Here is a 57,671-nt window from a genome sequence, read left to right as displayed (position 1 = left end):
AGAAAGAGGGTGAGAAACTAACAAAGTAATAAAGATTCAATTCTTTTCAAGGAAGGCATCAAGTTCAACATGGACAATTTCCAATTCTGCGCAGCCTTGGCTGGAATGCGTTTCAAGCAATTGATCAATATCGATTGTGACGAGTTCCATGTTGCACCTCCCTGCAGGTTTTACCACATAATACGGGGCTTACTAAACCTTTTTGGGGGTGACTGAGTAAAATATTAAAAATTTTTCAAAAAAGTTACCCCGATAAAAAAAGAACCCGGCAAATATGCCAGGTTCCTCCTGTATTAATGCTGTTCAGCCAGTTTCCGCTGCTTGAATTTTCCGGCGAAGATAACCGCTACAATGGTAATGATGACAAAAGCCCATTTTATAATTGGGTTTCCGTGAAAAAAACCAGCAAGGAAATTTTCTTCTGTAATCATACGGGCCGCAGTAAACGCCAGCACGCCTGCCCCGAAAGTAATAATAATGGGGAACCGTTCCATCCATTTCAAAATAATTGTGCTGCCCCACACAACAATTGGGATGGAAATGAGCAATCCGAGGATGACCAGAAGCGGATGTCCGTTCGCCGCCCCGGCGACAGCCAGCACATTATCGAGGCCCATTAACGCATCTGCAACGATGATCGTTTTTATCGCTCCCCAGAAGCTCGCTCCCGCCTTGATGTCATGCCCGCTTTCCTCGGTCAGGAGCTTGTACGCAATCCAGACAAGCAATATGCCGCCAACCAATCGGAGGCCTGGTATCATAAGCAGCCAAACGACAAGGATTGTCGCCGTGGCACGGATGATAATCGCGCCGACTGTCCCCCAGATAATCGCCTTTTTCTGCTGGTTCTTTGGAAGCCTCCTCGCCGCGAGCCCGATGACTATCGCATTGTCGCCCGCGAGGACAAGGTCTATGATGACAAGGGATAATAGCGCTGACCAAAACTGGGCTGAAAATAACTCCATTTCCTAATCACTCCATGACAATAATATTTGCTTTGTTTTTTAAAACTATTCCAATTCAAGCCTGTGCTTTTCCCTTAATGAATCCGGTGCGAGCTTAATCATTTGCTGAAGAATCAGGATCAAAATGCCGAAGTCGTCAATCAACCCAAAAAATGAAAAGAAATCGGGAATGATGTCGAACGGGAATAATAAGTATCCTGCAATAAGGCCTACCGACAATAGCTTCCTTTTTAAAGGGACCTTATCCGATTTAAAAAAATCCAGCAAAAATGGCCCGAACTTTTTTATCGTGAAAACCATCTTCATTCGTTTCCAAAATCTCCTCATCGTTTCACCTCATTCGATGTTGTTAAAAATGGTGTACGTTTACCCATTCCCTTTTGAAGAAGTGGATAAAAGTACATATTTTCCCAGTTTAAAAGAAAACAAAAGACCTTTACCGGCTAGCGGTAAAGGTCTCGCTTACAACGAAAAGTTGCCAGCAAAGCCGGGGATTTTTCCCGTCATGACGACTTTGCTGTCTTTAGCTACTCCCCTTTATGGGCTACAGTATAATTTTAGAAAAACAATCGCTTGCAGTCAAGGATTTTTGCCGCTGCTAAACATGGACTTACTATGGCTGGCTCTGCTACTGGCAAATCACGCCCGCTTTTTTCGCGGCTTTTTTAACGCTTCATACACAATCGGCACGATTACAAGCGTCAGCAGTGTTGAACTTGTCAGGCCGCCAATTACCGTCACGCCAAGCCCTCTTGAGATGACGCCGCTTCCTTCAACGCCAAGCGCAAGCGGAATCAAGGCGCCGATTGTGGCAATTGCCGTCATAAGGATTGGCCTTAGGCGCGTAACGCCCGCTTCAAGAAGTGCTTCCCTGACCGAATAGCCTTCTTTTTCCTTATTGATGACACGGTCGATCAGGACGATGGCGTTTGTCACGACAATCCCAATCAGCATGAGCGCACCGATCATTGCGGATATCGAAATCGTTTCCTTGGCAATTAGGAGCGCCACTAGACCGCCAATAACACTGAATGGCAAGGAAAATAAAATCGCAAACGGCGCTAGTGCACCTCCAAATGTCAGGACAAGGATAAAATAAACGATTGCGACCGCAGCCAGCATCGCCATTCCAAGCTGGGTGAACGATTCCTTGATATCTTCCGTTACACCGCCTGTTTTAATATCGACTCCGGAAGGCAAGGATAGCTTATCAACTTCGTTTTGGATTTCGGCCGAAACTTTTGCGACATCCTTCGTGCGCAGCTCACCGCCAACGGAAACGTATAGCTTTCCGTTCCGGCGATGGACGGTATCAGATGTCTTCCCTTTTTCCACAGAAACCAAATCGGAAATTTTCACATTGACGCCCAGTGGGGAGGCGACGGTTTGGTTTGTTACATCAGTGATATCCTTAAATTCCTTTTTGTCCGCCTGAATATATACAGTTATATCCCGGCCGTCCTTTTGGATAACCGCGGCGACAGGCCTTTCCCTTTCCTGCATGAGTGCCATGCCAACCTGGCCCGCAGTTAGGCCGAGCTTGCTTGCCTTGTTATGGTCAACTTTCAGGGCATATTCCTCATAGGAAGCGGAAATGCTCGTTTCAACATTTCTGAGTGAAGGATTTTCTTTCATGATTGTTTCAATTTTGGCGACTACCGGCTCAAGTTGCTGAAGATTATCGCCATACACATAATAGGTGATGCCATTGCTTGCACCAGCGCCGGAAAAGTCCTGGGTTGCCCACTCGCCTTTTTCGGTGCGGTCCTGAAGGGCTTTAACGACCCTCTCTTTTTCGCTTTCAAAGTCTTCTGTTTTATTATCATACTTGACGAAAAACATCGCCTGGTTGGAAGCTCCCGGGTTCATCGGGTTCCTTCCCCCGGCGGAATATTGTACAGTTTGGACGTCTTTCCTCTCTAAAAGGAAATCATTGGCCTTGGCAGCCGTATCGGCAACCTGCTCGAGCGTTTGGCCGGGAGCTGGGTTGAATGTCAGGATGGCCATTTTCTCTTCCTCGGAAGGTATGAAGCTCACCCCGATTTTTGGTACGAGAAGAAAACTTCCTGCCAATAGAAGGACAGCCATGCCAAATGTCACGATTTTATGATTCAGCGACCATTCCAAGATTTTTTTGTACGTTCCGGCCAATATCCCCGGTTTCTCTTCGCTATGCTTCATTCCGACCCCTTTTTTGAAAAGAGAATGGGCAAGCATTGGCACCAATGTTACCGCGACGAGAAGGGAAGCCATCAGCGCAAACACGATTGTTAAGGCGAATGGCAGGAACAGCTCGCCGATTTGCCCCTCGACAAAGCCGAGCGGAAGAAACACTGCGACGGTTACAATTGTCGATGAAAAAATCGGGATGAACATTTCGAGCGTGGCCGACCGGATTAGTTCTTTTCCTTCAAGTAATTCGGTTTTTAACGACATTCTTCTATATATATTCTCTATGACCACTATGGAGTCATCGATTACCCGGCCGATTGCGACTGTCATCGCGCCGAGTGTCATAATATTTAGCGTGATATCCATTTGCTTCAGCGCCAGGATGGCGATTAACAAGGAAAGCGGAATTGAGATGACGCTGATAATGGTAGATTTGAAGCTCCTCAGGAACAACAGAATAATAGCTACCGCGAACAATGCCCCGAATAATGCCTTGCTGAGCATCGTTTTAACGGATTCCTCTATCGGTGTCCCCTGATCGAATGTTATTGTAAATTCGGCATTCTTCCATTCTTTTTTGAATTTCTCCAATTCGTCCTTTACTTCATTTGCGACTTCGACCGTGTTCGCTTCCGGAGCCTTGATTATTTGAAGGCCGATTGACTCCTTGCCGTTCGTCCTTGAAATCGACTCAGCCCTGCCAACGATTTTCACATCGGCTAGTTCTTGAAGTTCTACAGTTGGCAGACCAGCCGTGAACGGATTGTCTGCTCCCTGTCCACCAGGAGACTGAGGCTGGCCGCCGGTTGAAGGAGTTGCCGCCGGGAGGGTTTGTCCGTTGGCTGGACCCTGTTGGCCTGGCTGCTGGGCATTGGCAGTTCCTTTTGCCCCTGCCGGATTAAAAGGATTTTGGCCTTGTGAAGGAGCTCCTGGCATTCCCTGGCCCATCGCCGCCTGCCCGGCTTCTCCTGATACAGAAGGAACAATCGGGATCTTCACCTTTTTTAAATCTTCCAAAGTTGTAATTTGTCCATCGACTACAATTGATTTTTGTGTTTCGCCGAGAGTATACAACCCAAGAGGCATGGAAACCGCTGACCCTTTAAGGAGTGAGCGGATCGTTTCTTCGGATAAGCCATATTGGGCCAATTTTTCTTTTTTGAAAACAAGCTGGCCTTCCTCAATGTTCTGGCCGGAAATCTGGACGGAGGCTACTCCCTCCAGACCCTCTAGCGCGGGTACAAGCTCGCCTTCCACTTCTTTTGTCAGTCCTGCAAGCGACTCGCTCTCATTAGAGATGCTCATTACGATAATTGGAAAGGCATTGAACGAAATCCGTGAAACTTCCGGTTCCCCCGCCCCTTCCGGAAGCTGGAATCCGCTTAAAGCCTCATCTGCCTCGCGCTTTGCTTCCTCCATATCCTTTTTGTAGCTGTATTCAATTTGAAGTGAACTTGCATTTTGATACGAGCTGGAGCTTACATTTTTCACGCCGTCAAGATTTTGGAGGCGTTTTTCCAGCGGCTCGGAAAGTTTGGCCGCGACTTCTTCCGGTGACGCTCCAGGGAGGATGGTGGTTACCGTAATGACAGGTATCGTAATATCAGGCAAGGTTTCAAGTTTCATCCTAATCCCGGAATAGAGTCCCGCGACCGTGACCATAATCGTAAGCAGCCAGATGGCAAACTTATTTTTCAACGAAAAATCAATGACGTGTCTCAAAAATATGTACTTCCTTTCGAATGCTTTGAATTTTCTTCCAAGCTTCACTATATCGGCTTCTGCTCTTTCGGTCAATGCATAAAGTGTGAAAGAAATGCTCGAAAAAACTGCTTTCTGATTGGGCCGGTTCACTCAACAGGGCAGATCAATCACAGCTTTTCGCTTACAGAGCCGCACCAAAAGGAATAAGGGATGGCAAGCCGCCATCCCCTTTCTAATTCCACCCTTTTAAGGATGAAACAATTTTATTCTTTACGTATGTTCCAAGTGCTTCCCCGCCCTTTTCCGGATTTTGCTTCTTCCATTCGTTGTAGCTGGCGATCCCAATCAGAAGGGTGCCGGCTGCAAGGAGATAGCCCCACCACGGAAGATTACCCCAAAATGGCCTTGTCTGCAGGAACAAATTAAGGAGCAGCACGCCTGCACCGGTAATGAAGTATGATTTTATCCGGTAGTACATACCGGCAAGCAATGAAACAAGTGACAATGTCCCGAGGATGAGGGCGTCGTACACCGTGTTGCTTGCTAGTCCGTCCTGGATGAGGACGATTGATGTGGAAATGAGGACCGCCCACTGAAGTTTACTGGTAAGCTGGCTGTACCGGCCCTTCATTGTTTTCCTTAAAAAGATGATTAGCGCGATAAAGGGAATGACATAGGCTTCCCGTTCAAATAGCCCGGGAATCGACAGTTTATTGATTACCCCGTAATAAGGCTCAAGCAAATAGGCTCCCGCGAAGAACGGGACGAAAAACCCGATTGTTTTCCCGGTCCTCTTTCGTTGCAGCAACAATGTAAACGAAATAAGCAGTCCGGGAAGAGCAGCCATCCAGATGCCTTCCCCACCAAGCGAATAGAGCGAAGCATAATAAAGAAAAGCTCCCATTGTATACCAGTCGAATTTTGAATGTTCGATTTCGCTGCCGATCTTCAGCAAACGTGGATAGACAAAATACCCAATACCGGCATGGGCAAGCCCTATCGCAGCGGTAACGGTAAAAAACCATTCCTCTTTAAGCCTGGCACCTGACAAATACTCCATTGTAGCGAAAAATAAAAACAATACCGGTAAAATTCCGGCCAGCTCCCATTTTACCTTATGCAGGAAGGCCAGCGTCGCCGCAACATAAACAACAGTAACCGCGTACGGAAGGATTGTGAATGGATATGTGAATATGACCGCGGCGATTCCGGTTATGGAAAGGACCGCGAGAAAATACTCGGTCTTCCGTTTCAATTCTGTTTTTAAAAGCAGCCATGCAAAGAAGATGAGGAAGCTCGCAACCGGAAATTCATAACTGCCTGAATAATCGGTAATCGCCAAATCGAATGCTTTGCTGACTGTCAGGAACAGAGTTGTGTATGCGCTGTATAAAAACATCGTCTTCTTCCAACTGGCTTCAGCCAAAAAGCAGGAAAGCCCGTAAATGGCGATGGATGCAAAAAGGCTGTAAAGGGACCATTCAGGAAAAGCAAACCACGTAAGGATTAACGAGAGCGGCAAGACAATATGTCCTGACCATGCATATCCCGTATGCAAAAGGACATCTTTTTTCCTCAGTAGCCATGAAAGAACCAAGAGTATGATTGCCCCGAGCGGCCCGATCAGCGATTTTGCAAACCCGCTAAATTGCAGTTGTGAATAGGCTGAAGCAACCACTGAAAAATAGAAACCGAGTGTAACGGTACTGATGAGCAGGGCCACAAGCCGAACACGATGCAGCCTATAAAGCAGGAAGTACATTCCCAAGCCGCCGAGGACAAGTGCCGGACGGACGAAAAGTGGATCAACCTCCCAGAATGCGGATGCTATAAGGCCCGGGGTATACAGGATTTGTGCTGTGTAGAAGAATGAGCTAGCCAGTTCCCGGTCCCCTTTTTTCTTCCATATAAACGATGCTCCAAGCAAGAGAACAGCGCCAGCCGCGTAGGAGGTTGGATAGCCGTAATCTGTTCTGAAGGTTTCCGATTCAATCATAACCTTTTGGCAGAAAGCAAGGACCGATAATCCCGCGGAAACTGGGACTGCCCAAATGGACACACTCCTGAGCACAGATCTCATTTCTAAATGCCTTACAAGGAATGCACATCCAGATAAGAATAAGAGCATGGTCCCGAGTTCGAACCATTCCCGCAATCCCAAGGCAAGCAGGATTGATAACAGCATAGCGGCCAAACCAAGGTCCCTTGCCGGCAAATTTAATGGCGCCAATTCCTTCTTCGTGGCCAGTAAGCCAATGGCCAAAAACAATAAAGCTCCGGAAAAATAGATTCCGGTTTGCTGGCTGATTCCGAAAACATATTTTCCAAACAAGGAAGCAACTTCGTAAAATGCCGTCCCAAGAAACGCTGCGCTTAAATAAGGGAATGCCGGCTGTTTCTCCGCATGGGAGAGATAAAGGAAATTGCCCGCAATGATAACATAAGCAAGTAAAAGTACAAATGAAGGTTCTCCCGCCTTAAGGAACATTCCTTCGAGCGAGATGTAAAAGAAAGCTAGGATGGAAACGATGGCGCTCGTATACCGGAAAACCGTATCCAGCATCATATTTCCTTTCAAACCCTTAGGAATGAATACAAAGCCAAATGCGATGGCTGCGTAAAAAATGGCACCCGCTTCATCAAGGAAGGAATGTTCAATCAACTGGTATGCCCCATACACGGCCATTGCACTGAAAACAAAATGATACTCTTTTTTCCCGCTAACAAACATCATGGACAGGTAGATGGCCGCGGTCAGAAGGAGATTAAAACTGTAAATGAGTTTGCTGTCAAAGAAAAACAGCATTAGCAAAGTTGACACGACAAGATTGGCCTGGATAAAGACCGGAAACTCCTTAAGAAACAATGCTATCGATGCCCTGCCACGCAATTTATAGAATAAGATGATGATTGCCGCATTATAGCTCATGATGCCAAGATAGAAATAATCGATTGCCAGGTGGAAGGATGCCAGCAAAAATCCAGCTGCAACAGAAAACGCGATAAATGAAAACCAAACGAAAAGCCGCGATTCAATCCTTTTTGCAAAAAACACATACGCTGCCGCGGGGAGGATACTGCCTATAAATCCGAGCAGGAACTTCCCTTCACCGGTTACGGACAAATATGGACCTAGCAGGCCAAACCAGCCTAACGAAAGGACGAATATGGGCAAAAAAAGGCTTCCAAGAACGATGAAGGCAAACGCCGTCTTTTCAATCTTTAGTATTCTGGAAGACAAATAGGCGAATCCGTAAAAAAGGAGTGATACGAGTCCAATCGCGCTGCTTTTCATCACAGGGGTCATTGTTTCCCAATTGCTTGTTGCAACGAACAGGCCGCCGACAAGGAGGAAAATGACCCCGATATTTAGCAGCCAGGATATATTACGTTCCCTGATTTGTTCGTTCGTCAGGACTCTTTTAGGTTTTTTCGGAATATCAGGCTCCTTTGGTATGTGCTGGTGCGGAGAAGTGCTTACAGGGCTTGGCGCAGACGGCTGCTTAACAGCCTGGGCCTGGCGGGCTTGTATGCTGGCTTCTTCCCTTTTCCTGTCTTCCTCCAAGAGGTCCTGGTGGTAGTGGAAGTGGGCATTGGCTACTTCCTCAACAATTTCGGGGCTTAAATAGCCTTTTTCTTTCATATTAAAAAGTTCCCGCCTGAATATCCTTCTTGCCTCGCTTCTAAAATGAGGTTCCATCGAGCATCCCCCTGGTAATCGGATTTTTTATGTAATCGAGGAAAAACAATCCAGCACTTTCCCCTATAGTGTAATTTTACACATTTAGCAAAAAAACTCAATCCTTTTTTCAAATCCGAATTGTTGAAAATTGTTTAAATGGGCTTCAAACTGGAATTCTAGGTTAAATTAAAGGATTTACGACTTCAGGAAAAGAAGTACTACAGGGAGAACTTTTAGGAGGAATTAGAACATGGATCAAAAGCTTCGTGATTATTTTGTTGATAATAGGGAAAGGCAGTTAAACGAATTGAAAGAATATCTTGCGATTCCAAGCGTTTCTGCTCTTCCCGCCCATAAGGAGGATATGGTAAAGGCAGCGGAATGGACAGCAGATATGATGAGAAAAATCGGACTAGAAAAAGCGGAAATCCATACTGGGAAGGGCCACCCTATCGTATATGGCGAATGGATGAAGGCTCCGGGAATGCCTACCGTCCTCGTATACGGCCATTATGACGTCCAGCCTGTGGATCCGGTGGAATTGTGGGAAACGCCTCCATTCGAAGCTTCGGTCAGGGATGGAAAACTGTATGCACGCGGTTCAAGTGATGACAAAGGCCAAGTATTCATGCATTTAAAAGCCGTGGAGGCGATTTTGCATACACATGGACAGCTCCCGGTAAATATAAAGTTTCTGATTGAAGGCGAGGAAGAAATCGGGAGCCCGACCCTCCCTGCTTTCGTTGAAGAGAATAAGGAACTCCTCGCGGCGGATGTCCTTGTCATTTCCGATACGACACTGCTTGAACGGGGCAAACCGGCAATTGTCTACGGCCTCCGTGGTATGACTGGAATCCAAATTGATGTAAAAGGCGCTTCGGGAGATTTGCATTCCGGGCTATACGGCGGCGCAGTCCAGAATCCAATCCATGCCATCGTTGAAATCCTTTCTTCCATGCGCGCGAAAAATGGCTATATCACGGTAGACGGTTTCTACGATAAAGTCAGGGAACTTACCGCGGAGGAGCGCTCTGAATTCGCGAGCCTTGGCCAAAGTGAAGACACAATGGCCAGCCAGCTTGGCGTGCCCGAGCTTTTTGGCGAGGAAGGCTTTACTGCACTTGAGCGAATTTGGACGAGGCCGACGCTTGAAGTGAATGGTATTTATGGAGGTTTCCAGGGTGAGGGCCTGAAAACGGTCATTCCTTCCGAAGCTCATGCAAAGATAACCTGCAGGCTTGTTCCTGATCAGGACCCTCAGGAAATCGCGGACCTGCTCGAAAGCCATGTTAAAAAAGCTGCGCCAAAAGGGGTCACAGTTTCCGTCACCCAGTTTGACAAAGGCGCGCCATTCCTCACTCCTTTCGACCATCCTACCATCCAGCTGGCTGGAAGGGCGTATGAAGAGGTGTACGGAGTCCCGACTTCCTATATACGCGGCGGCGGATCGATACCGGTTGTCGCATCTTTTGCCGAAATCCTAAACGTTCCAATTGTGATGATGGGATTCGGCTTGTCGGATGAGAATTTCCATGCACCAAATGAACATTTCAATCTCGAAAACTTTGATAAAGGCCTTGAAGTAATCGCCCGGTACCTCTTTAAACTGGACGGGAACATATAGGAAACTTACTATCAGCGCGGATTATGGGTGATAGTTTGCATCAGTATAGAAAGGGCAGCCCTACTCGAAAAGGGCTGCCCTTTCTGTTCATTTGTCGTCAACAAACTTCCCGTGGTCCGGAATTGCGATGTCATCAAATTTTTCAACGAGAAGCGCGAGGTTTTCCCGTAAAGTATCCCCTGTCATCGGGCGTCCATGCCCAGTGATGGCGACGTTCGGTTTCAGGGCAGCAAGTTTTTCGACAGAAATTCTTGCTGCCTCCCAATCAGGTGTTAGATAACGCGGAGGCCCGCTGATTTCCTGCTCTTGGGTGAACACTTTATACAACGATTCCTGTTTAACAGTCACAAAGGCATCCCCGGCAATGAGGGCCCCATCTTTTTCACGGAATAAAGAAATATGTCCCGGTGTATGGCCTGGTGTATGGACCCATCGCCATCCTTCCATAAACGGGACAGTCCCATCCTCCGGAAGCACCTCTACATGGCCGTCAATTGTGATGGCTTCATTCGGGTAATAAGGAGAAATCTTTGCAAGCAAGCCTCCCTCCACCGTCGGATCCGGTTGAGGATAGTCCTCCACTCCCGTTAAAAATGGCAGTTCAAGCTCGTGCGCATAAACTGGCATTCCCCATTTTTCGATAAGTTCGGTTATACCCCCAATGTGGTCAAAATGGCCATGGGTTAGTATAAGCGCCTTTGGCGGGTTGTTTTTGCCGAATCTCTCTTCCGCTTCAGCAATAATATTGTCACCGGACCTTGGCATTCCGGCATCAATAAGTACCCAGTCATTGCCCTCACCAGGATAGCCGTAAAAAACGACATTCACAATTTGGAAAGGGAAATAGTACAAGTCACTTGTTACTTGCTCGCCGATACCGCTGTCTATGCTGGTCATCGGAATAAATCTTTTTTCCGCTTTGTTCTCCATTGTAAAACCTCCAGTTCCTTTTGTGCTCTGTTTCCTTATACCCGCTCTCTGTTCATTTATTCACAAAAAACGAACGGAGCAGCTTTCTGACGCTAGGCATTCCTAATACGAAAAAACTGTTATTTGAGGCTGTTTCCGGAGTTTGGTATACTTTATAGAAAATAATCCAATATGGAGGCAATATGCTGACTTTTCAAGAAAAACTCGCAATTATCGAAGCGTTCCCTGAACTGGAACGCAAGAACGTGTCATTGGGCCGTGTGAACTTCCAATTTGAAGGAAGCCGGACCGATAAGAAAAATGTTGTTTACCATCTTCATCCGAATGGAAACGGTTTTGTTTATGCAGGCGGCCTGGATGGCTATCAGACTGATGAAAAAGGGCTTGTTAATATTAGGGATTTTTCCGCTGAGGAACTCAAATCCGTGGTTGCAAAATCAATTTCACTTTTGTCCGGCAGCGATGAAGTACCGTCAACTGTTTCTCGCACAGAGCCTGAAAGATGGGCCAATAAGCGGAATGATGTCCTCGTTGTCGCGCACGAAGACGAATTATGGAATGTGTATTTTGGCGCAAATCTGGAGGAAAGCTTTGGAACGTACCGGGAAGTGGAAGACTATATGGCGGAAGAAGGATTTTCAAAAAAAGGATAATATCCATTCAGCCTTTTAACAAGAAAGGATTCTGTCCATAATAATTAAACGCAAGAGGCCGGTCCGCTACTTAGCGGGCCGGCCTCTTAATTTTATTTGTTGCTTTGACTAATGAATAACGGTAAATGGCTTCCATTCATCCGGAAAAAGGTGCAAATACTTAGGCTGGAGGAAACGGTCATCAATCAAAAGTATGGTCCCGCTGTCCGTCTCGGAACGGATCAACCTTCCACCTGCTTGAAGCACCTTAACCATCCCCGGAAAGGTGTACGCGTAATCATACCCATTCCGCTCTGTAGATGAGTAGTGCTTTTTTAACAAATCGCGCTCAAACGAAAGCTGTGGAACACCTGGCCCTACTATAATCACCCCATTAAGGCGATCGCCAGGAAGATCGATTCCCTCTGAAAAAATACCACCAAGAACGGCAAGGCCAATTATGCCGGTATTCCCGCATGCTTTAAAATGCGATAGGAACTCTTCCCTTTCTTCTTCAGCCATATTGGATTTCTGAATGATACAGTCAACTTCATGCCCCGTCCCAAGGCACTCCGCTACCTTCTCCATAAATTGATAGGAAGGGAAAAAGCAAAAATAATTACCCGGCCTTTCATCCAAAAGCATCCGGATCGTTTCGGCAATGCGATTATAGGAACGATCCCTGTCCCTGTAACGGGTGGACAAAGGCTGAATAAACACATCCGTCTGGCAGGGATCGAATGGAGAGGGAACGGACAGAAACGGATCGCCCACTTCCCCGCCAAGCACTTCCTTGAAATAGTCGGACGGAACGAGCGTGGCAGAGAAGAAAACTTTTGCCCTGAAGCCCTTTCCGGTTTTCCTAAGCAATTCCGAAGGATCAAGGCAAAAGAGTTTCAGAGAAAATTCCCCTTGCTTCATTTGGGTATAAATGGCGAACCGTTCATCGGCCACCCCTTCGGTTCTTAAAAAGTTTTGGGCGTTAAAATATGCCTCAAGCAGGATTTCGTCGGGAGCGGACTCGGCAGCAAGCTGAATTTCGGCTTCGCTGATAAACTTTCTTACGGTGTCCCCAAGCCCTTCAGGCAATTCCTCCAGGAGACTTTCCCTTTCACCGGCCGTCCTCTTTTTCGCTTCGATAAAATATTGGTTGAGCTCTGAAGCAGCCTTTGCCAAACTATTGTTTATTGGCTTGTATCCCCTTTTCACCGAAAGAAACAGAGACTTGTCAAGTGAGGCGGAGAACATCTCCCTGGCTCGGTCGGGAAGATTGTGGGCTTCATCGACAAGGAGTGCCGCCCGTTTCTTCTTTTCATCGAAAAGGCGCTTAAGCGAAACACGCGGATCGTAAATATAGTTGTAATCGCAAATGACCACATCGGCCAGATAGGCTAGATCAAGCGAAAATTCAAAAGGGCAAATACAATGTTTCCGGGCAAATGCCTCAATTTGTTCCTTGCCTAAAAACGTCCCATTTTCCAAAATATCGAGGACAGCCCCGTTAATCCGATCGTAATAGCCCTCGGCAAACACACAATTCCCTGGTTGGCAGCCCTGTTCTTCATTGAAACACGTTTTCTCCTTTGCAGTCAGGGAAACGGAGGTCAATTGCAACCCGCTGGCTGCCATAACGCTCAGTGCCTGTTCGGCGGCTTTTCTGGTCGTCGTCCTTGCGGTAATATAAAAAAGATTCCCGATTTTCCCCTCCCCAAGCGCCTTTATCGCTGGGAAAAGTGTTGAAATCGTCTTTCCGATGCCGGTTGGTGCGTTTACAAATAAGTTCCCACCTTCATTTATTGTCCGGTATACAGAAGCGGCAAGCTTCTTTTGCCCCGGCCTATAAGCAGGGAATGGAAAGGCAAGCAGCTGAGCGGTTTCTTTCCGCCTTTCCTGTAGGGAAATCGTTAGTTTGGCGTATGGGGTGAAATCTATAAGCAGCTGCTGAATAAACTCATGAAGTTCATTTATTGAAAAAACGTGATTAAAATGTTTTTGCTCATATGTCGCCCTTTGAACATATGTCAATCTTACTCCGATTTGGCCAATACCCTGTTCGGCAGCCACACAATACGCATAGCAAATCGCCTGTGCCCAGTGGACAGGATAGGAGTCTTGTTCAATCGCATCGAGATTTAGTGTTGTCGACTTGATTTCATCGATTACCAATTGTCCGTCTTCAACAAGCAGGCCGTCACAACGTCCATCAATGATAAAATCAATGTCTTCGTGCCGGATCAGCAGCCGCAGCGGCACCTCTTTTTGGTCACCCTCTTTATACCCTTTTTGCACAAACTGATGAGCTTTCGTACCCTCGGCCATTGCAGCTGCCGCCCCAATTCCGGTTTGAATACTGCCGCTCCGGTATACGTATTCCGCAAGCGCCCTTGCCGATATTTGGAACTCTGCCATTTTGTTTCCCCTTTGGCGAATATATGTTCTTTTAATCGTACCATATAAAAGGGTAAAGCGAAAAGGAAAAGGCGAAGGATTTGCTCCTTCGCCTTTTTGCTATTCAGTGGTTTCTTCTACGGGAATATCTTCCTTAATGTATTCATAGTCATTCGGATTGATTGGTGTGAAGCCGTCAGGCGTGTAAAACCTCAACAGATCCTTAAGGACGATTTCATCTGACAGTTGAAGTTCGGTTTTGACCCTTTCCGCATTTTCTGCGCACATTGCTCCATCTTCAAGCAGTTCGCCAGTGGCAGTGTCATAGCACTTCTCATTCACCTGGGTTACTTTAGGTGAAACGAAATCGCCATTCCTGAAACCGACTACCTGGTGATGCTGAGAAGAAAGAAGGTCTGAACCAAATTCCAGGAAGTCTTTCGTGTCAATTCCAAGAAGGTGAAGCACAGTCGGCCGCACATCGATTTGGCCGCCAAAGCTGTCAATTTGCTCCGCTTTCATGCCTGGTACATGGATAAACAGTGGAACCCTTTGCAGCTGTGCGTTTTTGAATGAAGTAATTTCTTCACCAACGACCTGGCTCATTGCTTCATTGTGATTTTCCGAAATGCCGTAGTGGTCGCCGTACATGACGATCATCGTATTGTCGTACAGGCCGGAAGCTTTCAGGTCATTGAAGAATTGTTCAATTGCCTGGTCCATGTAGTTCGCGGCCTGGAAGTAATGGTCCACAACGTTATTTCCTGTTGTGCCAGCCGGGAAGTCTGTATCCCCTTCGTCCATTTCAAATGGGAAGTGGTTGGACAAGGTAATGAATTTCGTATAGAAAGGTTGTTTCAACGATTTCAGTAACGGAATCGATTCCTTGAAGAAAGGCTTATCTTTCATTCCGTAGTTTTTCGTTTCTTCATCCTTCATTGTGTAATATTCGGCATCAAAGAAACGGTCGTAGCCAAGTGCTTTATACATGACATTCCGGTTCCAGAATGTTTTGTAATTCCCGTGGAAAACTGCGGAATTATATCCATATCCCTTCAGTATTGCAGGGTTTGCATGGAAGGTGTTCTGGGCCTTGTTAATAAAAACGGAACCCTGTGACATCGGGTAAAGCGAGTTTTCCATCAAAAATTCCGCATCAGATGTTTTTCCCTGGCTTGTTTGGTGGAATACGTTTTTAAAATAGAACGTATTAGGATCCCGAGTCAGCGAGTTGAGGAAAGGAGTCACTTCCTGCCCATCGAGTTTATAGTCGATGATGAAGCTTTGCAGTGATTCGAGGGAAATGTAAATCACATTCATCCCTTTCGCTTTCCCGAAATATTTCGGGTTCGGTTCGGTATAATTCGCATTCCTGTAGTTCTCTATTTCCGTAATATCGCTGCTGTCAGCCAATGCCCGCTGGCTGGATGATTTAATGTTTTGAACCGCATCATAGATGGTAAAATTGTAAGCCCCAAGGTATTTTACAAGGTACGCCCTGTCAAACGACCGGGTAAGCAGTTGTGGACGGTCCTTTTCGGCAAGCCCGAGGTTGAACAGGAAGGTTGTTACCGCGAATAGCATCGCAAGCCTGAATGAGCGCTTTCCTGGTTCCTTGAATTTCCCGAATGCCTTAACAGCCAAAAAGGCTAATAAAATCGTGTCGGTAAAATAAAATACATCTGTCAATGACATAAGCGATAGCGCGCTGTCGCCAAGTTGCCCCGCATTCGTCTTCGTCTGCATCAGAACCGGTACGGTAATGAAGTCATTAAAGAACCTGTAATACACTATGTTGGCGTATAAAAGGAAGGAAAGGACAAAGTTTAAAATCAGGATGAGCGTAAACTGGATCTTTTTCCTGAATAAAAGCGCGAATCCAAAGAAAAAGAGCGCAGAACTAATCGGGTTGATCAATAGCAGGAATCTCTGCATGCCATTGTCAATTCCTAGTTTGAATTCAATGTTGTAGGCAATGTAAGTTTTTATCCAGAACAGGATAACTGCCAGAATAAAAAATGAATATTTTCTATTTTTCCAATCTACTGTTTGTTTAAATTGCATCGTGTTGATTCTCCTTTCACTTACCGTAAACCACGGGTAAACGAACCTAAATCACTATAACACATTATAGGGGAAAGATAAAATAATAATACTGCCAATTCTTGCCGTCCGGCTGTTATATTTATTGGCTTTTTTCATTATTCCCCGACAGGATTCGTATTAGTTCGCTGTTCCTTAAAGCCCTTTCCTCCCCGGAGGCAAGGTCATATTTTTTAAGCAGGTGAAAAAGTTCATTCAAGGTCGTTTGTTCCGGGGCGCCCTGGAGCTTGGCTTCAAAAGCATCATATATAGTAGACGGAAGAAACCCCTTTTGGGTTTCATATTTTTTTCGGACATCTTCTAAACTGTGGTCAAGATTGCATTTTCCCATGGTGATCATCTCCTTTCCAATTCACTGCCAGCTGTAACTCCCATTTTTTTAATCAGGATTTTGTTATTCCTATTTTTCATAAATACGTAAAACATAAAGAAGAGGATCGCACTTGAGGCGCGAACTCCGGTAGAAATGGACATAGATATCCCTATGTTGGTTGCTTCTAGTAAAAATACCCCAAACTGGGGAGCGATAAAACCAATTATCGCTAACAAAACATTATAATTGGCAATATACGAGCTCCGGTTATCTTCCTTCGTCACTTCCAGGAGCTGATTGAACAAAATGAGGATCGTTCCGGAAACAAAAAATCCGGACAGGCCATTGGCAAGGGTAATATAGACGAGATTGGTGGAAAGGATCATCGTTACCGGCGCGAGTGCCATTCCGAGTGCGAGCGGAATCATCATCTTTGAATTCCCATGCTTGTCAGCCATCTTTCCCCACCATGTAAAGCTCGCAATTTGCGCAAGCTGGTTTGCGACGGTTAGGATACTGATCCAAAAACCATTCGCATGTGCATAGCTGATTTGATAAATGCTGAACAGCGGCCAGGCCATTTGCCAGCCAAAATTGAAGTACAAACCGCAAATCAGGAAATAAAAATACGGCTTATCGGTGAAAATCCTTAGTCTTAGGCTAAATCCGGATTGTTTCGGCTTTTGTTCAGCCTTTGCTTCCCGATGTTTCATTATGTAGTAGACTTCCGCGGCTCCGAAAAAAACAGCCAGGAGAAAAAGAGCCTGGTACGGCAATGGATTGCTTTTGTCGAATTGCTGCAGGGAAAGGCCTATTAAGAACGTAGCAGCCATGCCGACAATCGTCAATATTTTGTTCCTTTCGCTAAAAAAACCATTTCGTCGGTGGTCGGGAATGACATCTCCTATAAACGATTGCCAGCTAAGCATCGCAAATGAACCAGGAAAGTTCATCAACCCCACCAAAAGCACAAAGACCCAGCTTCGGTACGTTTCAGGAACATAGATGACAAAAACCATGCAAAAAAGGAATAGCCTGGTTGCGAGTACCGAATAGGCGGTAAAGGTTTTTTTCTGGTTAATCCTTCCCATCATAACGGAACAAGTGAGCATGGCGAACATTCCAATAAACTGCGGGAGGGAACTGATAAGCCCCACTTGATAGTTCGAAGCCCCGAGGACGCCGATTGCGAATAAGGTAAAATAGTTATTCGTTAAATTTTGTACAATTGTTGAGGCAATTCCATTTTTAATGCTGAAATTCTCGTTTGTTTTCACCGTTTCCGGGAGTTGGTTAAGGTTCACAGCTTCATCGTCCTTCGAATAATAAAAGCCTCATTTTGACTAACTTCATTTGTAATCATAAACCCCCGCCAGTGAACCTGCAAGACGTAATTTTACGAAATAGGAAAATAAAATGGCTTGTTGTTGAAGCTCCATTTTACATTCACTTTTTCAAAGGTAAACTCTTGCTCAAAAAGCCTACTTTGGAAGCGAATGTAAAGGAATGTATATATAATAGAAGCTACTTAGGTTGAATCAAAAATTTTCATTTCTCCAAGTACCTATATAGGTTGAACTAAAGATTGGTTTCCAAATGTGGACGAGGTGGTTAATTTCCGCTCCGGGCATTTCGCTTTCCCCGGGGCGCCAACGCAACTACCTAAATATCTAATGAATAAACAGGAAATGCAATGTGCATTTCCTGCCTTATTCAAGATTAGAGCCAAAATCCGCCCTTGCAATGGCGACGGCCGTATGAAGTTCCTGCGACATTCCCGCCATATTCATTTCCGTATGAAGTTCCTGCGACATTCCCATCATATTCATTGCCGTAGGATACGCCTGCGACATTCCCATCATATTCGCTATAGTCGCCGTAATTGTAGTCCCCTGCTCCGCCTACGTCCATGGAAGAATACCCGTGGCCCTTACCTTTCCGCGCGCCTTCAATCCGAACCCTATTCGTGCGGATGATGACCTGGTCGGCGTCAATTTCTACTGTTCTCACACGGTTACGGGATTGCCGCTGGCTTTGGCCTTGAACCATGCCTTGTCCCATTGTGTAGTTTTCGTTGTAAGACATCTTTAACCCTCCCTTCCTGATTCCTACTGTAACTTATGTAAGAAAACTGAAAGTGAGTGGACAAGTATAATGATTTCAAAAAAACTTTTTGGTTTTTTCAATTTTTGGTGTTGCACGGATAATATTTGTACACCTGCCCACTCTATTATAAGAGGAACTTGATTGGAGGGGTCCATGTGGATTCAAATAGGCTTAGGCAAATCCTTTCATCATCAGCGGACATTGATGTAACCTATAACGGTGTTTCCGTCTGGATTGATGAACTGCATGACGACGGAAAAATGGCGACGGTGCATTTGAGAGGGCCATTGGAGGAGCGGTCAATTGTTGATATAAGGGAACTTAAAGAGGAATAAGTGAAGCCCCGCAAAACGCGGGGCTCTCTTCATGCGTCAGTGTCCGTGCCTTCCCTTATCAATGATGGCTTCGGCTGAGTAGTACGGTTAAAGGATTTAAGTGTATCCCTTTTAAAAACCCCAAGGTCCTTCCCGGCTCCCGGCGCGGTCTTACCCATTGGAAGCTGTTCTAATTCTTTGCCCCTTGGCATCCTGGTCCCCCCTTTTCGCCTTATTGTTTGCTTGAAAGGAGGTTGCCTATTCTTTCAATTGTACGAACTATTGGCCCTGGGAAGGAACCCTTCCGGCATTCGGCTTTCGCCAGTTCCGGTAAGCTGTCTTCCTTGCCCCGGGATCATATTTGCCCATTGGTTTTTTCTGAAAAACGTCACGTAAATAAGGGTATCCATCATGATTGGGTTGTTTCAGCAAGGACATTAACTGAAGGATATCGTCCAAAGCCCTGTGCTGCTGTACTCCGGAAATTCCATGGGCTTTCAACAAGGATAGGAGGCTGCCGCTTGGGAAGCCGTATTGTTTCCAGGGAATATTCCTCATTGTGCAGTACCATTTCAAATTATTTACTTCCGGGTACATATAATAAAGAAAGCTTCTGTCAAAAGAGGCGTTATGGGCCAGTACAGAATTCGGGTAAGAGAAAAACTTTTTAATTTTTTCATCATCAAATGCTTTTCCTTCCACATGGCTGAATGGGATGCCATGGACCTTGAATGCGCCAGGATAATTACGAATCGATGATGATGACAATGGTTCACGGAGGAACGATGCCTCCTCGAGAGTATCGATGATTTCCCCTGTTTCTTCATTATATGTAAATAATATAAGCCCAAGTTCGATAATTTCGTCCTCTCCCGGCTTAAGGCCGGTCGTTTCCGTATCAGCCAGTAGGCCCGTTTTAAGTTTACCTGACATAGCAGATTCCTCCTTGTTTTTTCGCGGCCTTCCTATAGGACCAATTAATGGTTATTCTACACGTTTGCATTGTATTTGTCTTTTGTTAAGGAATGAAGTTTCGTTTTTCCTCCTCTTGATGGGCCTGAAAACGTGGACAAAATTTATTTTAGATGAAGCGCCTGCCCAATAATTCGATTATACTTGGGTATGAGGATAAATTCCGTTAGGAGGAAAAGCTATGAATAACCATGAGATTGATTACAAGCTATATGGAGATGATATGCAATTCGTGGAAGTTGAACTAGACCCGAATGAAACGGTCATTGCCGAAGCCGGAAGTCTAATGATGATGGAAGACGGCATTTCAATGGAAACAATATTTGGGGATGGTTCCGGTGGGACCGGGGGCTTTATGGGGAAGCTTTTCTCCGCCGGGAAGAGGATGTTGACGGGTGAAAGCCTGTTTATGACAACGTTCACGAATGTCGGAAGCGGCAAACGCCATGTTTCCTTCGCATCCCCTTATCCAGGAAAAATCATTCCGATGGATTTAAGTGAGCTCGGCGGCAAGATTATTTGCCAAAAGGATGCCTTCCTGGCAGCTGCAAAGGGTGTTTCGGTCGGGATCGAGTTCCAAAGGAAAATTGGCACCGGTTTCTTTGGGGGCGAGGGATTTATCATGCAGAAACTTGAAGGCGATGGATTGGCCTTCATCCATGCTGGTGGAACCATCCATAAAAAAGAGCTGCAGCCTGGCGAGGTTTTGCGTGTCGATACAGGCTGCCTTGTTGCCATGACTTCGGGGGTCGACTATAATATCGAATTTGTTAAAGGAGTGAAAACAGCGCTGTTTGGCGGTGAAGGACTATTTTTCGYGACGCTTAGGGGGCCTGGATCTGTATGGGTCCAATCGCTTCCATTCAGCCGCCTTGCAAGCCGTGTGTTTGCTGCGATGCCTCAAATGGGCGGGTCTCGTGATGAAGGAAGCCTCGCAAAAGGACTGTTCAACATTTTAGATGGGGATTAATCTTTTTAAAAAAGGCTTGTGTACGCTTCATCACCATGGTACAATAGCAAAGCGATGAGCTGAATTGTGTAAGCCGGGAAACATTCCGTTTCGGAACATGCGAATGTGGCGCGTGGTTTCCCGCCTCAATACGCAGAAAGGCGCCTGTCCTTGTGACAGGCGCCTTTCCTTTTATATTTTTGCAAGCAGTTCGCTCAGCAATTCGCCAGGCGTAATTGTTGCGTCTCCGCCTCCCTGGGCAAACAATTCGTTTCCGCCGCCCCTTCCATTAATCAATGGAAGGGCACTGGATACAGCTTCTTTCATATTCCCGCTTGCATCGTTGCTTTTAGCACAAACGAGCTGAAGCTTGTCCCCGTTTTTTGCAACAAGTACTGCCCTCGTTCCATCCTCTTCCATAACGATCGCCCTAGCCAGTTTCTGAAGTTCCTGGACCGGCCTGTTTTCAAACAAGCCAGTGACAGGAAGGTTTGTATGTTCCCTATTTTGCCGCATTTGTCCCGCTTCGAACGCAATCAGCCTTTCGTCTGCTTCCTCCAGCTTTTTTTCGAGCGCGTTTTTCGTCTCCAAAAGCGTATTTATGGCAGATTCCATTTCTTCCTGGGGAGCATTTAATAGCGGGGTAAGCCTTGCGAGAATCTCGGTTTTCTTGGAAAACTGCCGAAAAGACCTGTTTCCGGCTACAAATGTGACGCGGTATTTTTTCTTTTCCTTTTCGATTGCGAGAATCTTGATCATTCCCGCCTCACCTGTCGAGCAAGGATGTGTGCCGCCGCAGCCGTTGTAATCAAAATCTGGGATAATGACGAGCCGAATGTTTTCTTCAACCGCTAAAGCCTTCCGCAATGGCAGTTTTTCCGCATCTTCCTTGTTCACCCACCTTGTTTCAATCGGCCGATTCTCAAGGACGATGTGGTTCGCCAGCATTTCGGCTTCCTTAACTTGGCTATCATTCAGGGTACTCATATCGAGATCGATCGTGGATTCTTCCTTGCCAAGATGGAAGCCGACCGTCCTGAAGCCAAAAAGATTGTCAAAAGCGGCTGAAAGGATATGCTGGGCTGTATGCTGCTGCATGTGGTCGAATCTCCGTTCCCAATCAATCGTACCTTCAACAGGGCCATTCTCGGCATCAAGGCTTGAGGCAAGGTAATGGCGGATTTCGCCATCCACCTCTTCTACCTTCTTTACTTCCACTCCATTCACAAATCCGGTGTCGAATGGCTGTCCGCCGCCTTCCGGATAAAATCCCGTCGCCTCCAAAACGGCATACCACTCCCCGTTTTCATCCTGTTCCTGTTTAATTAGGCTTGTTTGAAAAGAAGTCAAGTAGGGATTTTCATAATATAGTTTTCTTGTCATTACGCGCCACCTCTATATGTTGTAAACCAAAAACAAATCATGCCTGTTTGTACAGGGCCAGTAATCTAGTTATAGCGCCTGGCTTCTTAAAAAGTCGATCGCCTGGCTCATGTTCGTGAACGTCCTCGTGCCCTTTATATCAATACCGGCGTTGACTGCATGCACGGCGATTTCTGGCCTAATCCCAGCAATCACAATCGAGATTCCCAGCAACTTGAAGCCCTTTATTAAACTATTGAAGACTGTAATATTCGATTCCATCCGAATAATCGATAAAGAGGAAGCATCCAGAATAAGATGGAGCATGTCCATTTTCGATGCCTTACGCATCGCTTCTGCCCCTAATGAGGTAAATTTGGATTGATCCATTTCATATGGCAAGGTCTGCATTGAAAGCATCCCGATGCCTTTTCCGATAGGGATGATATTGATTGAATTCGCTTCCATAAATGACCTGAATTGTTGTTCGCGTTCGTGTCTTTCGGTAATATCCTCAAACTCAATCATGGCGCCAATGATTGAACCGTCATCTGCACGCAGCAAGGTTGAACGCTGGCTGAGGGTTTTCCTGTATTTCCCCCAAGTGTATGGAAAAACATCGTACCTGAAATCCCGTTCCTGTTCGAGCGAGTGCTGGACCGTCCTTGTAAATTCCGGAGGATTGTCAAAAAATTCATCAATATTCCGGCCAATTGCCTCTGCAGGCTCAATATCGAGTATAGTTTTGCACATTTTATTGGCAACCGTTATGTTAAAATCCTTGTCGATTGCCATGACAGCAAATGTTAAATGATCAAGTACGATTGTATCCATCCACGCATCCCCCTTATTAAAAACAATACTACCATATCCGTATCGGCAATTGTGCCTTTTAAGATGCCTTCAGGAATAAAATTTTGGTAGAACAAAATGCGCAAGCGCCTTTTGTCAGGGTTAAGATTTGTGATTCCTTTTTTTCTTATAAATATAGTCAACGAAAAAGCCAACCCCCAAAAGCAGAGCCGGCAAAATGAGGATGTACCAGATTAGCAATAGAATCGCCCTCTTTTTTCGTTGCACCATTTTAAGAGGATTACGAGCAATATGTGTGAAAATAGGTCACGCAATTTTCATTATTTGTGCATTAGTGAGCAAGCTTTTGTTTGTATAATGAGATTGAGAAACTTTAAGGAGAATGGATGATAAAAATGGCCAAATTGCTCTATATTTCAGCAAACCCAAAAGGTCCGGAGAAATCGAAAGGCATGCAGATTGGCGAGGCCTTTTTGCAATCTTTCATCGAGGAACAGCCCGATATTAATATTACGAAGATTGACCTATTTCAGTTTGATATGGCGCGGATGGATGCGGACCTTATTTCGGCCCGGGGAAAACTGGCCGGTTACGGACTGTCGTTTGATGATCTGACAGAGCAGGAGAAAACCAAAATCAGCAAGATGCATCGCCTCGCTGACGAGTTTATCCAATATGATTACTTTGTGTTTGTCTCGCCTTTATGGAATCTTAGCTCCCCTGCCGTGTTGAAAACATTCCTGGACAATCTTTTTGTTACAGGGAAGACATTCGTCCACACAGCGAATGGCCCAAAAGGATTACTATCCGGTAAAACCGCCATCCACATCCAAACAAGGGGCGGCTTGTATACCGGGCTGCCAATGGCGGAGTTGGAATCAGGAGACCGCTATTTGAAAATCGCGCTTCGCTTCCTTGGAATCGATGTGCTCGACTCGGTAATCGCTGAAGGCCTCGATGCTTTCCCGAAAAAAGCCCCTGGAATTGTCGGAGAGGCGAAGGTCCGTGCCGTCGCCGCCGCAAAAGTGATGGCGCGTCAACCGGCGTACTTGTAAGAAACAAATGAAAAGCTGGCACTTAATTGTCGTCAGCTTCTTTATTCCCCTTTCGTCTCTGCCAACTTTCCAAAAATCATTCTATTAAGCTTTGGCGCCGCCAGGAACAGGGCTGTTCCGATGAGTGCGATGACAAGGATATAGATGCCTGCGAAGATTTTCAGCTGCCCGGCGGCAAGGCCGGCCATAATGACCGAAAACTCCCGCTATCCCCAAGGGGTGCCGTTTTGGTCGAAGGGAAATTTTAAAGAAGAATGAAAAAAAGGCCCTTCGGAGGACCTGGTTAATGTATATCTCTCTTTTTGAAACGGCCTCCCCTAACCTCCGAAATATCCGCAAGCGCAAGGAAAGCAGAGCTGTCATAGCCTTGGACAATATCTTTTAATTTTGCTTCCTCCAACCGCGTGATGACACAAAAAATTACCTTCTTATTATCGCCGGAAAAAGCGCCTTCACCTTCCAGATAGGTGACACCTCTACCTAGGCGGTTAAGTATCGCATCGCCGATTTCCTGGTAATGGTCGCTAATAATCCAGGCAGATTTGGATTCCTCAAGGCCCTGGACAACAACATCAATCGATTTAAATGCTATGACATAGGCAAGGATAGAATACATCGCGCGGTCCCAGCTGAAGACGAATCCAGCAGCTCCTAGAATGAAAACATTGAAGAACATGATAATTTCCCCAACCGAGAAAGGCGTTTTCTTTGTAATCAGAATCCCCAAAATTTCCGTTCCATCGAGGGCGCCCCCGTAACGGATGACCAGCCCGACACCTACTCCGACAGCCATTCCTCCGAAAACGGTCGCCAACAGAATATCAGCCGTAAACGGTGGAACCGGATGAAAAAGGGCGGTGAAAATGGACAAGGATGTAATGCCGAATAACGTGGAAAAGGCAAAGGTTTTGCCAATTTGTTTGTACCCTAAATAAAAGAATGGTATGTTGAGGATGAAAATGAACAAACCGAGGCTGATGCCTGTAACGTGGGAAAGCATAATGGAGACGCCAACAATCCCTCCGTCGATGACTTTGTTCGGGACAAGGAATATTTCAAGCCCTACCGCAGTCAGGACGGACCCTAGGAAGATCCCGATGGTCCTGGCAAGGATCTGGACTCTCGTAAGCCGTTTGTGTGTAGCCTTTACTTGTGTTAATTCTGTCATTCATGGACCTCCTTCTTTCTACATAGTTTAATTATACAGCAACAAAGACTGCCAAATCCGATTAAATGCCTTTTTTTCGGGAATTTTTTAGTGGATGTTGCAAAGGCGCGGAGATTTTTTTTGGAAAGAGGGGTTTAGTGGAAGCATAATTAGGTCAAAACAATAGTGAGTACTTTTTAAAAGGAGGCAGGATCATGGAGAACCTAAAGGAAATCAGGTACTGCGAAAACTGCAAGCAGGAAACGGAGCATCTTGCCCTAGAGGACTCACTGGAGATTGAATACCACTGCGCCGTCTGCGGCCAGAACACGGAAGTATACAAAAACTATTTTTAATGAAATGCGGGAGGCCTTCCAAAGTGGAATGACGGCCTTCCTTTTTTAATTGTCTTTACCTCTTTCCTGCTTTAATGAGCAAGTTGGGGAACTTGTTTTTTAATTTGTTTACAATCGGTCAATACTGGCGTTCCCGAAATTGATTTAAAAAGTTTTTTTTAAAAGTTTAAAAATCCATTTGACCTTTTCAACTTTTGGCGCTATAATAATTTTTGTGCCATAACGTTACGAACGATTTTGGTGCGCACGGTTATCCCGGTTTGAAGCTATTTATTATATCATGTCCCAGTAGCTCAGTAGGATAGAGCAACAGTTTCCTAAACTGTAGGTCGGAGGTTCGAATCCTTTCTGGGACGCTACAAAACCCTTGAGTTTTCAAGGGTTTTTTTATATTTTCCTTGTACAGGCACCTTCAGAAGTACTTATTTTTCCCCGTATAATAAGTCCAGGACTATATCCTCGGGACATCTGGGTGTGATTGTTTCGAGATAGTTGTTTACCTTTTCTTTGTACTTCTCCACTGAACGGCTGTTTTTAAAAAAGCCGGCAATGTGCCTTTCGATTTCCTGCCCGCCATCCGTGTCGGCATCCAGGCGCATGATAACGCCAAGCTTTTCGAGTGTCTGCAAATTAAATTCCTCCTGGCCAGGCAATGCGTGGAAAATGAAAATCGGCAGTCTTTTAAAAAGACATTCGCTCAGCGTTACCCCTCCCGGTTTTGTCACGATCGCATCTACAGAATCGTATAATTTGTTCATTTCTTTCCTGCACCTAATGTATTCCAGCGGTTTGACATTTCTTTTTCCCAACGCTTTAAGCCGTTCATACAAGCCTTTATTCGTACCGCACAATATCGAATACTGAATCCCTCCCCTTTCCCCCACCCTGGAAACCGTTTGTTCGATAGAGCCGATTCCAAGGCTTCCTCCGGTGACCAATACGGACAACCTTGAAGAATTTTTCTTTTTATCAGCAAGGGATTTTTTCCGTATGGATGGATGAATCGGGATGCCAGTCACATAAATCCTATTTTCACTTATCCCCGCAGACGCCAAAAAATCGCCGGCCTCTTTTGTCGGCGCAAAGTGAAAATCAATCGACTTTTTCCCCCACACTTGATGGATGAAATAATCGGTATACACATTGACCACAGGTACATGAACCTCTCCCCTGCCCTTCAAGATGTTCAGCAAATAGGATGGCAAACCATGTGTGCAAACGATAAGGTCGGGCGTTTTTTCATCGAGCAGGTTTCTCATTGCCTTTAAAAATAGCCATTCATAAAGCTTGAATTGTTTTTCAACCTTAGTGCCGGTATTCACATTTAGGCGGTATACCAAACTGTATAACCTTGGGAATGTATGGATCCACCTTAAATAAATTTGTGAGACAGCCTTCTCCATTTTTCCAAATGTATAGGAAAGAATGTCGACAACTTCGCATTCAACTTTTGGCTGCTTTTCTGCGATTCCGTCCATGATGGCCTTTGCCGCCTGGTAATGCCCTGAAGGGATTTGCAAAAACGGCAGAAATAAGATTTTTTTACTGGCTGTGTGTTCCATTCCAATCCCTCAATCTGTTAGTCCAGGTTGTACGACGGCAGGAATTCCTTCAATTCCCTCGGTTTAAAGGTCTTTTAGCCTGTATAATTGAATATGGAGGTGATTTTCCATGAAATTACTCATTTTCGCCATTGCCTTCATTTTTCTTATTTGGGCAATTCGGCGTGCATATATAAATACGAAGGACGTTGTTTTTACGAAAATTAAAGTCGGACAGGGCTCAGGCACTGTACCGGTCCTGAACATCCTGCAGCTTTCGGATTTGCATCTTGAGAATATCTCCATTTCTCCCGAGAACTTAGTTGAAAAAGTAAAAACTGAAAGAATCGACCTGATTGCCATTACAGGTGATTTTCTGGACAGGAAGCGTTCCATTCCAAGGCTTGTTCCGTATCTAAGAGCATTGCATAATTTGAAACCGAAATACGGAATGTACGCCGTGTTGGGAAATCACGACTATGTCTTGAAGGGAGAAAACCTTCAGTTTTTAAAAGACACTCTTAAACAGGAAGGCTGCACTGTGCTCTATAATGAAAACATGCACATCCTTGTAAATGGACAGCCGGTCAATATAATTGGCATTGACGATTTCAGTACAGGCCGAAGCAGGCTGGACGCTTCATATAAGGGTTTGAAGGACGGAATGAATGTGGTTCTGACACACGACCCGAATGTTGTTCTCCATATGAAGGAATACCATTATGATTACTTGCTTGCGGGCCACTTCCACGGCGGGCAAATTTGTTATCCGAAAGCCTATCATCTTGTGAAGATGGGCAGGCTTGTGAGGATGAATATGATTAAAGGCTTGCATTGGTACGATGGGAAGCCGTTCTATATTAACGAAGGCCTTGGGCAAACAGGGGTTAATATCCGTGTTGGAAGCCGCCCTGAAATTACGTTGCATCAATTGTTTTTCACCCCGGCAAAAGGAGTTTCACAGCCGGCTGTCTAAAAAGCTGCCAATCCTTCGTTGGCAGCTTATTTTTCGTGGGTTAGGCTGTACAGCTTCCTTAGTTTTGCCGTAGACATGACCAAATATCCGGGCGGTGATTTCTTCCCAAGCCTTTGCAGGGAAACATCTTTAACTGAAAGAAAGAGAATTGGCAGGAAAGTAACCCACTTTAGCCAGTGGTACACAGGATTTGAGATTGAGAAAACCTCAAACCCTAACCGTTCTGCCCCCTTGCATAAAGTTGTGATCCCAATGATCCCTTTAATCTCATCCGAACGTTTATGGCCTTTGATAAAATTCTCGATTGCCGGCAATGACCTCAGGACATGCTGATAAATAATCCTTGCCCTCCGTACATCATTTTTTATCGGATAGATATCCCGAAGGATCCGGACGTTATGAAGATGGATTTTTACAAGAACGTCGTTTTTTGAAATTTGTGTGCCATCGGAAAGCAAAAGATCCCGTCCTTTATATTTTGTAAGCCTCACCCGAAAAATATTGTTTGCATCTTCCAGGTAAGTGAGCCTTGTACAACGGAAGTAAAGCGGGTCCAATACCATCCATGCACTTAATAAATGTTGTTTCATCCCTATTCTTCCTTTTTCCGATAAATAAAATTCTCACATCCAGGCTGTCAGCTATCCAGAAACCCGATCGTGGCCATTAGGGGAAGATGATCGGAAGCATTGCTTTCCGAATTGTACACTTCCGTCTTGATGGCCTGAAGGTTTTTTGTTGCGAAAATATAATCGAGCCGCCGAAACGGCTTCCTTGAAGGAAATGTATAGCCGCCATGCTCTTTGTTTGTTTCCAGCCACACATCATTGAATGTGTCGGCCATTTTCCTCCATCCCCTGGAAGATGGGACCATGTTCATATCCCCCATTACGAGAAGTGGCTGTGATCTGTTTTTGGCCTTCTCCAAAATAAACGCGATTTGCTTTCTATGCTGGAAAAGGCCAAGGCTTAAGTGTGTAACCCAAATACCAAGTTGCTTTTCTCCTATATTTACATTGGCCTCTAATATGGCGCGGGCTTCTGCCCTTTTTGGGAGGAAGTCAAAAGGATGATTTTCTACTTTCATTAGTGGAAAACGGCTCAACAACGCATTGCCAAATTGTTTGTCATTGCCACCTTCCTTGTTTTCCACTGTCACGGCAGGTCCATAAACATGGTCCATTTCCAGTTTTTCCGCCAGCCACCGGGCCTGGTCGAGAAAGCCGCTCCTGTTGGAATAAAAACGGTCGACCTCATTCAAGCCAATGATATCGGCTCCGGATCCCTTTATAATCCTCGCAATCCGCTCCAAATTCAGCTTCTTATCGGTCCCTCTCCCATGCCGGATATTAAATGTCATTACCTTGAAATCCACTGCCGCACCTTCCCGCCAAAGAATTCACTACTATCTTTTCTCAAGGCTAAATCTTTATTAAAAAAACTTTATCCATTTAGTTGCCGAAAAATGGCGGGGAACATGTTTTTTTCTAAATTCGTACATATTAACGATAAGCGCCACTATTACTGACAAGGGATGGACTGCCGCCATGAATGTTAACCCACCCAAAGGAAAACCGGTCATCATGATCATAGTCGATACGTTAATGGACGCCCCACTTAACGAAGCAATCCGGGCAGGCATGGCGCCGGCGTTTGATTTTTTCATAAAAAATGGCACTTATTCACCCGACCTCGTTGCTCCCTTTCCAACCATGTCGGTAAATGTGGATACGACGTTGCTTACCGGAACGTATTGCAATCAACATAAAATACCCGGCCTTGTCTGGTATAACATGAAGGAAAACAGGCTAATCAACTACGGAAGCCATTACCGGGAGCTATTCAAACTGGGTGTTGTAAAAGCGGTTGAGGACTTGCTCTTCAACTTGAACCAGTCCCACATTAGCAGGGAAGTAAGTACCCTACATGAGGATTTGTACAGACAGGGACTTGATTCTGCATCGATAAATGCACTCGTCTTCCGTGGCAACACGCCACATTTTCTTCATTTACCCAAAATTCTCGGGCGGTTTACCCCGTTAAGCAGGACGCGCCCAGTTTACGCACCGGTGATTTTTTCTTATGGAAGATTTTCGAAACTGGGGAAGTCTTGGAGGAACGAACATTTCTGGCAAAAGGCTGGCGTCAATGATCGGTCTTCCGTCCAGCAATTTAGCCCTCTTGTTTTGGAAAAAAAACTGCCCCCTTTTACGATTGTTTATCTTCCGGATCTCGATCAGCGGATCCATAAATACGGGCGAATGGACAGGGTGGGCATTGAAAAAGCGGACAAGCAGCTGCAACAAATCCTGGGCCTTTTCGGCGATTGGCAAAAAGCACTTGAAAATATCAGCTGGATTATTATGGGCGATAATGGCCAGGCATGGGTGCATTCGGATCGTAAGCACGCGGTAATTGATTTAAGGAAGCTAGTAAGCCCCTATAAAATCATGAGGCTTGGAAAAGGTCCGGCAACCGGGGATCAAGTCGCCCTCGCGGTAAATGACAGGATGACGTATGTTTATTCATTGAATGAGGACGAAGCGCTGATTGAAGACATTGCCATGCTCCTTTCCGGGGACAACAGGATTGATGTGATTGCTTGGAAAAATGGTAGGCAGATAAAGGTCCGTTCAGGTGGGATTGTCGGGGAATTACGCTTTCAGCCTGATGGCGTTTTACATGATCAATATGGCCAAACATGGGATTTGGAAGGAAACCTGGACATTCTCGATATTTCTGTCACGGATAATCGGGTTAAGTATGGTTTGTATCCCGATGCGCTCGCAAGGCTATATAGCTCCCTTCATTCACATGAAGGTGAATTCCTTGCGGTAAGTGCACGTCCAGGCCATGAGTTTGTAGGAGAAGGCAGCCCAGTTCACTTGGGCGGGGCTGGTCACGGGGGATTCCATGAACAGGATTCGCTTGTCCCCCTCATTGTAGCGGGCGCCGATTCGCTACCGGAACATATGAGGATAGTTGATTTAAAAAAGTGGATCCTTTCCCTGATAGTAAAAAGTACTTAAAAGGAACGGTTTAATTTTCGAAGGAGGAATGCAGTATGGAAACAATTGACCCAAAGGAAATAAAAGCGGGAGACGAAGTGTACGTCATCTACAATAATCCGCACACACCGACAGTTGCAAATATCCGCCCTGCAGAAGTTGTCCAGCACCCAAAGGATCCTAACGCGCTTGCCTTGTTCATTCATGAAACCTTTCATGTTATTGAGGATGATGACGCGCTTTTTTCCTCGGAAGAAGCAGCCGAAAGGGCATTTAAGGACCATTATTTTTAAAATCGTCCCCTCCTGTTCCCGGAAATTGCTGAATAGATTGGATGTAGTTGCACACCCTAGTAGTGGAGGTGAATTGAATGGATAACCAAACCAATCGCCAGGGAAACAATAATCGCGATAACAACGGCGGATTTATGAATAAGATCKGCCAGACGATTGAGAACGTTGTCGACGCTGTCACAGGTGATAACAAGAACAATGGCCAAAAGAATCGCAGGCAAAACAATAACAATCGATAATTTGTTTGAAACGCCAATCACTTTGGCGTTTTTTCCTTTTTGACGAGTTAGTGGATTTTTCAAAACGTCGGCCGGTAAAATGTTTCGGAAAGCTCGTATTTTTTGCTGGGTCTTTGAGAAACCAATTGAGCACTGGCCAGCCCGCTCTTTGGGCGCTAAAGCAATTTCGTTATGTTTCGGGTGATTTAATTGAATGTGGGCTTTCACAACGTGATTACCTTTCATCAAGAAACTTCAAAGACTATCAGGATTAGCTTAGCCGGATGGTTAGTTTCACGCGAAAAAGAAAAGCTGCCCATAAATGGCAGCTCCCCTTTCCACTATTTAAAATGAACATTTATGATCACGACTTCGGAACGGGTGCCAATGCGCAGCGCTGGGCCCCAGGTGCCGAAGCCGGATGATACGATTGAATGAAGTGTCCCTTTTTTCAGATAACCCCAGTCATTTTCATATATCCGGCTCGTAATGAATTGCGCGGGAGCAACCTGGCCGCGGTGTGTGTGCCCCGATAAGAGAAGGTCAATTCCGGCGCGCATCGCTTCCTCAAGGGCAATCGGCTGGTGGTCCATCAGGATAACGGGCTTTGTAACATCCTCGCTTCCCATGAATGAATCGAGCTCGGCCCTGCTGCGGTCGGTCGGATCCTTACGTCCGGCGAGAATAATTTCATTATTGACCACTACAGTTTCATCCTCGAGGACCGTAATCCCCGCCTTCTCCATTTCTGCCACGATTTTCTCCTTATCCCCGCCGTAATAATCGTGATTCCCAAGAACCGCATAAACTCCTAGGGGAGCGTGAATCTTTTTTAGGCTCTCATCCATATTGCTTTTCAAAAACGGAGCAATATAATCATCTATCAAATCACCCGGAATTAGGATCATATCCGGTTTTTCAACAAGGGCTATTTCTACAAAGCGGTCAAGATGGTTTTTCCCGACAATCTGGCCAAGGTGAAAATCGGACGCCATGAGGATTTTCATGTTCTCCCGATTGGCCGGCTTTTGGATTGTTACATCATATGTACGTACGACAGGGCTCCACGCGTTAAACGAGCCGTATACAAAGATAATTGTATAGAATGCGAGAACTCCGATGCCAATCCAGTAAACGCCCCTTTTTTTAAAAAGAAGCACAAATATGTTGATAATCGGCAAAATCAGTAGACTGTAGCCGACGATGACCATCCAATACCCGCCAATCAGGCTAAGAAGAGGGATGGGAATAAATCTCCCAGCGAACAATGAAACGGATAGGAAGATTATAAGAGCGATATAGGCGTATTTGCATTTTCGCAGCGGCTTGTTCAGCCTAAGCCAAACCCAGCCATTGAATCCTATATAGAAACAAATAAGTCCGTAAACAAGCAAGGCAGCCGCAATGGCTGCAACAACAGTCCAAGTCATATGCAGAATGTTCCTTTATCTTTATTGTATCGTTATACTGAACAGGGTCACGGCACTTCAAAAGAGCGTGCCGTTTGCATGGGCGCGCTCTTGTTTGGCAAGGCCAGGTTACAGATCCTTAAGGATTGTAGACTGGATTTTTCGGATGGCATCACCCCTGCTGATGACGCCGACAACCCGATTTTCTTCATCAATGACAGGCAATTTTTTAAAATGATGGGTAGAAAGGTGTTTAATAGCAATATTCACGTCGTCTTCGGGAGTAACGGTAACAAGATTTTTCGTTTTAGCGATTGATAGGATTGGTGTGCCGGCGGTTTCCTTCAGCCTCGTTTTTACATCCATTTCTTCCATGCATTCCATGTACAGGAGGAAATCGAAAATTTTCCGGTCAATTGGCTGGATTGCGCGGAGGATATCCCCATCCGTTATCATACCCAGCAATTCGCCATCCGCTCCGCAAACAGGTGCTCCCCCTATTTCTTTTTCGACGAACAGTGCCATAAGCTCGGCAAGCGTCATTACCGGCGCAGCGCTAATGACATCCGCAATCATAAAATCCTTCACTTTCATAAGTCCCACCAGCCCTTTTTACATAGGTTGTACATCCATTTTCAGTATTTCAATTTGGGTGGAAAAAGTCAAACTTGTTGGAAAATGTAAATCAGGGTCTATTTAAAATTGTAAACTACTCCCGTCAACTCCTCTGATAGGCTCCACAGCCGCGCCGCCGTTTCCGCATCATAAATTCGCTCAATGACCGGGTCCTTTCTCGGGTAGCCCTTCCGTTTCTTTTTCCCTTCCGGCCCAATGTATTCCCCGCCCTGCAATGAAGGCTCGGTTGCCGCATAAAGTGTCGGCAGGGCGCCCATCGCGGTTGGCTGGGTGATGGCCCGAGAAATCATCCTGAACAAACTGTTCATTTCCCGTCCGGAATTTCTCGATGCAAGATTCGTATGAGTCACGCCAGGATGGCAAACGATGCTTTTTACATCAAGGCCGCTCCGTTCAAGCCGGATCTGAAGCTCTTTCCCGAACATCATGTTGGCGAGCTTGCTCTGCCCGTAAAATTTGTACCGTTTATAGCCGCGCGACCCATCAAGGTTGTCGAAGTCAATCCGCGCCTTGTGTGCGGCGAGGCTGCTTATCGTGACAACACGGGAACCGGGAGTGTTTTTCAACAAATCCAATAACAGCCCTGTAAGTGCGAAATGACCAAGATGGTTGCTGCCAAATTGTGCTTCGAACCCGTCTCGAGTTTTGCTTAATGGCGGCATCATGATTCCTGCATTATTGATCAGGATATCGAGTGAAGAGAACCGTCCGGAAAATTCGCCTGCAAATTTCCTGATGGATGCCTGGTCGCTCAAATCAAGCTGCATCAAGTTGACGGATGCATCCGGGCATTCCGACATTATTTTGGCGGCAGCCGCTTCCCCCCTTGCGATATTCCTTACTGCAAAAATTACCTCTGCACCTTTTGCGGCGAGCGCACGTGCGGCCTCAAAGCCGATTCCGCTATTTCCGCCAGTTATAACCACCCTTTTTCCCGCTACATCGCTTATGTCCTCTGTAATCCATCCATTTGTCATCTGCATCCTTCTCCCAAATCTTCTGATGCCCTAATTATAGTCGAATGGTGGCGTTTTAAAAAAATAAAAGCCCTCCAGTTCAGGAGGGCTTATGCTGATTCTTGCACGATTGTTTTTTTCTTTTTTCCCGGATGGAGAACGGATGAAAAGCTATGCAGACCCATCCCGACAATAACAAGGACGATTCCCGCCCACGAAATTGGTGATGGAAACGGCGCTGCCAGAAAGAGCACTTCACCAGCCAGGGCAAATAAAATTTCGACAGATTGGGTCGCTTCCACCGCGGCCATTTTCGTCATGTCTCCCCTGACTAAATCAGTCGCCATGAAAAACAGCACGGTTGCGATTACGCCTGAAGTGACTGCGACCCCTGCAGACTGGACGATTTGGCTTTTTGAGGGCAAATCGGTGACAAGGACCCCATAGACCGAAAGTATCAGCCAAAACGGAAGGCTGGCAACCGTCATTCCCAACACGCGCTGGAACGTATCCAGCCTTCCGCCCGCTACCTCCATCATTTTTCGGTTGCCGAGCGGATATGCGAAAGTAGCAATCAGCACCGGAACAACCCCGAAAAGGAATTCCTTAGTTCCTAGCGATTTGGCGTGCTCGAGCTGCATCACCGCAACTCCAGCGAGGATGATGACGGACATGAGCATCCCTTTTACCGGAATCCTTCCCCTCACCCGGACCCCATCCTTCGTTTCGAAAAAAAGCGGTGAAAGCAAAGCACCCGATACGATTGTAACAAGCCACGTACCGGCAATCAGCCAGCCTGGAGAAAAGGCGGCGGCAAAGCAAATCGGCGCGTAAAATAACCCAAACCCAATTGTGCTCCACAAAAGCCAGGCTCCAGGTTTCTGTTTCATTTCGTCCCAAAGCGGCTTAAGATTTTTCCTGCCGGCGACAAGCAGCAACAACAACGGAACCATGAAAAAATAGCGGAGCGACGCACTCCAAATCCAATGGCCTCCGGAAAGTTCCATTGACCGGTTCAGGACAAAGGTAAATGCGAAGAAAAACGCTGAGGAAATTCCGAGAACAATCGGTTTCATGATTTTGGCCCCCTATTTCAAAGGCCGTTCAAGCGAATACAATTCCTCTTCCAGCTGGGCCATTTTTTCCTCGGCCACTTTCCTGGATTGCTTGATGCCCTCGTTGAAAAAGTAAGGCCCGAGTTCATTTTTGAAAAACTCAAGCACGTTCTCGGCCTCCAAATTCCCGAGCTCTTCTCCCCGCTCTTTTAAAAAGAATTCTTGAATATCGCCAATGAGTTGATCCTTTTGCTGTTTGCTGAATGAAAAAAACATAGTAACCTCTCTTTCTCTAATCGGCAATTTTACAGGGCTTGCCCAGTCCCCTTTTTTCACAATAATCTGTATTAATCAAGAATAGTTAATAACAAACATTTTGTAAAGCGCAAAAAAGCCGGTTTCTTTTGTGGAAACCGGCCGTCATTCAAGCGCTCTGTTTATGGAAAAGCCCCATGACTTCGATTGTTTTCGTAATATTGACGAAAGCATCTGGGTCAACTTCAGCGATCAACGATTTTACCTCGGCCAGCTCGTAACGCGTGATGACCGTCATAAGGATATTTCGTCCTTCCTTTGAAAACCCGCCAATCCCATCGAGAACAGTCAGTCCCCGGTAGACATTTTCCACAAGCTGCTCCCGCATCTCTTCCCCTTTTGACGTAATGATGGTCAAGGTTAGTTTGACATGGTGGGTATAGAGGGTGTCAATAACCTTACCGGTAACGAAAATGGAGACCATCGTATTCAACGCTGTATCCCAATCAAGCAGTAAACCGCTTATCCCGATAATGACGGCATTCATTGCCGAAAGCAGCGTTCCAATCGGAAAGTCCTTTTTTCGGGCTACAATCATCGCGATAATATCCAGGCCCCCAGTAGATGCAGATTGGCGCAATACGAGCCCCATGCCAAAACCAGCAATCGCACCGCCAAAAACCGATGAAAGGATGATGTTGCTTGCAACTTCATACACAGGAATCACCGACAACCCAACCGAGATCACGATAACGGAAACAATCGTGTGCAATATAAATTTCCTGCCCAGTTTCATATAACCAAGTACAAGCAGCGGCAAATTCAGCAGAAAATTCACGGCTCCCGTATCAAAAGGCGTCAACAACCCAATCATCATCGAAAGTCCGCTAATACCGGTTGAAAGTACTTCATGCGGAATCAGGAAAAAATTAAAGGCAGCCGCGGTGATGAGCGAACCAATCGTGATAACTAGTAGCTGCATTCTCGTATCCTCCTATAAAAATCACTTATTCCAAAATAACATCAACTCCATCCCCAGTAAATTTAATAGTTTATTTTCACTATTAAAAGAAGTCATAAAAAAGAGCCGCGAAAATTTTTCGCGGTCCCATTTCCAGGTTCATCAGCCCAGCTTTTCAACCATTGTTAGCATAATAATCAAACCGACAATAAAGGAATAAGTCGGAAAGCGGACACTTTCCCCCTCCTGGCTTTCAGGAATGAGTTCCTTATAAATGATAAAAAGCATCGCCCCGGCCGCAATGCTTAACCCGAAAGGAACGAGTCCATTAATTTTTGAAGCAAGGCCGTATCCTGCCATCGAGGATAAAAATTCCACAAGGCCTGTCCCGGTTGCTATCGCCAAAGCAATCCACTTCGAAATCTTTTCCTTCAATAAATAAAGGGCGACAAGAAATCCTTCGGGAGCGTTTTGAAGGCCGATCGCAAACGCAATCAGCCCGCCAAGATTTTTATTGTCGGAACCGTAGCTGACCCCGACGGACAGGCCTTCGGGAATATTATGGACTACCATAGCGCATAGGATAACGAGCGTGCTTTTTGATAAACGGTCTGCAAACCGGTAACCGTCAAGGTCAAGGTTGCAGAGCTTCTGGTCAAGCAAATTCAGCAGGAACGTGCCTGCGAGCAACCCAAGCGCAAGGATAAAAAGTCCCGAGGAATTCAATGCCTCGGGTATTAGGCTAAAGGCAGAGGCTGCAAGCATGATTCCAGAAGCCAAGGCCAAAAGGTTGTACCTGAACTTATTCGAAATTTCCTTCACAAACAGGATTGGCAATGCGCCCGCTCCGGTGGCCAACGCCGAAATCAGGCTTCCAAAAATCGCATTCTCCATCGTATCCCCCATTTTTCTTATTTGGTTTTTTTCTAACTACCCCCTTTATGGATAGATTAATCTCACGGAAAAGTTATCAAATACGAAAAGGAAGAATGAAACCATTCCTCCCCAATTTTTATTACCTTGTGGCAAGAAACTCCAGCGTTTCACCCGCCAATCCTTTATAAAAAACGGTTCTCCAGCCATTTTCCAATGTATAAGGCCCTTCCGCTTTTTCCAGGCCCGCATGTTCGATTTTTTTTATCATGCTATCAAGTGCGCCAGCCTCAAAGCACAAGTGAATGATGCTATCGCCTCTTGGCGGCCCATCCGATTGAACCAATTCCAGCCGGAAACCTCCAAGCGTCAAAAAGATCAGCTTGTTACCTTGAAAATCAATCGTATCCTCAACCCGGAATCCAAGGATATTTTTATAAAAACCTTCCACCTCTTCAAGGCGGTTCGTTTCAATAGCACAATGATGAAATAATAACATCGTTTTTCCCTCTCATAAAATCAAATTCATATCGCCAAATTCATGCCAAAGATACTTTGCTTCGACCGCGTCCATATACGCAACGTACAGCTTATCCTGCGAAATGAATGCCGACAGCATGGCAAGATGGCTTGCTTCCGGTTCATGGAGGCCGGTCAGGATGCCATTGACCGCTTTCAGCTCATAGCCCGGATGAATGAACAAATTGGTCCAGCCATGTGCCTGGCCCGTTGCCATTGCTGTTTCGAGCGCCCGGACAACGGTTGTGCCAGCGGCAATGACCCGCTTTCCCGATAGTCTGGCTTCCGTGATGGCTAATAACGTTTCTTCGGGAATAGCGTATTCTTCTTTAATTTTCGAAGGATGATGGTCGAAATTGTCGTCAAGAAAATAACTTAAGCCTGTATGCAGCTGGATGAACGCGATTTTAACCCCTTTTCGGCGCAGCTTGAACAGCAGTTCCCAACTGAACGCCCTCCCCGCGGAAGGCATTTCAACCGATCCGGGATGGGAGGCGAACACAGTCTGATAATAATCGAGGCTCCACGGGGTTTCGATATATTCGTAGCGGATTGGCTCGCCAAGGGAGTAAATTTCATCGAATAGTGAGGTACCTGATTTTGAAAAACAGATAACCGACAAAGGGGTATCGCCAGCGGCCTTTTCAACGACCGCTTCAAGCCGGCCGGAGAACCAAATCGTTTCACCGGTGTCTAGGGAAGGCGAGACAATCAGCGCATACCAGCGACTACCATCAATTTTTCCCGCGAGCCTAATTTCAACCTCTTCCTCTCTCTCGAGGAGGCGGCCGCGCAAAATCGCGGGAATAGTACGTGAGCTGTTCAGCACGAGAACGTCTCCTTCATTCAAATACTGGTCAAGATTGTAAAAAGAATCATGGCACCCATATCCAGTTTCTTTTGATAAAACCATCATCCTTACATGATCCCGCCTTACCCCCCGCCTTTCCGGAGGGGCGGCGGCATTCAGGGATGGCGGCAGATTGAACGTCATACTTCCGGCAATCATGCACTCCACTTCCCTTCATTAAATTGCTGCGCTGAAATCCGCTGTCCGGTGACGCTGGAGGCTTGATCGGATGCTAGATAAAGGAAAACAGGAACAACATCATTTGGGTTTGCGAGTTCATAATCACAATCCGGGACGGCAAGCTGATGCATGTCTGTATCCATTTCTCCGGGATCGACCATGTTCACCCGTACGCCGGTTTCGCCCAGTTCGTCCGCCCAGGTTTCGGTTAAACCTTCGACCGCGAATTTGGAGATTCCGTAAGCCCCCCAGCCTGCATAGCCAGTATTGCCCGCTTCCGACGTCACATTAATAATCGAGCCGCTATCGCGCTGGAGCATGACCGGAAGCACGCGCCGTGTGACGAGGAAGGTGCTCATTGTATTGACCCGGATCACTTCCGCGAAATCCTCTTCAGGATAATCAAGCAGCATCGGCATCGGACTCGGTCCAAGAATTGAAGCGTTATTAATGAGTACATCGATATGGCCGAACCTTTCTTCTGTCAACGCCACAAAGCGTTCTACATCGCGTGCGATCGATATATCCGCGCGGATGGCTAGGACCTCCGTGGCCCCGGCCGCCTCGGCTTCTTTTTTTACCACGAGTAATGCTTCCTCATTCCGGGCGCAAATCGCTAATCTCGCTCCCTGCTTCGCAAAAGCGAGCGCCAATGCTTTGCCGAGCCCACGTGAAGCGCCTGTAATCATAATGTGCTTTCCTTTGAACATTTTGATTTCCCCTTTCATCTTGTAACTGGTTTCTATGCTTCCATATTATCCGGTTTCTGAAAGCGCAACCTCGGAAGGAAGCTTGAACTTCCCTACAACTTTAGTCTGAGAAAAGGAAAATGAATGGCAAGGCTCCGGTGCCAATCTCCGCAAATTTTTTTACGAAAAAGGGAGGAAAACAGTGTTTTTTGGCGAAACTAGGAAGAGAATTGTAAATAAAGGGGGACGTTGAAATGGATAAGGTAACATGCATTGCTTTCATTCTTTATCATGCCACCGATGACCCTGAAGTGAAAACAAAAGCCGTGGACTTGCTCAATGGGGAGTCGAATCTCCGTGAACTGAGGTCGGATCCGGACGTGCAACATCTTCTGGAAACAGCCGAAGCGGCATTGAAAAAGCAGTCCGTCAACAAGGAAGAAATCAAGAAGTTTGTAGAACAGCATTTGTTTGTAGAAGCATAGAACGAGGCTCCCTTTTCAGGGGGCTTTTTTTGTGCATAATTTGTCACAAAAACAATTTATTTATAGTGTTAACCCCTATTGTCCAGGAAGTACCAGCGTGGTAAGATGAGGTACTGGTATTTTCTTGCAGACTCGTATTGACCTGACCGGCCTATTTTTTTAAAAAACAGTCATCCGCCGTCCACTTTTGAACAAAAGATGGAAAAGGTATGGATGTTTAGGCTGGCCGTATCGTTGGTATATAGAGAGTACTGCTTGTTATAGCAGTAAAGTAATTTTTCGAAAGGATGGTTAAAATGGTGCAAGTAAACGTAAAGGTTGAATATCTTGGCAGGAATTACCTGACGAATGTTATCACAAATCCTCAAGCAAGCGAAGAAGAAATCATGCAGCTAGCTCTTGAGCAAGTCATGAAGCAATGGGCAGAATAAGATGATGGCCCTAGGGGAAGAAAACAGACGATAGACGGAGTTCGTCCACTTTGTAAAAAAAGGGATTGGCTCCGTCTATTTTAATGTTTACTCGAGTTCGTAGCCTTTCATTTTATCCATATGGCTGGCGATCATGGCAATAATCGTACCTGCTTCTTCTTTTGTAAAAATAAAATTCGTTTCATCCTTGATTAATTCATCTTCCTCTGTCCAAATCCGGTTTACCCTTCGAAGAACTCCGTCGCCGGTACCCTCCACAACGCCGAATTGATAGGTCACTTCCACTTCATCTTCCTTTTGAAAGGCGGTTATTTCAGGTGTTTCCCACTCAACATCGATTTCTTCATAAACCTCATCGTCCGAGTAAGCAATAATTGTGACATCATCGTCTTCGACTGCATCGAGTATGTCAAACTCATCCTCATCATCCTCGTAATCGTCCAGCTCATAGTCAAAGTCTCCGGGATCATCGTTCATATATTCATGAAAGCTTTCATGGACTGCATCGATGATGTTATCAATATCTGGCAAGATTGTCCTGGATGGCTGTTCAAGGTCTGGATCATACGCCTCAACATAAAACTCTTCATTGTGCGGGTCAAAGAAAAGCGTGCAAAAATAATCGCGCCCGCCGCAATCATCCGTTTCCACAAAGAAATCAATCCGCGGGTGCCTTGAACTCCGCTCGATCGACATTTGCCCCGCCTGGTCATATTTTTCACAAATCGATTCCAAATGGTCCTGCAATTCAGAAGTTACCCGATCAAACCATTCCAATGACATATGCATCCTTCCCTTCTGCTGTTTTCTGGGTTAGTATGCCACATGCGGAAGGAAAATGAGTTGGCACATTTTTGCAATGCTTTGGATGGCAGGCTGCTAACACTCACGCTTTTTGTCTTGTTTCTGCCGTCCAGTGCCCAGGATAATGCTTTTGCGTAATCGGGTAAAATCAAAAACGCCGGCTTGTGGAATCTGCCGGCGCCTGAATGATTATACCGCTTGTTCTGTTGCAAAGTGGTATTCACTTGCAATCGTTTCGATGATTTGGCTTACGGGAAGGATGTTCGTAATTTCACTTACTCGCGCGCCCGCGAAAACGAGCCCCATATCGACATCGCCATTCAGCGAGCGAACGAGAGAATCCATTGTGCAGAAGCGGTATGAACAGTTTTTTAGGCAATTGAGGCATTTCGCGACTTTGAATTTCCCGTCGTCCTTAATGATATCTGTGAAAGCATTGCGAATCGCCCTGCCTTCCAGGCCAACGGTGGTTTTAACGAGAATCAGGTCTTCCTCTCTCGCTTCAACATATTTCTGTTTAAATGCAAGCGGGGCATCGCATTCTTCGCTTGCGACAAAGCGGGTTCCCATTTGCMCCCCTGATGCGCCGAGCCTGAAAGCTTTGGCCACATCCTCCCCGGTTAATATGCCTCCCGCCGCGATGACCGGTATGCTCACCGCTTCAACGACCTCAGGCAGGATATCACACATCGGACGGTCGGTGCCAAGGTGGCCGCCCGCTTCATACCCTTCCACGACTACAGCCGCGGCCCCAAGGCGTTCCGACAGCCTGGCAAGTTTAGCGGTTGAAACAATGGAAAGGACCGGGATGGCCGCTGCCTTCCCCCAAGCATACATATCACGCGAAATGCCAGCGCCCGAAATAATAAAGTCAACCTTCTCTTCAATTGCCGCCTTCATTTTCTCAGCAAAATCATTCACCGCGAAAAGGACATTGACGCCGATATATCCGTTTCCGTTCGAAAGGTCGCGTGCCCGCCTTATATGGAAACGCAACTCATCAATCGTGATTCCGGTTCCAGAGATAATCCCGACCCCTCCTGCCGATGCGACGGCCGACGCCAGGCCGCTAAGCGAAATGCCTACCCCCATACCGCCTTGAATGATTGGGTATTTGGGAGCGATGTGCCCGATTTTTAATTGTGGCATGTTCAAAGTGAATTCCTCATTTCTTTATCGACTATACATTCTTTCCAATTGTATACCTGAAGAGAATGGTTTTCCGTGATATTTATCACCAGATACTAATAGCTGATGATGTTTTTTTGTTAAAAAGGATTCACAATCGTTTTTTTCGGGCATGAAGGGGTGCCACAAAAAGCAGTGGACCTGCGTCCATTCGGGTTTTAAACGACCACTTACAGCCCGAACGGCAGTGGGCATGCGTTCATTCCGGCTTTAAACGACGACTTACAGCCCGAACAGCAGTGGGCATGCGTTCATTCGGGCTTTAAACGACGACTTATTGCCCGAACAGCAATGGGCATGCGTTCATTCGGGCTTTAAACGACGACTTACAGCCCGAACAACAATGGGCATGGGTTCATTCGGGCTTTAAACGACGACTTACAGCCCGAACAACAATGGGCATGCGTTCATTCGGGCTTTAAACGACGACTTACAGCCCGAACAACAATGGGCATGCGTTCATTCGGGCTTTAAACGACCACTTACAGCCCGAACGGCAGTGGGCATGCGTTCATTCCGGCTTTAAACGACGATTTATTGCCCGAACGGTACTGTGTATCCGGCCATTCGGGCGTTAAAAGAGGTCGAGTCCTTTATGTCGATTCAGGAATGGCAACCCATCTTTCCGTCTTTCCAATCATTCACCTGGAATGGTGTCCGGCAAACGAACCAACACAATCTTGATCGTAAAATTTGGTCTATAAGCAGAACCCCTCCATTCATTATTTTTCGTTGTATCGAAACTTTAATAGAGACCCCTGCTTTTTAATTTTTCCTTTTATTTAAACCCTTTTTGGATATAACGCTACCCTGGAAGAAAAACTTGTTTTCAACAACTTGGTTCATTTTGGAAATTATTTTTTTGCTTTTTTCCGTTTATTGTTGTTTGTACGAGGTATATAGATAATGCAAGACCAAAACAAAACAGGAGGGACTGGTTCACATGCAATACGCAATGGAAACAGCGACTCAAAGGTTCGTTTTTGGGCTTGCAAGTGGTGAAGGGACATTTGCAGAGCTGTCGAAAGGCACGCTTGTCTATAATCGATATATTTAATATCGATTCGACCCCGTGCAAATTGTAACTTTGCCGAAGTCTGGTAAGTCCTGATTTACTTCGGGGCATTTGGTAAGGTCCTGCTTAGGTGGGACAGAAAAAAGGCGCGAACACTTGTGTTTGCGCCTTTTTTCGTTGTTCAGGATTCTACTCCTCTTTCTGTCTAGCCTCATTTTTTATCGACTTAATATAAATAATTTACACTCGGTAAACTCCTAGACTGGTACCGCTTCCCATCTCTTTCTTTCGGGTTACTAAAAAAATTTCTCTTAAAATCGACTCTTTATACCTTAAATTTAGGTCTTAATTCTTATGTTATGTGAAAAATCATATGCCAATTGTATTGGTTTTTTGTGTTTTTTATCATTTCATGGATTTTAGCTGACATAAAATTAGACACAAAGACTTGTTCTAATTAACAAATTATTCTGATATATTCAAATAGTAAAATCTTAAAGGAGTGGTGATATTTGTTAAAAGTTCTTTCCAAATCTGCATTGGCGCTTGCCTTGGCCGGAAGCATCGGCCTTGCGGGCGTACATACACAGGCTGAGCCTGTGGCAAAAGCGAAGGCGTCATATGACTTAAGCCTTGCGCATTATATGAGTGCCGCTCCTGACCTGGCCGATAAGGCAAAAGAGCTTGGCATCGACCTTTCAAAAGCTGATCCTGCAGAAAAAATCGCAAACAAAACCGGCGCCAAGTTCAATCAGGCTGGAGACAACCATGTCGCCTACAAAAAAGCGACTGGAGACATTCCGGTTCTGGTTCTCTTAGCCAAATATCCGGATGGGGATGAACCAAAAGGCGATCTTAAAGGCCAGGTACCTGCAAAGTATTACGAGGATTTGATTTTTGGTACGGAATACAATCCCTATGAACTGCCTTATTTCAAACAATATGGTGAATACAAGGGCGTAAAAGCACCTACAAATAAGACGATGCAAAATGTGTATAAGGAATCATCCTATGGCAAAACCAACCTGGTCCATATGGAAGATGCTGCTTTAGAGTGGGTGGAACTTCCGAAAGGCGCTTCATACTATCTTGATCAGGAAGGAAAATATGCGGAAAACGGTAAATATGTGTATGGGAACGTAAACGGGGATGCCCACACTGGTGAATTCGTCCGTGACCTATTAAAAGCTGCGGATGAGCAGATCGACTTCTCGAAGTATGCAGAAAACGGCGAAGTGCCGAATGTTTTCATCGTCCATGAAGGCACAGGTGCTGAATGGAGCCGCGACCCTGCCCAGTTCTGGTCGCATAAATGGAATCTAATGAGCGCCCTCTATTACGGAAAATATTATGAAACTGGCAAACCGGCAGATGTAGCTGCGGGTATGAGCCAGGGAGAATGGATCAATAAAACAATTGCTGAAGATATGACATTCGATGGCGTAGTCGTCAACAACTACAACCTTCAGCCGGCAATCGGCGGAAACGTTGCGGGATACGATGCGGCAACCGATACGTACAAGGATGAATTGAAATCAGGCCCTTACCCTGCCCAGACTGGCGTTTACGCCCATGAGTTCGGTCATGCACTTGGCCTTCCTGATTTCTATGACACCGTATATACATCGGAGGGTGTCGGAAACTATTCGATGATGGCTGGCGGATCCTGGATGCGCTACCCGGATGCAGGTGCTTATTCCGGCAACTCGCCTACCCACTTCGACCCGTTCTCAAAAGTTTTCCTGGAATGGGTGAAGCCAGTCGAGGTTAGACCTCAGGATGGAGTCCAAACCATTACCCTTCCTCCGGTCAATGCAGCAAACGCAGATAATGCGATAGTGAAAATGGAGGTTCCGGGCTCGAACGGAACAGAGTACTTCCTATTTGAAAACGTCCAGCAGCAGGGCTTTAACGAAGGCTTGATCCGCCAAGGCAAGGATTCCAAAGGCCTCCTGGCATGGCATGTTGACGAAAATGTCATCAGCCTATATCAGACAGCCGGATTCCGCCCGAACAATGTGGAAAACTGGATGAACAAGCGATTCCAATTCAATCAATCCGCGAAAGCTAGCGATGGCACTGTCGTTACGCACTATGGCCTATCTGTTCTTCAGAAGGACGGCTTGTATGAGCTTGAAAAGAACTTGAACCGCGGGAATGCCGGAGATTTCTTCAAGTCAGGCAACAAGCTCACCCCGGTTAGCGGGAATGTGCATACCGGTTCCTACTACTTCTGGAAAGGCTACAGCGATACGCCTGCAGACTCCGGAATCCATGTGACGGACATCAAGGAAAACAAGGACGGTTCAATCACCGCAAAGTTCTTCTATAATTTTGACAGCTCCAAAAAATAATTTATATGAGCCGGGCCCGATTTTCGGGACCCGGTTTTTTTAAAAAAAGAAAAGGTCGGCGTCTAATCGCCATAGATGGTTGCACTAGTCATTTCCCTGTGTTTTACGAGTTTTCCCCCTAATTCCCGTCATCCACTCCTCCTCCCCTGCTATCCGGCAAGTTTCGATATCTTGTAAGGCTTGGCACGGTCTTATATAATAGTAGATAGTATAGGATGAAAGTGGGAAGAAAATGCCGACACCGAGCATGGAAGATTATATTGAACAAATTTATCTGCTGATTGAACAAAAAGGCTATGCCCGGGTTTCGGATATCGCAGTCAATTTGTCTGTGCAGCCTTCAGCAGTTACAAAAATGGTCCAGAAGCTTGATAAGGATGAATATCTCATTTACGAAAGATACCGTGGGCTGGCGCTGACTCCAAAAGGGCGGAAAATTGGCAAGCGCCTTGTTTATCGCCATGATTTGCTTGAGCAGTTTTTAACCCTTATCGGTGTAGACGAGGAAAATATATATGAAGATGTTGAAGGAATCGAGCATCACTTAAGCTGGAATGCGATCGACAGGATTGGCGACTTGGTCCAGCTCCTCCAGGAGGATCCAACCCTTACAGCACGGCTGAAGGAACTGCAGGAAAAGAGCGAGTCATAAAAAGGAAGCATCCATTGCGGACGCTTCCTTTCTTGATTTATGAAAATACTATCTTTTCGATTTCCGGTATCCGGCCTTTCGGGCATCATTTTCCGTGCAAAACCAGACAATTTCCTTGATGTCCGAATGATAAAAAGCACCGCCGGGAACGTGATAGATTTTAGAATTCACATTCCCCTTTATTTTTCCATCACATTTTATCTGCTTATTCGATGCATTCCCGCCGTTTGTTCCCTTTCCGGCAATGCCGGCTTGATATCCTTCATCAGCGGCATAATTCTCGATGGACCAAATTCCGATGGCCTTCTTTTTCGCCTGATCCTGTATTTCATAAAAACGGTCGACATATTTCGTGTTTGGCGGATACACATAAGCTACCCGTGCCAAACCTTTTTCAAGCAGTAGTTCATTAAACATTTTTCCGTCCACATAAAGGTATGCAAGAAGCCTTCCGTATTTGTCCCTGCCCCAGTTGATTCCTGGCTCTACCTCGATTTCCTTCCCTTTATGGAGAACCGTTTTTGCAAAATCGGACGCTTCCGGCCCGAACGGCTGGACGCCCAAGCGGGGATGCTGCGTTTCGGGAGTGTCCACGCATAGAAGCCGCACCGTTTCTTCCTTCCCTTTAAGGGAAATGACAACTGTGTCCCCGTCAATGTTTCTAATAACCCTTGCTTTATATAGCCCGTCCGCCGATTTAAGTTCCGCAGGCACCTTTCCTGTTTCAGTGTCCCCGGTTTTCAATGGGAGCGAACATCCTGTCGCAACCAGGAAAGACAACAATGCCACAAAAAGTAGCTTGAATCCTTTTGATGCCATAAAATATCCTCCTGCCTTAAAAAACGTTCTGTATAGTTTGAAATAGATATTTACACCTATATTTTAGAGTGTAAGTTGATTGGAGCGAAGGGCACCGACTCCTGCGGGATGTAGCGGCAAGGTGGAGCCTCCTCGGCGCTAGCGCCGAGGAGGCTCCACTGACGCCCCGCGGAAAGCGTGTGCCTGGAGCGGAAATCAACCGCAAGGTTATTGCAGAATACACAATTTTTGATTCAACATATATAGCCCATTTGGCAATCTGCAAGACGTACACTTCAACTATGTAGCATGGCGCATTCTTCTCTTCCTTATGGTAAAATTCAGGAAAAGATGCGTTCGAAAATTTTTTCGAAGATAGGCTAATATGCTTAACCGTCCCTTTCATTCTATCAATATACCATACTCTATTATGGAGGGTGCTATGAACCGGCTAACCGATCACCTGATAGTTTTATCATTTGATTGCCTTTCGTCACTCGATGTTCCAACGTTGTTGAAACTTCCTAATTTCAAGTCCTTTATTAATGGAAGCTCGTATTGTACCAATGTCGAAACGATTTATCCGTCTGTAACTTATCCGTGCCACACGTCCATTATTACGGGTAACTACCCAAATAGGCACGGGGTCGTCAACAATACTTTCGTCCAGCCGGGACAGCCGTCTCCCGATTGGTACTGGCACAGGCGCACTATCAACGGCACAACACTATATGATGAAGCGAAAAAGGCTGGCATGAAAACCGCTGCACTCCTTTGGCCGGTAACCGCTGGAGCCGAAATCGATTACAATATGCCTGAAATTTTCGCAAACCGGCCTTGGCAAAATCAACTGTTGGTCTCACTTTTGAACGGCTCTCCCCTTTTCCAAATTGAAATGGAAGCCCGATTCGGAAAACTGCGCCGGGGAATCAGGCAGCCGGAGCTTGACGACTTTGTCCTCGAATCCACGATCCACACAATTAAGACTAGAAAGCCCGGGTTGATGCTTGTCCATTTTGTTGACCTCGATTCACAGCGGCATCATCACGGCTTTTCCTCCACTGCAGCGAATGCCGCGCTCAAACGCCATGATAAAAGGCTTGGGAGAGTACTGCAGGCCATTAAGGAAGCGGGATTGGCTGACTCCTCTACAGTTGTCATTTTAGGTGACCACAGTGCCCTGGATGTGTCAAAGGCGATAAAGATGAATGTACGTTTAAAGGAAGAAGGACTGATTGAAACAGACAAATTTGGGAAAATAACGGGCTGGAAGGCTTACTGCAAAAGCTGTGACGGTTCTGCCTATCTGTATGTCCATGATCCCACTGATTTTGAAACGAAGCAGGCGGTTGAAAGCCTGATTGGGCTGCTGCTTGCCAATAAACGGAATGGAATTGAGAAAGCATGGTCAGGGCAGGAAGCTGAACGAATGGGCGCTGACGGCAAGGCCCTTTTCATGCTCGAAGCTTTAAGGGGATTTTATTTCGAAGATGGGCATGAAGGAATATTCCTTGAGGATGTTACCTCAGAAACTGTCGTAGAAAAGAACTATTCGTTTGCGTGCCATGGGTACTCTCCGCTCAAGGAAAAATACAGCACAGTTTTCTTTGCAAAAGGCAAGGGCATCCTGAAAGGAATACGCATTCCTTCAATGAGGCTTGTTGATGAGGGGCCCACGTTTGCAAGGCTGTTGGGCATAAGCATCGGTGATACGGCGGGCCGGGTTATGGAGGAAATTTTGGATATACCGGCTGTCAGCGTAAAACATCCTAAATCATCCATCACCCCCTGACTATCTAAAGGCAACCGTATTCCGGGTGCCTTTATTTTTTACCCATCCCAAGCGGGTGAAGAAGTATTCAAAAGTATGAATCGCAATAGCCCTTTTTTACTAGCCATAATTTGTTCAAACCATTTTTACAAATTTGTGAATAACTGAACATAAGCCCCGCAAGCGCAAAAACAAATGTTATATTTTAACCATAGAAACAGTAACTAACCTTTAAGGAGTGAAATACAATGGTAGTCAATTTTTTAAGAAACAACAAAATCGCAGCAGGTCTTCTTACGGTCCTTCGTCTTTATCTTGGTTATTCATGGTTGACAGCAGGCTATCATAAACTAACAGGCGGCTTTGATGCATCAGGATTCTTGAAAGGTGCTGCCGCAAACCCTGTCAAAGGGCCGGACGGATCTTTGGTATATGGGAGGTACGTCGATTTCCTGAATTCTTTCGCGATTCCGAATGCCGATCTCTTTAATACGCTCATCCCGATTGGCGAATTCCTTGTTGGCCTGGGCTTAATTCTTGGATGCCTAAYAACAGCAGCCATGTTCTTCGGCCTTGTCATGAACTTCAGCTTTATGCTTGCAGGAACGATTTCCCATAACCCGACAGACATTTTCATTGGCGCAATCATCCTGTTTGCGGGCTATAACGCCGGTCGCATCGGCCTTGATCGCTGGGTCATTCCATTCATCCGCAAAACTGTTTTCAAAGGAAAAGGAACCGTGAATCACACTGCATAAATAATCCGATTCGTGTCAATAATAGGAAAAACCCCTTCGCTGGAAACCGCCCAACTCCCCCGGGCGCTTCCTGAGGGGGTTTTCTTATTGGCTTGGTCCTACAAAGGGTTCAGTAGACAATACAATTTTTTTTAAAAAAAATCCGTTATCCCCCTACCCCTCCACCTCTTGCTTAAGGAACGACCTCGTCATGGCGGGCAGAACAATGACAATGGAAGTGCCGATTCCGACCTCGCTCGAAAAGATCAGCTTTCCATTGTGGCTTTCAATGATCTTAAAACAGGTCATCAGACCGAGCCCAGTCCCTTTTTCTTTAGTCGTGTAAAATGGCTCGCCAATCGTTTTCATCCTTTCTTCCGGAATGCCGACTCCTTCATCAACTATTTTCACCGAGACCTCTTCTGGCTTTGACTTTTGTATACTAATGTATATGTTTCCGCCATCAGGCATCGCTTCAATTGAATTTTTCAAAAGATTGATAAAGACTTGCTTTAGCTGATTCTCTTCACAAATGATCGGCGGGATATTTGGCCCTACAGCGGTCGTGATCTGAACATTGTTCATCGCGGTTTGCGTGTTGATCAAGGTGACAACGTCCTGCAAGATCTGGACAAGATTGCCTTCCCTGAAAACAGTTGCTGTCGGTTTAGCGAGCAGGAGAAATTCGCTGACGATGCTGTTTATCCTGTCCAGCTCCGAAAGCACAATATCGTAATATTCCTTTTTATCATTCTCGGCTTTAAAAAGCTGGATGAACCCTTTAATTGAGGTAAGCGGATTCCGGATTTCATGCGCGATTCCGGCCGCCATCTGCCCGAGAAGAGCAAGTTTCTCCGATTTTTGGAGCAGCCGGTCCGTCTCCTTTTTGCGGTTCGTAATATCTTTTCCGAGGGTTAACTGGCAATCCTTTCCCCCGTAAATGATTGCAAGCGAAGATGCTTCAAAAAAGAAGGACTCCCCGTCCAGCCTCTTTACCTTATATTCCATGATGGCCAGTGGTTTTTGTTCCTGCTCGGCGAGTCGGATTCTTTCCCTTACCCGTTCAATATAGTCCGGATCGAGCCTTTCAAAAATGTTCATGCCAATGAGCTGCTGCTTGCTTTTCGCACGCATCATTTTAACTGCCGCTTCATTGACATACAGGACTTGGTGATTCCTGTGGATGATGACCGCTTCCGGCAATGATTCGATTAAACGCTTATAACTGTCCTCGTTCTCCTTCGTTTTTTTTATATAAAAAGAAAGCTGGTCGTATTGCCAACCAACAACGAGTGCCATTAAAAGCAGGAAAAGTGTATGGAGCCTGAAAAAATCATCTCCGTGGAAAAACTTATCAACCACTAGCAAACATAACGTCATGATCAGAAACGTGACTCGTCCGGCAATTTTCATTGAAGCACCCCGTCATCAAAAGGTTAAACAGCATGAATAGGTACGATAAGGACATGGCCATTTTTACAAACAGCCCTGGCACACCTTTTAACATTCGACAACAGGCAAGGAATTCCTGCAAACTTTTCCAAAATTGGTAAAAGGATGCTTGTGTAGATGTCGACATAAGTTGAAATTCCATCCTAGGGGTTTTAAATCTTCACAATAAGATGTATTTATCCTTATCTTGGCCCTAATGACTGTTTTTTTCTAAAAAAAGAAAGGCCATCATGCCGGAATCAGTTCCGGATGATGACCCGTGTACCGTTTGGGACGAGCGAGGCAAGTTCGAGAACATCTTTGTTGTGCATCCGCACACAGCCGTGGGAGACAGCCTTTCCTATTGAAGAAGGCCGGTTCGTACCATGGATTCCATACCCCGCCCGCGAAAGCGACATCCACATAACGCCGAATGGGCCGCCGGGATTCGGCTCCCTGTTTACGATGACAAACTCCCCTGTGGGTGTTGCCGTCAGCATCTTACCTACCCCAATCGGATAAACCTTCACAAATTTTCCGTCCTTAAAKAGAGCGAGGGTCCTCTTTTTAACAGATATTTCAATATGGTATGGAATTGAAGCGGGATTCGGCAGACCGGGAATTGTGATCCGCTGTCCAGCCGTTACTGCCCCGACCCCTGGATTTGCCTTTTGAAGCCTGCGGAGGCTGACTCTGTAATTCATCGCGATGATGGCAAGCGTCTCGCCAGGTTTAACAATATGCACCATATAATTCACGCCTTTTTCATAGCATATTCATGCAACTCCGGGCGGTTGCCTGCTTCTTGCCAAATCAATGAGGATTGAGATTTTTTTAAAAAAATGAAAGGGCATTTCCCTCTCGAGAATCTGACTCAATAGTTGTCCGCAATTAAACTCGCCTTTCCTAACGGCCTGCCCCCATGAAATACAGAAACCAGACCGCGTGGTTTTGCTCATCAGCCGCGGCGTTCCGGAAAGCCTCACGGATGTCCGGGGATGTTGTTTCCTTTGCGATGCGGTGATAGAAGTCAACTGTCTCCTGCTCATCATGAAACGCAAAATCAAGGCCTTCCCTATAGGTTGCCGGGCAGCTTTCGGTTACGTGGACATTCGGCTGCCTTCCGGTCATGCGTGTATAAATCCTGACAAATTCGTTGTAATGCCTCTGTTCATCTGCCCTGATTTCATTAATTTGCCGGCGAACCCGCTCATTTGGCGCGACCCTCGCAATACGCTCATAGCACTGTATCGCTGAATATTCGCCATTGATTGCCCGCAAAACATCAGCGGCAAGCTTTTCCTGCTGCCTGTAATAATCATTCTCATAATAATTTGGATACACTTTCATCCCTCCTCTCATTCAATATATGGGCGGATTGTAGGCTTGGTGATTCTGACTTGGGATTTCGCGCTGATTTCACCGGTGCCATGTTTTTCGAAAAATTTGTCTGTATGTCGGGAGTTTTATTTTTCGCACAGCCCATTTCGTGCCCAGATGGCAAATTCCTTCGCAATTGTTTAAATTGCTCAGTTTCCCACTAGTTTTGATAGCTTTTGTCATGATGCAGGAAAACGCCTCTTCTTCAGCTAATCTTATAAAATATCGTTTTATTGACTCACACTTTCCGCCTTGGCTGACAATTTTGAATGAAAGGATGCGTGCAGATGAAAGATGGGCAAATCATGAAAGCATATACAATCCAGGAGGTCTCGAGGCTTATCAATGTTCCACAGGGGACGCTCCGCCAGTGGGAACGCGACTTCAACGGGCTGCTATCGATTCCGCGCACAAGGCAGGGTTCACGGTTTTATACCGATACAGAAATTAGCCTGATGGTAAAAATCAAGCAAATGCGCGAGAAAAACCTCAGCAAGGAAATGATCAGGGAATTAATCCTCGAACATTTCAGGCAGAGTTCGGAGGAAGCTTCCGAAACACTCGCAGCCCCAATCACGGTTGTTGGGGAAACAAAACCCGTCCCTTCCGAACCATCACTTGCCAGTTTTGACATGGAAGCATTCTTCGCAGCCATGGATGCGTACAAGCAGGACTTTCTCTCTGGGGTCAGGGAAGAAATCCGGGGCACAATCCGAAAGGAACTCATTGAGGAAGTGAAAAAGGAAGTATCGAAAGGCTCCTTTCATACAGTAAAAACCTTGTCCGACTCGATTTATAAATCCGGTGAGCGTGTTGCCGCGGAAGTTGAGGAACTTTCCTCGGAGGTTGCGAGATCTTCGGAACAAGCTTCCGAAATGGCCCGCTTCCTTTCCAACAGCATATCGAATGTTTCGAAGGCTAGCTCCGAACAGTTCGGAAATTTACATAAAAGGATTTCCAACCAGGCGGACCGGTCGTCAAAAGAGATGAAAGCCCTAATCAAGTCGATGGCTGATGCCAATCTCGTAACCGAAAGCGTGGTAGAGAGCTTCAACGAAACTCTGGCCAAGGACAGGGAATTTTACCTCGAAACCTTGCATATGGAGCGGGTTGTCCATAGCCATGAAATGGACCGGCGAGAAGAACTGCTTCAGGAAATCGTCTCAAGCTTCAGGGACGCTGCAGCCGCAAAAGAGAAAAGATGGTGGAAATTCTGGGGCTGAGAATCTGATAACTGTCCGGATTTCTCAAGGATTTCATTAACAAAAAACGGGGGAATAAGAATGAATTCTAGCGAAGTTGCCAAACTTCTTGGTGTGTCGACGAGCACGATTCAACGATGGGTCAAACAGCTGAATTTGCCGATGGAACGAAATGAGCGCGGCCATTATACATTTAAAGACGAAGACATCGCGCTTCTAGAAAACATCCGCGAGCAAATCCAGAATGGCGCCCTTTTGCAGGACATCGCACCCGTGAACGAAAAACAATCAAGGAAAGCAACTGTCAAGGCGGTTGAAGTGCACCCTGATATGGACAAGATCCTGCTTATGTTTTCCGACCTGGAACGGCGGTTAGATGGAAAAGCCGACTCGGTAACCGCCTATCAGCTCCTCCAGCACCGAAAAGAAATCGAGGAACTTCAGGAACAGGTCGCTGCCCTTTCCGCCGCCCTTGAAAAATGGGCACAGCCAGCAGCGACAATCGAACTTCCAAGTGAACCGCCATTTGCACTGGATGCCGCAAATCTAGGAAAAAGAAAGAAAAAACGCAAGATGATGAGCTTGTTCTTTGGATTTTGATGCGAAAAAGGCGCACGGTTGCTGTGCGCCTTTTCTATATTTTAAATGAGCTTTAATTTTTGTACCCCATTGGAATTTTTATGATTATTATCATAAAAGTGGTTTCCTTCCCAAGGAAGTGTATAGCCTGTCGAAATGGCGTTTGTTGACGATTCGTGTGAGGTGCTCGCCTTCGAACGGGGCTTGTCCGTATATTGTCGAAACAGCCTTGTACTTATTTTATTTTTGATTTTCCCTTGTGCGTTACATGTCTGGCCGGCATTGATGTACTTTTCCGAGGCATTCCTTCCTTCGTTTATTAAAAGAAGATTTAACGCCCGAACAGTTGGCCTCTACCAGGCTTTCGGGCTCTAAAGCAAGACTTAAAGCCCGAACAGACGGCCTCTACCAGGCTTTCGGGCTCTAAAGCGAGATTTAACGCCCGAGCAGATAGTCTCAACCAGGCTTTCGGGCTCTAAAGCAAGACTTAAAGCCCGAACAGGCGGACTTAACCAAGCATTCGGGCTCTAAAAGAATATTTAACGCCCTAAGAGCAGTTGCCAGTCTCTCCTTCGGGCATTAAAAGAAGATTTAACGCCCGAACAGCAGTTGTCAGCCCGTCCTTCGGTTACTAAATGAAAGAAGATCCATTTTGTATAATAGAGAGCCCATTCTTTTCTTTCAAAACAAAAGTCCCCTTTCACTTAACAAGACAGATTGGTTTGCCGAGCGCGTGATTTTGATAAACCCGGATTGCTTGGTACAATTACTTTGAGGATAATTTTTGAAAGAAGTGAATGCAATGACTATAGATGATAAAAAACATGTGCGCTTCTCTGTTCTAGATCTGTCGCCAATCATTGAAGGCGGGACGGCAGCGGATTCACTGCGGAATACAATCGACCTCGCAAAGCAAGCGGAGAAATGGGGTTACACCCGCTACTGGCTCGCTGAACATCATAATATGCCTGGCATTGCAAGCTCCGCGACAGCTGTTGTGATTGGCCAGGTTGCGGCCCATACGAAAACGATTCGCGTTGGATCGGGTGGCGTCATGCTTCCAAACCATTCTCCATTGGTAATTGCCGAGCAGTTTGGTACGCTTGAATCCTTATTCCCCGGCCGTATCGACCTCGGGCTTGGACGCGCGCCGGGTACCGACCAGCTTACAGCCTCGGCTCTTCGAAGGGACTGGCGGATGAATGCCGACGATTTCCTGAACCAGCTGGAAGAGCTTCGGGCTTATTTTGACCCATCCAGGCGAGAAGGTGTCATCCATGTCCGCGCGATTCCGGGGGAAGGCCTGGATGTCCCGATCTGGCTGCTAGGATCGAGCGGTTTCAGCGCGCAACTCGCCGGGAAGCTTGGCCTTCCATTCGCGTTCGCAAGCCATTTCGCCCCTGAAAACACCCTGGCAGCTTTAAGGCTATACCGGCAAACATTCCAACCATCGGAGGTGTTGAAAGAACCATACAGCATGGCCGGAATAAATATTATTGCTTCTGAAAGTGAAGAAAAGGCTGAATATCTCGCAACATCAATGCAGCAGCAATTCCTTTCCCTGCTCAGGAACCGTCCCGGAAAACTTCAGCCGCCGGTCGAAAACATTGAACAGGTTGCAAGCCCTTATGAACTCACCCTCCTTGAGGGAAGGCTGGCTTCGACCATTACCGGAACAAAAGACAAAGTAAAAGAAAGGCTTATAGAATTCCTAGAAGAAACAGAAGTTGATGAAATCATCATCAACGCACAAATTTTCGACCACAAGGAGCGGCTCAAATCGTTTGAAACCGCCGCAGAAATCATGAAGGAACTGAACAGTAAATCTATTTAATTATGTGAAAATCGAAATCTCCCGCCAGAAATCTGCGGGATTTTTTCATTTTCCGGAAAAACGGTTCAACCATTCCCATGCTATTTGCTATATAATAATTGTATTTACTATTTACATAGGGGGAAAAATTTTTGAGAATTAGAGACATTAAAAAAGATGCCCTTGCTTCACTGAAAGGGCGTTGGGGAATGGCTATTCTCCTAACAATTGTTACATATGCAATCTACCTCATACTTCCCGCCGCGGCGGAAATATCGGCTAGCGGCGGGTTCGGAGCCTGGATTAATCAGGAAGGAGCTTCTCCAAGTGCTTCCGGGCTTTCCACTGTGATCTCTTTGGCAATTGTTCCTATCCTGTTCAGCTATTATTGGGTTTTCCTTGATATGCGCCGTGGCCATGATATCAGTATTGGAAGCCTTTTTAACAATCTGTCCGGCAGGATGTATATTAAAATGATCGGCCTTTATTTACTCGCCTTCATTTATACAATGCTTTGGTTCCTGCTTCTGATCATTCCCGGAATTATTAAGGGAATTGCCTATTCGCAGGCAATCTATATTCTTCGGGATAATCCTGGAATGGTCCTCAACGACGCGATTACTGAAAGCAGACAGCTCATGGATGGATACAAAGGCAAGTACTTCCTCCTGAACCTTAGCTTCATCGGCTGGGGTATCCTGTGCATTTTGTCGTTAGGCATCGGCTTCATCTGGCTCATTCCGTATATGACGGCGTCACTTGCATCATTCTATCAGAACCTGATTGAGAACCGCGATGCCCAAGCGGCTGGAGAGTTGGAATAGAACTCTATAAACCAAGTTCATATAGTAAATTGGAAAAGCGGCCTCCGTTGTAGTGGCCGCTTTTCTTCTATATTTATATTTGAGTATTCCTCCCTATTCATTATCTGGTTTATGAAGACAGTATTGAATGGGTTTCCCTACTGAAAGTGCCTTCATTGTGGTTATGAAGACAGTTTTGAATGGGTTTCCCTAATGAAAGTG

At 45.9% G+C, this 57,671-nt stretch carries 55 protein-coding genes and 1 tRNA gene; 20 read left to right on the top strand and 36 right to left on the bottom strand.

The features are described 5' to 3' along the window. Positions 1 to 293: 293 nt before the first annotated feature. The 4 genes from ADU24_RS10885 to ADU24_RS10870 form a co-directional block, all read right to left on the bottom strand. Positions 294 to 965: a TerC family protein gene (locus ADU24_RS10885; RefSeq protein WP_053366656.1), complete on the bottom strand. Its 672-nt coding sequence runs from the start codon at positions 963 to 965 to the stop codon at positions 294 to 296. Between the two features lie 45 nt (positions 966 to 1,010). Continuing rightward, the gene (locus tag ADU24_RS10880) at positions 1,011 to 1,292 is read right to left on the bottom strand and encodes a YkvA family protein (protein WP_053366655.1); all 282 of its coding nucleotides are present in this window, start codon (positions 1,290 to 1,292) and stop codon (positions 1,011 to 1,013) included. Between the two features lie 312 nt (positions 1,293 to 1,604). Continuing rightward, entirely contained in the window at positions 1,605 to 4,859 is a 3,255-nt protein-coding gene (locus tag ADU24_RS10875) for an efflux RND transporter permease subunit (RefSeq protein WP_053368886.1), read from the bottom strand. 214 nt (positions 4,860 to 5,073) lie between these two features. After that, on the bottom strand, positions 5,074 to 8,541 hold the full coding sequence (locus tag ADU24_RS10870) for a hypothetical protein (protein WP_053366654.1): 3,468 nt from the start codon (positions 8,539 to 8,541) through the stop codon (positions 5,074 to 5,076). Between the two features lie 232 nt (positions 8,542 to 8,773). On the opposite strand from ADU24_RS10870, the gene ADU24_RS10865 reads away from it, so the two are divergent. Continuing rightward, positions 8,774 to 10,147 (top strand): dipeptidase, encoded by a 1,374-nt coding sequence (locus tag ADU24_RS10865; protein WP_053366653.1) that lies wholly within the window; start codon positions 8,774 to 8,776, stop codon positions 10,145 to 10,147. A gap of 87 nt (positions 10,148 to 10,234) precedes the next feature. On the opposite strand, the gene ADU24_RS10860 is transcribed toward ADU24_RS10865, so the two are convergent. Then, complete coding sequence (locus ADU24_RS10860) at positions 10,235 to 11,077, bottom strand: MBL fold metallo-hydrolase (RefSeq protein ID WP_053366652.1); 843 nt, start codon at positions 11,075 to 11,077, stop codon at positions 10,235 to 10,237. A 182-nt stretch (positions 11,078 to 11,259) separates the two neighbouring features. On the opposite strand from ADU24_RS10860, the gene ADU24_RS10855 reads away from it, so the two are divergent. After that, a complete protein-coding gene (locus ADU24_RS10855) occupies positions 11,260 to 11,730 on the top strand; it encodes a hypothetical protein (protein ID WP_053366651.1) in 471 nt (156 codons plus the stop codon). A 108-nt stretch (positions 11,731 to 11,838) separates the two neighbouring features. Here the strand turns inward: ADU24_RS10855 and ADU24_RS10850 are convergent, their stop codons facing one another. The 5 genes from ADU24_RS10850 to ADU24_RS10830 form a co-directional block, all read right to left on the bottom strand. Beyond that, complete coding sequence (locus ADU24_RS10850) at positions 11,839 to 14,118, bottom strand: ATP-dependent DNA helicase (RefSeq protein WP_053366650.1); 2,280 nt, start codon at positions 14,116 to 14,118, stop codon at positions 11,839 to 11,841. 99 nt (positions 14,119 to 14,217) lie between these two features. Continuing rightward, positions 14,218 to 16,161 (bottom strand): LTA synthase family protein, encoded by a 1,944-nt coding sequence (locus tag ADU24_RS10845; RefSeq protein ID WP_053366649.1) that lies wholly within the window; start codon positions 16,159 to 16,161, stop codon positions 14,218 to 14,220. A gap of 121 nt (positions 16,162 to 16,282) precedes the next feature. Continuing rightward, positions 16,283 to 16,531, bottom strand: coding sequence for a hypothetical protein (locus ADU24_RS10840; protein ID WP_053366648.1), 249 nt, complete (start codon positions 16,529 to 16,531; stop codon positions 16,283 to 16,285). A 5-nt stretch (positions 16,532 to 16,536) separates the two neighbouring features. Then, positions 16,537 to 17,817: an MFS transporter gene (locus ADU24_RS10835; protein ID WP_053366647.1), complete on the bottom strand. Its 1,281-nt coding sequence runs from the start codon at positions 17,815 to 17,817 to the stop codon at positions 16,537 to 16,539. Positions 17,818 to 18,232: 415 nt separating this feature from the next. Then, positions 18,233 to 18,598 (bottom strand): hypothetical protein, encoded by a 366-nt coding sequence (locus ADU24_RS10830; RefSeq protein WP_053366646.1) that lies wholly within the window; start codon positions 18,596 to 18,598, stop codon positions 18,233 to 18,235. 176 nt (positions 18,599 to 18,774) lie between these two features. On the opposite strand from ADU24_RS10830, the gene ADU24_RS10825 reads away from it, so the two are divergent. Further along, positions 18,775 to 18,954: an H-type small acid-soluble spore protein gene (locus ADU24_RS10825; RefSeq protein ID WP_053366645.1), complete on the top strand. Its 180-nt coding sequence runs from the start codon at positions 18,775 to 18,777 to the stop codon at positions 18,952 to 18,954. 29 nt (positions 18,955 to 18,983) lie between these two features. On the opposite strand, the gene ADU24_RS23025 is transcribed toward ADU24_RS10825, so the two are convergent. Both ADU24_RS23025 and ADU24_RS10820 read right to left on the bottom strand, forming a co-directional pair. Continuing rightward, on the bottom strand, positions 18,984 to 19,145 hold the full coding sequence (locus ADU24_RS23025) for a hypothetical protein (RefSeq protein WP_156324561.1): 162 nt from the start codon (positions 19,143 to 19,145) through the stop codon (positions 18,984 to 18,986). A gap of 67 nt (positions 19,146 to 19,212) precedes the next feature. Continuing rightward, the gene (locus ADU24_RS10820; RefSeq protein ID WP_053366644.1) at positions 19,213 to 19,866 is read right to left on the bottom strand and encodes an exonuclease domain-containing protein; all 654 of its coding nucleotides are present in this window, start codon (positions 19,864 to 19,866) and stop codon (positions 19,213 to 19,215) included. Between the two features lie 220 nt (positions 19,867 to 20,086). On the opposite strand from ADU24_RS10820, the gene ADU24_RS10815 reads away from it, so the two are divergent. Continuing rightward, positions 20,087 to 20,875: a TIGR00266 family protein gene (locus ADU24_RS10815; protein ID WP_053366643.1), complete on the top strand. Its 789-nt coding sequence runs from the start codon at positions 20,087 to 20,089 to the stop codon at positions 20,873 to 20,875. Between the two features lie 171 nt (positions 20,876 to 21,046). Here ADU24_RS10815 and ADU24_RS10810 read toward each other — a convergent pair whose 3' ends face one another. Then, positions 21,047 to 22,237 (bottom strand): serine-tRNA(Ala) deacylase AlaX, encoded by a 1,191-nt coding sequence (locus tag ADU24_RS10810; RefSeq protein ID WP_053366642.1) that lies wholly within the window; start codon positions 22,235 to 22,237, stop codon positions 21,047 to 21,049. Between the two features lie 69 nt (positions 22,238 to 22,306). Next, on the bottom strand, positions 22,307 to 23,050 hold the full coding sequence (locus tag ADU24_RS10805; protein WP_053366641.1) for a PAS domain-containing protein: 744 nt from the start codon (positions 23,048 to 23,050) through the stop codon (positions 22,307 to 22,309). 365 nt (positions 23,051 to 23,415) lie between these two features. Between ADU24_RS10805 and ADU24_RS10795 the strand changes: the two genes are divergently transcribed. Beyond that, complete coding sequence (locus ADU24_RS10795; protein WP_231689598.1) at positions 23,416 to 24,084, top strand: NAD(P)H-dependent oxidoreductase; 669 nt, start codon at positions 23,416 to 23,418, stop codon at positions 24,082 to 24,084. A 41-nt stretch (positions 24,085 to 24,125) separates the two neighbouring features. Here ADU24_RS10795 and ADU24_RS23020 read toward each other — a convergent pair whose 3' ends face one another. Both ADU24_RS23020 and ADU24_RS10790 read right to left on the bottom strand, forming a co-directional pair. After that, complete coding sequence (locus ADU24_RS23020) at positions 24,126 to 24,272, bottom strand: hypothetical protein (RefSeq protein ID WP_156324560.1); 147 nt, start codon at positions 24,270 to 24,272, stop codon at positions 24,126 to 24,128. Between the two features lie 95 nt (positions 24,273 to 24,367). Then, the gene (locus ADU24_RS10790) at positions 24,368 to 25,252 is read right to left on the bottom strand and encodes a YitT family protein (RefSeq protein WP_053366639.1); all 885 of its coding nucleotides are present in this window, start codon (positions 25,250 to 25,252) and stop codon (positions 24,368 to 24,370) included. 194 nt (positions 25,253 to 25,446) lie between these two features. Here ADU24_RS10790 and ADU24_RS23330 point away from each other — a divergent pair, with 194 nt between their 5' ends. Beyond that, the gene (locus tag ADU24_RS23330) at positions 25,447 to 25,587 is read left to right on the top strand and encodes a hypothetical protein (protein WP_197277500.1); all 141 of its coding nucleotides are present in this window, start codon (positions 25,447 to 25,449) and stop codon (positions 25,585 to 25,587) included. A gap of 282 nt (positions 25,588 to 25,869) precedes the next feature. Next, a tRNA-Arg gene (locus ADU24_RS10785) sits at positions 25,870 to 25,943 on the top strand. Between the two features lie 66 nt (positions 25,944 to 26,009). On the opposite strand, the gene ADU24_RS10780 is transcribed toward ADU24_RS10785, so the two are convergent. Further along, positions 26,010 to 27,149 carry an MGDG synthase family glycosyltransferase gene (locus ADU24_RS10780; protein ID WP_053366638.1) on the bottom strand — a complete coding sequence of 380 codons (1,140 nt, stop codon included), beginning with the start codon at positions 27,147 to 27,149 and terminating at the stop codon, positions 26,010 to 26,012. A 109-nt stretch (positions 27,150 to 27,258) separates the two neighbouring features. Between ADU24_RS10780 and ADU24_RS10775 the strand changes: the two genes are divergently transcribed. Then, on the top strand, positions 27,259 to 28,104 hold the full coding sequence (locus ADU24_RS10775; protein WP_053366637.1) for a metallophosphoesterase: 846 nt from the start codon (positions 27,259 to 27,261) through the stop codon (positions 28,102 to 28,104). A 26-nt stretch (positions 28,105 to 28,130) separates the two neighbouring features. Here the strand turns inward: ADU24_RS10775 and ADU24_RS10770 are convergent, their stop codons facing one another. Further along, positions 28,131 to 28,694, bottom strand: a complete 564-nt coding sequence (locus ADU24_RS10770; RefSeq protein WP_053366636.1) for a YkoP family protein — start codon at positions 28,692 to 28,694, stop codon at positions 28,131 to 28,133. A 47-nt stretch (positions 28,695 to 28,741) separates the two neighbouring features. Next, complete coding sequence (locus tag ADU24_RS10765) at positions 28,742 to 29,479, bottom strand: endonuclease/exonuclease/phosphatase family protein (RefSeq protein ID WP_053366635.1); 738 nt, start codon at positions 29,477 to 29,479, stop codon at positions 28,742 to 28,744. Positions 29,480 to 29,651: 172 nt separating this feature from the next. Between ADU24_RS10765 and ADU24_RS10760 the strand changes: the two genes are divergently transcribed. Then, the gene (locus tag ADU24_RS10760) at positions 29,652 to 31,133 is read left to right on the top strand and encodes an alkaline phosphatase family protein (protein WP_053366634.1); all 1,482 of its coding nucleotides are present in this window, start codon (positions 29,652 to 29,654) and stop codon (positions 31,131 to 31,133) included. A gap of 35 nt (positions 31,134 to 31,168) precedes the next feature. After that, positions 31,169 to 31,405 (top strand): transcriptional regulator SplA domain-containing protein, encoded by a 237-nt coding sequence (locus ADU24_RS10755; RefSeq protein ID WP_053366633.1) that lies wholly within the window; start codon positions 31,169 to 31,171, stop codon positions 31,403 to 31,405. 56 nt (positions 31,406 to 31,461) lie between these two features. On the opposite strand, the gene ADU24_RS10750 is transcribed toward ADU24_RS10755, so the two are convergent. The 11 genes from ADU24_RS10750 to ADU24_RS10700 form a co-directional block, all read right to left on the bottom strand. Next, positions 31,462 to 31,869, bottom strand: a complete 408-nt coding sequence (locus ADU24_RS10750) for a hypothetical protein (RefSeq protein WP_156324559.1) — start codon at positions 31,867 to 31,869, stop codon at positions 31,462 to 31,464. A 95-nt stretch (positions 31,870 to 31,964) separates the two neighbouring features. Then, on the bottom strand, positions 31,965 to 33,053 hold the full coding sequence (locus ADU24_RS10745) for a metallophosphoesterase (protein ID WP_053366631.1): 1,089 nt from the start codon (positions 33,051 to 33,053) through the stop codon (positions 31,965 to 31,967). A 108-nt stretch (positions 33,054 to 33,161) separates the two neighbouring features. Next, the gene (locus ADU24_RS10740) at positions 33,162 to 33,626 is read right to left on the bottom strand and encodes a CBS domain-containing protein (protein ID WP_053366630.1); all 465 of its coding nucleotides are present in this window, start codon (positions 33,624 to 33,626) and stop codon (positions 33,162 to 33,164) included. Between the two features lie 98 nt (positions 33,627 to 33,724). Next, positions 33,725 to 34,645 (bottom strand): oxidoreductase, encoded by a 921-nt coding sequence (locus ADU24_RS10735; RefSeq protein WP_053366629.1) that lies wholly within the window; start codon positions 34,643 to 34,645, stop codon positions 33,725 to 33,727. 89 nt (positions 34,646 to 34,734) lie between these two features. Next, positions 34,735 to 35,700, bottom strand: coding sequence for a DMT family transporter (locus ADU24_RS10730; RefSeq protein ID WP_053366628.1), 966 nt, complete (start codon positions 35,698 to 35,700; stop codon positions 34,735 to 34,737). A 12-nt stretch (positions 35,701 to 35,712) separates the two neighbouring features. Continuing rightward, a complete protein-coding gene (locus ADU24_RS10725) occupies positions 35,713 to 35,955 on the bottom strand; it encodes a DUF2164 domain-containing protein (protein WP_053366627.1) in 243 nt (80 codons plus the stop codon). Positions 35,956 to 36,103: 148 nt separating this feature from the next. Beyond that, on the bottom strand, positions 36,104 to 36,916 hold the full coding sequence (locus ADU24_RS10720) for a YitT family protein (protein WP_053366626.1): 813 nt from the start codon (positions 36,914 to 36,916) through the stop codon (positions 36,104 to 36,106). A 141-nt stretch (positions 36,917 to 37,057) separates the two neighbouring features. Then, positions 37,058 to 37,789: a ZIP family metal transporter gene (locus tag ADU24_RS10715; RefSeq protein ID WP_053368884.1), complete on the bottom strand. Its 732-nt coding sequence runs from the start codon at positions 37,787 to 37,789 to the stop codon at positions 37,058 to 37,060. A gap of 121 nt (positions 37,790 to 37,910) precedes the next feature. After that, the gene (locus ADU24_RS10710) at positions 37,911 to 38,267 is read right to left on the bottom strand and encodes a VOC family protein (RefSeq protein WP_053366625.1); all 357 of its coding nucleotides are present in this window, start codon (positions 38,265 to 38,267) and stop codon (positions 37,911 to 37,913) included. A 12-nt stretch (positions 38,268 to 38,279) separates the two neighbouring features. Further along, complete coding sequence (locus ADU24_RS10705; protein WP_053366624.1) at positions 38,280 to 39,296, bottom strand: S-adenosylmethionine:tRNA ribosyltransferase-isomerase; 1,017 nt, start codon at positions 39,294 to 39,296, stop codon at positions 38,280 to 38,282. Continuing rightward, complete coding sequence (locus tag ADU24_RS10700; protein ID WP_053366623.1) at positions 39,293 to 40,027, bottom strand: SDR family NAD(P)-dependent oxidoreductase; 735 nt, start codon at positions 40,025 to 40,027, stop codon at positions 39,293 to 39,295. Before ADU24_RS10700 ends, ADU24_RS10705 begins: the two co-directional genes overlap by 4 nt. A 233-nt stretch (positions 40,028 to 40,260) precedes the next feature. Here ADU24_RS10700 and ADU24_RS10695 point away from each other — a divergent pair, with 233 nt between their 5' ends. Both ADU24_RS10695 and ADU24_RS10690 read left to right on the top strand, forming a co-directional pair. After that, positions 40,261 to 40,491 carry a hypothetical protein gene (locus ADU24_RS10695; protein ID WP_053366622.1) on the top strand — a complete coding sequence of 77 codons (231 nt, stop codon included), beginning with the start codon at positions 40,261 to 40,263 and terminating at the stop codon, positions 40,489 to 40,491. A gap of 296 nt (positions 40,492 to 40,787) precedes the next feature. Then, positions 40,788 to 40,922: a BA3454 family stress response protein gene (locus ADU24_RS10690; RefSeq protein WP_053366621.1), complete on the top strand. Its 135-nt coding sequence runs from the start codon at positions 40,788 to 40,790 to the stop codon at positions 40,920 to 40,922. 87 nt (positions 40,923 to 41,009) lie between these two features. Here ADU24_RS10690 and ADU24_RS10685 read toward each other — a convergent pair whose 3' ends face one another. Both ADU24_RS10685 and ADU24_RS10680 read right to left on the bottom strand, forming a co-directional pair. Beyond that, positions 41,010 to 41,705, bottom strand: a complete 696-nt coding sequence (locus ADU24_RS10685) for a hypothetical protein (RefSeq protein ID WP_053366620.1) — start codon at positions 41,703 to 41,705, stop codon at positions 41,010 to 41,012. A 210-nt stretch (positions 41,706 to 41,915) separates the two neighbouring features. Beyond that, positions 41,916 to 42,875: an NAD(P)H-dependent flavin oxidoreductase gene (locus tag ADU24_RS10680; protein WP_053368883.1), complete on the bottom strand. Its 960-nt coding sequence runs from the start codon at positions 42,873 to 42,875 to the stop codon at positions 41,916 to 41,918. Between the two features lie 1,566 nt (positions 42,876 to 44,441). Here ADU24_RS10680 and ADU24_RS10675 point away from each other — a divergent pair. Both ADU24_RS10675 and mntR read left to right on the top strand, forming a co-directional pair. After that, positions 44,442 to 46,283 carry a M6 family metalloprotease domain-containing protein gene (locus tag ADU24_RS10675; RefSeq protein ID WP_053366619.1) on the top strand — a complete coding sequence of 614 codons (1,842 nt, stop codon included), beginning with the start codon at positions 44,442 to 44,444 and terminating at the stop codon, positions 46,281 to 46,283. 232 nt (positions 46,284 to 46,515) lie between these two features. Continuing rightward, positions 46,516 to 46,935: a transcriptional regulator MntR gene (gene mntR, locus ADU24_RS10670; RefSeq protein ID WP_053366618.1), complete on the top strand. Its 420-nt coding sequence runs from the start codon at positions 46,516 to 46,518 to the stop codon at positions 46,933 to 46,935. Between the two features lie 48 nt (positions 46,936 to 46,983). On the opposite strand, the gene ADU24_RS10665 is transcribed toward mntR, so the two are convergent. Beyond that, a complete protein-coding gene (locus ADU24_RS10665; protein ID WP_053366617.1) occupies positions 46,984 to 47,754 on the bottom strand; it encodes a thermonuclease family protein in 771 nt (256 codons plus the stop codon). A gap of 421 nt (positions 47,755 to 48,175) precedes the next feature. Between ADU24_RS10665 and ADU24_RS10660 the strand changes: the two genes are divergently transcribed. Both ADU24_RS10660 and ADU24_RS10655 read left to right on the top strand, forming a co-directional pair. Next, the gene (locus ADU24_RS10660) at positions 48,176 to 49,525 is read left to right on the top strand and encodes an alkaline phosphatase family protein (RefSeq protein ID WP_053366616.1); all 1,350 of its coding nucleotides are present in this window, start codon (positions 48,176 to 48,178) and stop codon (positions 49,523 to 49,525) included. A 227-nt stretch (positions 49,526 to 49,752) separates the two neighbouring features. Next, positions 49,753 to 50,262, top strand: a complete 510-nt coding sequence (locus tag ADU24_RS10655) for a DoxX family membrane protein (RefSeq protein ID WP_053366615.1) — start codon at positions 49,753 to 49,755, stop codon at positions 50,260 to 50,262. A 153-nt stretch (positions 50,263 to 50,415) separates the two neighbouring features. Here ADU24_RS10655 and ADU24_RS10650 read toward each other — a convergent pair whose 3' ends face one another. The 3 genes from ADU24_RS10650 to ADU24_RS10640 form a co-directional block, all read right to left on the bottom strand. Further along, positions 50,416 to 51,654 (bottom strand): ATP-binding protein, encoded by a 1,239-nt coding sequence (locus tag ADU24_RS10650; protein ID WP_053366614.1) that lies wholly within the window; start codon positions 51,652 to 51,654, stop codon positions 50,416 to 50,418. Positions 51,655 to 51,932: 278 nt separating this feature from the next. Next, positions 51,933 to 52,421, bottom strand: a complete 489-nt coding sequence (locus ADU24_RS10645; protein ID WP_053366613.1) for a L,D-transpeptidase family protein — start codon at positions 52,419 to 52,421, stop codon at positions 51,933 to 51,935. A gap of 157 nt (positions 52,422 to 52,578) precedes the next feature. After that, positions 52,579 to 53,022, bottom strand: a complete 444-nt coding sequence (locus tag ADU24_RS10640; RefSeq protein WP_442853740.1) for a ferritin family protein — start codon at positions 53,020 to 53,022, stop codon at positions 52,579 to 52,581. Between the two features lie 317 nt (positions 53,023 to 53,339). On the opposite strand from ADU24_RS10640, the gene ADU24_RS10635 reads away from it, so the two are divergent. The 4 genes from ADU24_RS10635 to ADU24_RS10620 all read left to right on the top strand — a co-directional run bounded on the left by ADU24_RS10635 (position 53,340) and on the right by ADU24_RS10620 (position 57,470). Beyond that, positions 53,340 to 54,275 (top strand): MerR family transcriptional regulator, encoded by a 936-nt coding sequence (locus ADU24_RS10635; protein WP_053366611.1) that lies wholly within the window; start codon positions 53,340 to 53,342, stop codon positions 54,273 to 54,275. A 60-nt stretch (positions 54,276 to 54,335) separates the two neighbouring features. Continuing rightward, the gene (locus tag ADU24_RS10630) at positions 54,336 to 54,854 is read left to right on the top strand and encodes a MerR family transcriptional regulator (protein WP_053366610.1); all 519 of its coding nucleotides are present in this window, start codon (positions 54,336 to 54,338) and stop codon (positions 54,852 to 54,854) included. A 781-nt stretch (positions 54,855 to 55,635) separates the two neighbouring features. Next, positions 55,636 to 56,667 carry an LLM class flavin-dependent oxidoreductase gene (locus tag ADU24_RS10625; RefSeq protein WP_156324556.1) on the top strand — a complete coding sequence of 344 codons (1,032 nt, stop codon included), beginning with the start codon at positions 55,636 to 55,638 and terminating at the stop codon, positions 56,665 to 56,667. Between the two features lie 131 nt (positions 56,668 to 56,798). Continuing rightward, positions 56,799 to 57,470 (top strand): DUF975 family protein, encoded by a 672-nt coding sequence (locus ADU24_RS10620; protein WP_053366608.1) that lies wholly within the window; start codon positions 56,799 to 56,801, stop codon positions 57,468 to 57,470. Positions 57,471 to 57,671: the final 201 nt, after the last annotated feature.

Source organism: Bacillus sp. FJAT-27245 (assembly GCF_001273955.1).
Lineage (GTDB): Bacteria > Bacillota > Bacilli > Bacillales > Cytobacillaceae > Bacillus_D.
Note: the sequence above shows the minus strand (reverse complement) of the source record. Positions and strands in the feature narration are given on the sequence as shown.

Excerpts from the sequence above, each read along its gene's own strand:
- ADU24_RS10885 (WP_053366656.1), bottom strand. The coding sequence starts at position 965 with ATGGAGTTATTTTCAGCCCAGTTTTGGTCAGCGCTATTATCCCTTGTC.
- ADU24_RS10880 (WP_053366655.1), bottom strand. The coding sequence starts at position 1,292 with ATGAGGAGATTTTGGAAACGAATGAAGATGGTTTTCACGATAAAAAAG.
- ADU24_RS10870 (WP_053366654.1), bottom strand. The coding sequence starts at position 8,541 with ATGGAACCTCATTTTAGAAGCGAGGCAAGAAGGATATTCAGGCGGGAA.
- ADU24_RS10865 (WP_053366653.1), top strand. The coding sequence starts at position 8,774 with ATGGATCAAAAGCTTCGTGATTATTTTGTTGATAATAGGGAAAGGCAG.
- ADU24_RS10860 (WP_053366652.1), bottom strand. The coding sequence starts at position 11,077 with ATGGAGAACAAAGCGGAAAAAAGATTTATTCCGATGACCAGCATAGAC.
- ADU24_RS10855 (WP_053366651.1), top strand. The coding sequence starts at position 11,260 with ATGCTGACTTTTCAAGAAAAACTCGCAATTATCGAAGCGTTCCCTGAA.
- ADU24_RS10850 (WP_053366650.1), bottom strand. The coding sequence starts at position 14,118 with ATGGCAGAGTTCCAAATATCGGCAAGGGCGCTTGCGGAATACGTATAC.
- ADU24_RS10845 (WP_053366649.1), bottom strand. The coding sequence starts at position 16,161 with ATGCAATTTAAACAAACAGTAGATTGGAAAAATAGAAAATATTCATTT.
- ADU24_RS10840 (WP_053366648.1), bottom strand. The coding sequence starts at position 16,531 with ATGGGAAAATGCAATCTTGACCACAGTTTAGAAGATGTCCGAAAAAAA.
- ADU24_RS10830 (WP_053366646.1), bottom strand. The coding sequence starts at position 18,598 with ATGTCTTACAACGAAAACTACACAATGGGACAAGGCATGGTTCAAGGC.
- ADU24_RS23025 (WP_156324561.1), bottom strand. The coding sequence starts at position 19,145 with ATGCCAAGGGGCAAAGAATTAGAACAGCTTCCAATGGGTAAGACCGCG.
- ADU24_RS10820 (WP_053366644.1), bottom strand. The coding sequence starts at position 19,866 with ATGTCAGGTAAACTTAAAACGGGCCTACTGGCTGATACGGAAACGACC.
- ADU24_RS10810 (WP_053366642.1), bottom strand. The coding sequence starts at position 22,237 with ATGACAAGAAAACTATATTATGAAAATCCCTACTTGACTTCTTTTCAA.
- ADU24_RS10805 (WP_053366641.1), bottom strand. The coding sequence starts at position 23,050 with ATGGATACAATCGTACTTGATCATTTAACATTTGCTGTCATGGCAATC.
- ADU24_RS10795 (WP_231689598.1), top strand. The coding sequence starts at position 23,416 with ATGATAAAAATGGCCAAATTGCTCTATATTTCAGCAAACCCAAAAGGT.
- ADU24_RS23020 (WP_156324560.1), bottom strand. The coding sequence starts at position 24,272 with ATGGCCGGCCTTGCCGCCGGGCAGCTGAAAATCTTCGCAGGCATCTAT.
- ADU24_RS10790 (WP_053366639.1), bottom strand. The coding sequence starts at position 25,252 with ATGACAGAATTAACACAAGTAAAGGCTACACACAAACGGCTTACGAGA.
- ADU24_RS23330 (WP_197277500.1), top strand. The coding sequence starts at position 25,447 with ATGGAGAACCTAAAGGAAATCAGGTACTGCGAAAACTGCAAGCAGGAA.
- ADU24_RS10780 (WP_053366638.1), bottom strand. The coding sequence starts at position 27,149 with ATGGAACACACAGCCAGTAAAAAAATCTTATTTCTGCCGTTTTTGCAA.
- ADU24_RS10775 (WP_053366637.1), top strand. The coding sequence starts at position 27,259 with ATGAAATTACTCATTTTCGCCATTGCCTTCATTTTTCTTATTTGGGCA.
- ADU24_RS10770 (WP_053366636.1), bottom strand. The coding sequence starts at position 28,694 with ATGAAACAACATTTATTAAGTGCATGGATGGTATTGGACCCGCTTTAC.
- ADU24_RS10760 (WP_053366634.1), top strand. The coding sequence starts at position 29,652 with ATGAATGTTAACCCACCCAAAGGAAAACCGGTCATCATGATCATAGTC.
- ADU24_RS10755 (WP_053366633.1), top strand. The coding sequence starts at position 31,169 with ATGGAAACAATTGACCCAAAGGAAATAAAAGCGGGAGACGAAGTGTAC.
- ADU24_RS10745 (WP_053366631.1), bottom strand. The coding sequence starts at position 33,053 with ATGACTTGGACTGTTGTTGCAGCCATTGCGGCTGCCTTGCTTGTTTAC.
- ADU24_RS10740 (WP_053366630.1), bottom strand. The coding sequence starts at position 33,626 with ATGAAAGTGAAGGATTTTATGATTGCGGATGTCATTAGCGCTGCGCCG.
- ADU24_RS10735 (WP_053366629.1), bottom strand. The coding sequence starts at position 34,645 with ATGACAAATGGATGGATTACAGAGGACATAAGCGATGTAGCGGGAAAA.
- ADU24_RS10730 (WP_053366628.1), bottom strand. The coding sequence starts at position 35,700 with ATGAAACCGATTGTTCTCGGAATTTCCTCAGCGTTTTTCTTCGCATTT.
- ADU24_RS10725 (WP_053366627.1), bottom strand. The coding sequence starts at position 35,955 with ATGTTTTTTTCATTCAGCAAACAGCAAAAGGATCAACTCATTGGCGAT.
- ADU24_RS10720 (WP_053366626.1), bottom strand. The coding sequence starts at position 36,916 with ATGCAGCTACTAGTTATCACGATTGGTTCGCTCATCACCGCGGCTGCC.
- ADU24_RS10715 (WP_053368884.1), bottom strand. The coding sequence starts at position 37,789 with ATGGAGAATGCGATTTTTGGAAGCCTGATTTCGGCGTTGGCCACCGGA.
- ADU24_RS10710 (WP_053366625.1), bottom strand. The coding sequence starts at position 38,267 with ATGTTATTATTTCATCATTGTGCTATTGAAACGAACCGCCTTGAAGAG.
- ADU24_RS10705 (WP_053366624.1), bottom strand. The coding sequence starts at position 39,296 with ATGATTGCCGGAAGTATGACGTTCAATCTGCCGCCATCCCTGAATGCC.
- ADU24_RS10700 (WP_053366623.1), bottom strand. The coding sequence starts at position 40,027 with ATGTTCAAAGGAAAGCACATTATGATTACAGGCGCTTCACGTGGGCTC.
- ADU24_RS10695 (WP_053366622.1), top strand. The coding sequence starts at position 40,261 with ATGGATAAGGTAACATGCATTGCTTTCATTCTTTATCATGCCACCGAT.
- ADU24_RS10690 (WP_053366621.1), top strand. The coding sequence starts at position 40,788 with ATGGTGCAAGTAAACGTAAAGGTTGAATATCTTGGCAGGAATTACCTG.
- ADU24_RS10685 (WP_053366620.1), bottom strand. The coding sequence starts at position 41,705 with ATGTCATTGGAATGGTTTGATCGGGTAACTTCTGAATTGCAGGACCAT.
- mntR (WP_053366618.1), top strand. The coding sequence starts at position 46,516 with ATGCCGACACCGAGCATGGAAGATTATATTGAACAAATTTATCTGCTG.
- ADU24_RS10665 (WP_053366617.1), bottom strand. The coding sequence starts at position 47,754 with ATGGCATCAAAAGGATTCAAGCTACTTTTTGTGGCATTGTTGTCTTTC.
- ADU24_RS10660 (WP_053366616.1), top strand. The coding sequence starts at position 48,176 with ATGAACCGGCTAACCGATCACCTGATAGTTTTATCATTTGATTGCCTT.
- ADU24_RS10650 (WP_053366614.1), bottom strand. The coding sequence starts at position 51,654 with ATGAAAATTGCCGGACGAGTCACGTTTCTGATCATGACGTTATGTTTG.
- ADU24_RS10640 (WP_442853740.1), bottom strand. The coding sequence starts at position 53,022 with ATGAAAGTGTATCCAAATTATTATGAGAATGATTATTACAGGCAGCAG.
- ADU24_RS10635 (WP_053366611.1), top strand. The coding sequence starts at position 53,340 with ATGAAAGATGGGCAAATCATGAAAGCATATACAATCCAGGAGGTCTCG.
- ADU24_RS10630 (WP_053366610.1), top strand. The coding sequence starts at position 54,336 with ATGAATTCTAGCGAAGTTGCCAAACTTCTTGGTGTGTCGACGAGCACG.
- ADU24_RS10625 (WP_156324556.1), top strand. The coding sequence starts at position 55,636 with ATGACTATAGATGATAAAAAACATGTGCGCTTCTCTGTTCTAGATCTG.